The organism is Streptomyces sp. NPDC087844 (assembly GCF_044742785.1).
In the GTDB taxonomy this organism is placed as follows: domain Bacteria; phylum Actinomycetota; class Actinomycetes; order Streptomycetales; family Streptomycetaceae; genus Streptomyces.
Window position 1 is genome coordinate 55,958 of the sequence record NZ_JBIUVD010000022.1, and the last position, 56,547, is coordinate 112,504.

The following is a 56,547-nucleotide window of genomic DNA, read 5'->3' on the forward strand; positions in this document are numbered from 1 at the left end:
CAGCCACCACCTGTTGCCGCCCGTCGTGTCGGCCGGGGTCTGTCCGCCGACCGTGATGACCTGCGGAACTCCCGTACGCAGCACCTTCGCGAGCAGTTGCTCCGAGGTCTCCAGGTCCGGCAGCACGTCCCGCAGCCGGCGGCCGAGGTGCTCGGCGGCCGGGACGCCGTTGAGCCGGGCGAGCGCGTCGTTGAGGTAGAGGTAGCGCAGCCCGCTGTCGAGAACGGCGATACCGGCCGGGCAGTGGTCGAGGAGCCGCCGGGTCAGCGTCAGCTCGTCGAGCAGCCGCTCCGCGGACTCCGCCACGTTCTCGGAGCGGTGCACGGCGTCCGCGAGCGCCGCCAGTTCCGCCTGGGTCAGCAGCATGCGCGGGTCGGGCTGGACGTGGTCACCGGGCACCCGTCCACAGCATCACGGCCCCGCCGCACCCACCAACGGGATGGCCTGTCCGGGTGACCCGGTCGGCGGCGGCCCGGTGCCCCGGTCGGCGGCCCGACGGCCCGGCCGGCGGTCTGCCGGTCTGTCGGGCCGGCGGTCCGGTGATCCGGCTGGCGGCCCGGAGGTCCGGCCGGTGGCCTGGTGATCCGGCCGGCGGCCCGGCGGCCCGGCGGTCTGGCGGCCCACCGGGGCGGTCTGGCGGTCTGGAGGTCCGACCATCGGCCCGATGATCCGGCTGGCGGCCCGGCGGCCCGGCGGTCTGGCGGCCCACCGGGGCGGTCTGGCGGTCTGGAGGTCCGACCATCGGCCCGATGATCCGGCTGGCGGCCCGGAGGTCCGGCCGGTGGCCTGGTGACCCGGACGGCGGTCCGGCGGCCCGGCGGTCCGGGCGGTCGGCCCGGAGACCCGGCCCGCCCGCCCGGCTTCGCCCCGCCCCAGGGAACCCGCCGCCCCCAGGGAACCCGCCCCACGGGAACCCACCCCAGGGACCCCACCCCACGGAACCAACCCCAGCGCACCCCCTAGGGAACCGGCGCGCTTGTGGGCTTGGGTTGCTGCGGGGTTCGGCCGCCGGGGGAGCCGGCCAGCCGCCATACCTCGTCCGCCGCCAGCGCCGCGTACGAGTCGGGCGGGAGGTCGCCGGTGAGCCCCGCGACCCGGACGGGTTTTCCGCCGCGCTCGGCGAACAGGGCGAGGGTGAGGGCGAGCTTGGGCGAGTACACGCTCCGCCAGGCCGTCCGGGCGCCCGGCCCGCTGCCCGCGCCGGCCGAGTGCACGACCGGCACGACCGGCACGGCGGGCACGGCCCTGGCCGGGGCGAAGGCCCCGTCCTTGACACCGGGCAGGAAGGCACCGCCCTCGCCGCCCGGCACGTTCAGCAGTTCGGTGATCACCGCCGCCTCCTTGCCGTGCAGCGCGGTACGCGTCTTCGCATGTGCGGTGTGGACCGTACGGCCCGCCTTGGTGATCTTCGCGACGGTGTACGGGGCCGCGTAGGTGCCGTCGGCGGCCAGCGTGGCGTACGCCGAGTTCAGGCGCAGCGGGGTGGGAGCCGTCTCCTTGACGAGTTCGCTCAGCGGGTCGCCGAACCGCAGACCCTTGTAGGCGAACGGGTCGAGGACCGTGCCCGCCTCGACCGCCCCGTCGACGGCGTCGTTGAACGGCTGGTGGGCGTAGTCCGCTCCGCCGTACAGCACCCGGACCGCGCCGTCGCCGGGGACGGTCGCGACGACGGCGGTGTGCAGCCGGGCACCCTTGACGCCCTTGACGACCTGGACACCCTTGCCGCCCTTGCCGCCAGTGTCGCTGTCGGGCGTCCGCTCGCGCACCAGCTCCGCCGTCTCGTCCTGGAGGCCGAGGTCGAAGGTGGTGTGCACCTTGTAGCCGCCGCGCGCCAGCTGGTCCTCCGTGATGCCGAGCCGGTCCGCGGCCTCGGCGGACGCCGTGTCGATCAGGTACTGGCGCTGGCCGTTCGTGCCGCCTGGCGGGTAGAAGCGGAAGGCGGGGAAGCGGGCGGCCGTCCGTTCGCGGGCGCTGATCGCCCCCGAGTCCGCCATCGCGTCGAGCACCCACACCCAGCGGCGCTCCAGGGTTCCCGTCACCTTCGCGTCCGCGCCCGCCCGTTCGTAGTACGAGGGCAGGTTGAGGATGGAGGCGAGGGCGGCGCCCTGGGAGACCGTCAGGTCGTGGGCGCCGACGCCGAAGTAGTTGCGCGCGGCCGACTCGATGCCGGCGGCGCCGCGGCCGAAGTACACGGTGTTGAGGTAGCCCGCCAGGATGTCGTCCTTGGCCCTCGTGCGGTCCAGTTTCACGGCGATCAGGGCCTCGTGCGCCTTGCGCTTGAGGGACTGCTCGGGGGTCAGCAGGGCGTTCTTCACGTACTGCTGCGTGATCGTGGAGCCGCCCTGGCGGTCGCCGCCCGTCACGGTCGCGAGCGCGGCCCGCAGGATCGCGGAGGGGGCGACCCCCGAGTCCGTACGGAAGGAGCGGTTCTCCGCGGCGATCACGGCGTCCTGGACGTGCCGCGGGACCTGCTTGAGGGGAATGTCCTGGCGGTCGACCGGGCCGCGCCTGCCGAGGTACTCGCCCCCGGTGTCCACGAAGACCGTGCTCTGGCTGACGGTCTCCGGATGCGGCTCGGGTATGGGGGTCATCCGGTACGCGACGACGACCGCGGCGCACACCAGAAGGAACAGCGTCAGCAGGGCGGCCAGCACGCGGCGGAGGCGGCGGACGCGCGTACGGCGCCGGCGGACACGTATCCGCCGCAGGAGCGTGCCGATGCGGTGGAGGCGGGTGCCGCCGCGGCGGAGCGGGTCGCGGGCGTTCACACGGGTGGTCGCGCGGGCGTTCATGAGGGGGTGTCCGTCCGTGCGAGGAGGGTGCCGGCGGAGTCGTAGGCCTTCACCGTGATGCCCGGCGACGACGTGTCGCTGCCGGTGAGCTGGGTGTCCACGTACCAGGCGGACCAGCCGGGGGAGCCCGCCAGGGTGAGCAGGCGTGCGGTGAACGTGCCCTCGGTCGTGCGGACCTCGACGCGGGAGGCCTCGCGGGTGCCCCGGTGGACGCCGGAGAGGAAGATCCGTTCGCCGGTCGTGGAGTCCGCCCGGAGGGTCAGGCCGGGACCGGCGGACCCGCCCTCCCCGGCGTCGCGGAACCGGTTCGGCTGCCTGGGTGCCGACAGGTGCGTGCCGTCCTTGGAGAGCCAGAACTGCACACCGGGCGCGGCGGCGACGCGTTCGCCGGGCGTCACGACACGGACCGCCGCCCTCTCCACGGAGACCGTGACCCCGCCGGACCCGGAACCCGTGCCGCGCACCGCCCCCACGACCAGGGGTACGAGGAGGAGGGCACCCACGGATGTGAGCACCGCGGTGGTGCGCCGGCGCTGCTTGCGGAGCGTGCGACCGGCCGCCTCGATGGCGGGCCCGGGAAGGGGCGGGGCCTCGGACGGGCCCTCGCCGCACGGGCCTTCGCGGTACGCGGCGTGGGCGCGCAGGGTTCTGTCCGCCCGGCGTCGCACCGCTTTCACCGCTCCCCGCGAGGAGTTGAGGAGCGCGGCGATCTCGCGGTGGGTCAGGCCGTCCCAGTGCCCGAGCACGGCCACGGCCCGCCGACGGGGCGGGAGGCCGGCCAGCACCTCGGTGAGCGGGTCAAGCGGATCGGGCACGTACGGCTCCGGCGTGTACCTGGAGCGCCCGGAGCGCCCGGAGTGCCTGGAGTGTCTGGAGTGTCTGGAGCCACCGGAGCCACGGGAGCCCCCGGAGCCACCGGAGCCACGGGAGCCCCCGGAACCCCAAGAATCCCAGGAGTGCCCGAGACGGGCGACCAGCCGTGGCCTCCGTCGCAGAAAACCCCGTACCAGAGCCCGCCGGACGTAGAACTCCGCGTCGTCGCCCGGGACTCGGCGCCGCGCGTAAACCTCGGCCACCGCGGCTCTCGCGCGTCTGTCCGCGTCGGCGGAGTTCCCCGTGAGCAGACGGGCCGTGCGCGTGAGCCGGGGCCAGTAGTCCCCGGCGCGGGCGGTGAAGTCGTCGTCCATGGTCAGTCGAGCGCGACGATGCGCGCCACTCCCTCCGGATCGGCCCTGCGCGGTGCTTGTGCTTCGATGTACGCGACCTACGCGACCTGTGTTGCGTACGTGACGTACGTGACCTGTACGCACGACAGAGGCAGCCGGGTTGCACGGGACTTCCGAGAACAGCGGCAGGGGGTGTGGCGGGGGGTATGACCGAGGACGAGTTCGACGGGTTCTACGCGGCCGCGTTCCCCCGGCTGACCGGGCAGCTCTACGCCTTCACCGGTGACCACGGTGAGGCGCAGGACGTCGTCCAGGAGGCATTCGTCCGGGCCTGGGACCGGCGGCGGGAGTTCCTCGCCGACGGGGCGCCCGAGGCCTGGATCCGTACGGTCGCGATGCGGCTCGCGGTGAGCCGGTGGCGGCGGGCCCGGCGTTGGCTGGAACTGGTGCGCCGCAATCCGCCACCGGAGCACACACCGGGGCCGGGGCCGGAACGGGCCGCACTGATGGCCGCGTTGCGGGAACTGCCCGAGGCGCAGCGCATGGCTGTCGTTCTGCACCATCTGTGCGACCTGAGTGTCGAACAGGTAGCCTCCGAAACCGGTGCGCCCACAGGGACGGTCAAGGCCCGGCTGTCCCGTGGCCGGGCGGCGCTGGCGCGGCGGCTCGGCGAGGCCGACGAACTGGGTGAGAGGGAGGACGACCGTGTCCGATGAGCTCACGCCCGGCCGCCGGCACGAGCACGAGGACCCCGGCGACGGATCGAACCGCTCCGAACTCACCGTCGCGCTGCGCGGGTTGGCCCAGGAGCACGAGACCCCCGTGGCCGTCCCGGGGGCGGAGATCCGCCGTCGCGCGGTACGCCGCCGCAGGCGCCGCAAGGCCGCGCTGGCCGCCGTCGGTACGGCCGGAGCAGGAGTGCTGGCCCTGGTCCTGGCCGTGGTGCTCACGGAGGGCGAAAGCGCCCGGTCGGTTCCGCCCGCGGCCAGTTACGGCGTGAATACGCCCCCTGCGACCGCCGACCCCTCTCCGGTCGCCGTCGCCGCCACGGTGGACCTCGACCGGCGGGAACTGACCGCCGAGGGACGCACCCTGTCCATCTCCGCCGGGGCGAGCGGGTCGCCGACGCCGACGGGGCTGATGACGGTCACCGCCAAGTACAAGTCGACGATGGTGCCGGGCGCGGTGGCGGGTTGGGGCGCGTACGAGGTCAAGGCGACCTGGGTGATGCGGCTGCGCGGCCCCGACGACCGTACGAACTACCTTCTCGCCCTCACCTGGGACGAGAAGGCGCCCGGCGCTTACGACATGACCGGTGGCGCGATCGGTATGCGCAGCGTGGACGCGATGTGGCTGTACAAGGTGCTCAGTCCGGGCGCGGTGGTGGAGGTGGTGGGGGCGGCCACGGCACGGCCGACCGGGGAGCCCTATCCGTCGCGGGCGGGTGACGGTGTGGAGGTCCCGCAGGCCGGGACGGTGACGCCGGAGCCGACCGGCGCGGCGAGGGCGAAGGAGTCGGCGGACGAGGCACGGGCGAAGGAGCTGGCGGACGAGGCACGGGCGAAGGAGCCGACGGCGGCCGGGGCCAGGGACACGGGGCCCTGAGACGTGGTGGGCCAAGTCCTGGTGTGAGCTTTACTGCGCGTTAGTTGCAGGGGTGGTGACATGGCGTGAGGGTGGAGGCAGTTCCACGGAGGTCCGCACGACTGCCTCCCGATGGCCACCCCCTCCTCCTGGCGTGCCTCCCCCTCTCGGGAGGAGCGGGTGTGGCCTCGTACAGGCAGTTCTCGGTGACGGCGGCTGTCAGTGGTGTGGCATGAGCCGGTCCACCACGCGGCGGGCCGCTCCCGGGCGCGGCCCGGGGACCACCGCCGGCCGCTCCCAGTCGCAGGGCGGTGTCGGGCGCCGGAGCGGGACCGCGCCCTGCTCCTTCAGCGCGACACTCATCAGCCCCAGCAGAAGCTGGACGTCGGCGTCGCAGTCGAGGAGCACGGTGATCCAGGAGGCGCCGGGGCGGACTCTGATCGCGCTGGCGTGCAGGAGTTGGGGAAGCAGGCGTTCGACCGCCGTGGGCGTGAGGTGGAGGTCGGCGGAGTCGTCGGAGTGGAAGTGGACGATCTCGTGTCCCGCCGAAGCGAAGGCATGCCCAACGGCACACCGGGGCGGGCCACTTACCAGGTTCGGCCAGGTCTCCAGAAGAGCAATGGCGCGAGGGGCCGCGGTCATGACCCCATCCTCGCGCACGCTTCACCTGGAGGACCACCCCCAGCCACCTCCGACTACTCGCACCGCACGGCCGGCTACCCGGTCACAGCGCGGAAACCCGCCAGGGGCCGTACCGGCCGCTCCGGCCGCGTCCGGTACCTCACCGACCGGCCATGACGGCCGTACCCGCGATCACGGTTCAGCGCGTTCAGTTCAGCTCGTCGGGGTCCGGCTCGTCCTCGTCGCCGCCGCCGCTCTGTTCGGAAGGCCGGGCGGAGGGCTGGTCCGACTCCGGGTCCGACTCCGACTCCGGGTCCGGGTCCGACTCCGACTCCGGGTCCGGGTCCGGGTCGGAGTCCGGGGCGGTAACCGAAGCCGAGTCCGAAGCCGGTTCCGAAGCCGGGTCCGCAGCGGAAGCCGGGGCCGAGAGCGCCGCCGCGGGCGTCCGGCCGGCCAGGACCTCCTCAAGGCGCCGGGTGCCGGCCTCGGCGGCCCGCCGGACGGCCTCGGCGTCCACCTCGTCGAGTCCGCCGTCCGTGAGGGAGAGCGCGCTGTCGCCGACCCGTACGGCGGCGAAGTCCAGGGTGAGCACGGCGGGCCGGCCGCCGCCGTCGCCGCTCACGGTCACCCGCAGGCCTTCAGCGGCCTCGCCCAGACCGGGCAGCGGCGCGCCGACGGCCCGGACGGTGAACTGGCCGCCCCTGACATCCGTGGCCGTGAACTGCCCGCACCTCTCCGGCACCGTCCTCAGCCAGGCCAGTGAGGAGTCCAGCGCCGCCCGGTCGTACGCCCCGACCTGGTACCGCAACTGCGCCCCGGTGCCCGGGTCGTCGAAACCGGCCGCCGCGCGGGATCCGGCGGGTACACCCAGCAGGTTCTCGGCGTACAGGCCGTCGAGCAGCCGCTGGCAGTCGCTGACGTCCGCCTTCCCCTTGAGGAGGGCGTCCCGCCAGGTCGCCGCGCCCTGGGTCCCCGTCCAGCCGTCGCCGAGGTCGGCGGGGGTGAGCAGCGCCGACTTCGCCTGCGCCTCGGTGAGCGTGTGCGCGACGGTGACCGAGGGGGACGGAGAGGGGGCCCGCGCGGCCACGGCGGAGGCGGAGGCCGCCGCGTCGTCCGCGGCACCGGCTCCGCCGCCACCGCCCGAGCATCCGGCCGTCGTGAGCAGCGCGGCCACCGCGAGGACCGGGACGAGGGCCGGCCCGAGGGCGGGGACGGTACGCCGGTGACGGCGGGGCGGACGGTTCAGCACGGATGCCTCCTACGGCTCCCGACGGCAGGGACCTGCTGGATCCCTCCCACGGCACCATCGCGCGGCACCGCCCACCAGCGCACCGGGCCGACCGGGTGAGCAGGCGGGCACCTTCGAGATGCCTCCGCCCACTCCCACGGCCACACTGGCCCCATGCCGGGACGGATCGAGGACTACGCCCTCGTCGGAGACCTGCTGACCGCCGCCCTCATCGGCCGCGACGGCAGCCTCGACTGGCTGTGCCTGCCCCGCTTCGACTCCCCCGCCTGCTTCGCCGCGCTGCTGGGCGACGAGAACAACGGCCGCTGGCGGATCGCCCCGGTGGCCGCGTACGACGGCCCAGGCCCCCCGACCTGCACCCGCCGCTACCGCGGGGACTCCCTCGTCCTGGAGACCGAGTGGGAGACGGACACCGGCCGGGCCACCGTCGTCGACTTCATGCCGCGCCGCGAGGATGCCCCCGGTGTCGCCGGCGTCGTACGCGTCGTCGAGGGCGTGTCCGGCACCGTCGACCTGCGCATGGACCTGCGGCTGCGCTTCGGGTACGGGAGCGTGGTGCCCTGGATGCACCGCGAGCACGGGCAGCTCACCGCGGTCGCCGGACCCGAGTCGGTGCGGCTGTCCACCCCCGTCCCGCTGACCGCGCACGGGCACGCCCACACCGGCGACTTCACCGTCACCGCGGGCGAACGCGTCCCCTCCGTCCTGACCTGGCACCCCTCCCACCTGCCCGCCCCCGGCCCGGTGGACCCCTTCGAGGCGCTGCGCCGCACCGAGGAGTACTGGAGCGACTGGCTGCGGCCGTTCTCGTACGACGGCACCTACCGCGAAGCGGTCGTACGCTCCCTGATCACTCTCAAGGCCCTCACCTACGAGCCGACCGGCGGGATCGTCGCCGCGCCCACCACCTCCCTGCCCGAACAGCCCGGCGGCGTACGCAACTGGGACTACCGCTACTGCTGGCTGCGCGACGCCGGCATGACCCTGGAGGCGCTCCTGCGCAGCGGCTTCACCGCCGAGGCGGACGCCTGGCGCGGCTGGCTGGAACGGGCGGTCGCCGGCCGCCCGCAGGACATCCAGATCATGTACGGCATCGGCGGCGAGCGCAGACTCACCGAGTGGACGGCCGACTGGCTGCCCGGGTACGAGGGTTCGCGGCCGGTGCGGATCGGCAACGGCGCCGCCGTACAGCAACAGCTGGACGTGCCGGGTGAGTTGATGGACACCCTCGCCCTGACGCTGAGTTCGGGGCTGCGGCCCCAGCGGCATCTCGTCGCGCTCCAGCGAGCCGTGCTCGACCATCTGGAGAAGGTCTGGTCCCGGCCCGACCAGGGCCTGTGGGAGATGCGCGGCGAACCCCGCCACCACGTCCACTCCAAGGTCATGTGCTGGGTAGCCTTCGACCGTGCGGTCCGGCTGGCCGAGGACCACGGGCGCCCGGGGCCCGTCGCCCACTGGCGCGAGATCCGGGACCGTATCCACCGGGAGGTCTGCGAGCGGGGCTTCGACCCGGCGCGCTCCACGTTCACGCAGTCCTACGGTTCGCGCGCCCTCGACGCGGCACTGCTGCTCATCCCGCGCACCGGGTTCCTGCCGCCGGACGACCCGAGGGTGGTCGGCACGGTCGCCGCCGTCGAACGCGAACTGGCGACCGACGACGGCCTGGTCCGCCGTTATTCGACGAGCACGGGGGCGGGTACGGGGTCCGGTGGATACGGGAGTCCCGACGGGCTCGCCGGTGGCGAGGGCGCCTTCCTGGCCTGCTCCTTCTGGCTCGCGGACGCCCTGCGGCTGACCGGCCGCGAGGACGAGGCCCGGAGCCTGTTCGAACGGCTGCTCCTCCTGCGCAACGACGTCGGCCTGCTGGCGGAGGAGTACGACCCCGTCGCCGGGCGCCAACTGGGCAACTTTCCGCAGGCGTTCACGCACGTGCCCCTCATCAGAGCGGCCTACGAACTCGACCGTCACGCGACCGGTCGTCCGGGAAAACTTGTTCTGTGAAGTACCGGTGAATCCGCAACGTCTTCTGCGAGGCTGACCGGATGCCGACCCTTTACAGAACACTGCTCGGAATCCTTCCCCGGATAGGCGTGAAGGTGGTCGATCTCGGTCCCGGTACCTCCCTGCTGTTCCGGCGGGGCGACCGGACCGTCGTGCCGGTGGGAAGCGGCGCCGATCTGGTGACCCGCGGCAGGAGCCGGTACGCGGTCACGGACGCCGGCCCGGACACCTGGGTGGTGGCCCGTGGGTCAGCGGGGCGGAACGTGAGAAGTGTCCCCCTCGGCGACACCGGCGCGCGCCTGCTCCTCGACCAGGCCGTACCGGCGGACGGGGAGCGGGAGTTCCAGCTCGCCGCCGCCCACTACCTGTGCACCCAGCATGTGGCCGCGCTGCTGGAACTGAACCGGGTGAACTGCGTGTTCGACGTCGGGGCCAACAGCGGGCAGTACGGGAAGGGGCTGCGGCGCTTCGGCTACACGGGACGCATCGTGTCGTTCGAGCCGGTCTCCGCGACGTTCGAGAAGCTGCGGAAGTCCGCCGAGAACGACCCGGACTGGCAGGTGTACAACTTCGCGCTCGGCCGCGAGGAGGCGGTGCAGTCCATCCATGTGGACTGGAAGTCCATGAACTCCCTGCTTCCGCCCAGTGAGTACGGCAAGGAGCGGTACCGGCGGTTCGCCAAGGGGCGTACCGAGGAGATCGAGATCCGGCGGCTCGACGGCGTGATGCAGAAGGCGCTTGAGGGGGTCGAGGACCCCCGGCCGTATCTGAAGATGGACACGCAGGGCTTCGACATGGAGGTGTTCGCCGGGGCGGGGACGCGTATCTCGGAATTCGTCGGGATGCAGTCCGAGGTGGCGGCTCTGCGGTTGTACGAGGGCAGTCCGGCGATGGCTGAAGCTGTCGCCGCTTACGAGGCGGCGGGGTTCGGGGTCACCGGGATGTACCCCGTGACCCGCGACCCCGCGACGGGCCGAGTCGTGGAGTTCGACTGCGTGATGGTGCGTGCGGAATCCAACTGATCGCGCCGTTCCCCGCGGGAGCGGGCCCGCAGCCGAACTCCACGTCCGCCCCGGGCGGTGGAAGGGCCAGGACAGGGTCCGGGGATCGGTAGGCTAAGGGGACCGCGAGTCCCCCCATCCGCGCTTCCGCAACGCTGAAGTGCCGTTCGCGGCCGTCGTGTTGGCCTTCTGCTGTTGAGGATGATTCGCTGGTGCTCGTCGCGGAGCGGTATCGGTTGCAGGCGTCCATCGGCCGAGGCGGGATGGGCGAGGTGTGGCAGGCCACCGACGAGGTGCTCGGCCGGGACGTGGCCGTCAAGCTGCTGCTGGGGGGCGAGACGGACAGCGCCTCGTCCGCCCGGTTCCGGCTGGAGGCGCAGACGGCGGCGAGGCTCAGCCACCCGTACGTCGTCGCCGTCTTCGACTTCGGCGCCTGGGACGACCGCTTCTACCTGGTCATGGAGCTCGTCGAAGGCCGCAGTCTCGCCCAGGAGCTGAGCGCGTCCGGCACCCTCGGGGCGGAACGGGTGGCCACCGTCGCCGCCCAGGCCGCGGCGGGACTCGCCGCCGCGCACCGCGAGGGGATCGTGCACCGGGACATCAAGCCCGGCAACCTCCTCGCGGACGCCCAGGGCACCGTGAAGATCGGCGACTTCGGCATCGCCCGTTTCGTCGACGACCCGTCGTCCGCGCTCACGACGGCCGGCCAGATCGTCGGCACCAGCCTCTATCTCGCCCCCGAGCGCGCCCTGGGCCGCCCGGCGTCCGCCGCCTCCGACGTGTACTCCCTTGGCTGCGTGCTCTACCAACTGCTCACCGGAAGACCGCCGTTCCAGGGCGAGAGCCCGACGATCACCCTGCACCAGCACATCGACATGGCGCCGGTGCCTCCCCGTGAGCGCGGAGTCCAGCTGCCGCCCGCCTTCGAGAACTACCTCCTCGGCCTGCTCGCCAAGCAGCCCGAGGACCGGCCCACGGCCCAGGAGGTCGCGGACTGGTTCGGTACGGGAGCCTGGCAGGGACGGGCCGAGCCGCTCCCGGTGGCCGCACAGCAGCCGCGTACCCAGGTGTCGTACGCGTCCGCGCCCCCGCACCAGCAGGCCCAAGGGGCCGACAGCGGGGCCCCGACGACGTACCGGCTGCCGGCGACCGCCGCGCAGCCGACCGGACGCTCCGCCCACGCCGCCCGCTCCGGGACCGGGCCCCTGCCCTCCGCGTCACCGTCCGCCTCGCACTCCGCCCGTTCCGGGCCTTCGCGCCGCGCACGACCCACCGGCGGTGGTGGCGGACGCGGCGGTGTCGGGACCGCCGTCCGGCGCAGGCCCCGGGTGTTCGGCATCCTCGCCGGTGCCGTGCTCTTCGTACTGGCCGTGCTCGCGGGTATGTCGATGTTCTCGCCGGAGGACACCGCTTCCGAGGACGGGTCGAAGGACGCGATACCCTCCGCCGGTGCGACCGCGGGCTCGTCCGGCAAGCCGGCCACCGGGGCGCCCGTGGCAGGAACGGTGGACCAGGACCAGGACCAGGACCAGGACCAGGGCGGGGAGCAGGGGCAGGAGACCGGGACCGAGCCCGACGTCGGTACGGCGCCCTCCGCCTCCCCCTCCGGCACGGAGGAGAATCCGGACATCGTGCCCACCGAGGATGCGGAGAAGCCGGGCAAGCAGGACAAGGGCGAGGAAGACCGGTCGGACGACCACGACGATGACGACGACGTGGACGACGGCGTGGACGACGGCGAGGAATGAGCGGACGCGCGGCGGACGGGGTGCTCCTCAGATGTCCTTCCCCGGCCAGTCCAGCAGCCGCGCACCGATGACCGCCGTCTGCAGCGTGTACCGGTGCACCGGGTCGGCCGGGTTCGCCCCGGTCAGCTTGTGGATGCGTGCCAGCCGGTAGGTGAGCGCGCGGACGCTCAGCGCCAGACGCCGGGCGGCCTCCGCGGCGACGCAGCCCGAGTCGAAGTACGCGGTGAGGGTGTCCAGGAGCGGTTCGGCGCCGCCGCGCGCCGCGCGCAACGGTCCGAGCGCGCTGACCACCAGGTCGGCCATGGCCTGCCGGTCCCGGGTGAGGACGGGGTACACGAGCAGGTCGGCGGAGCGCAGTACGGGCGTGTCGAACTCCAGCCGGTCCGCCAGGTCGAGGGCGTTCAGCGCCTCCTCGTAGGACTGGACGACCCCGCCGGGCCCTGGCTGGGAGCGGCCGATGGCGACCTGGCCGCCGTCGGTGGCCGCGTACGCCTGCTTGGCGAAGAACGCGAGTACGTCGTCCTGGTCGCCGGGGGCGATGCACACCAGACGCCCGTCCTTGGTGGTCACCAGGATGCTGCGGTCGCCGAACCTGGCGATCAGCGCGCGCTCCACCTCGCGGGGCACGGCGTCCCCCTCGTCGTACCCGTCGTGACCCGCGCTGCCCCGTGCCACGGCGACGGCGTGTGCCTGCGAGAGGCGCAGCCCGAAGCGTTCGGCGCGTTCGGCGAGCAGACCGAGGTCGCTGCGGCCGTGCAGCAGGTCGTCGATGAACTCCCGGCGCGCGGCCTCCTCCTGGCGTACGGCGAGGAGTTGCGCCCGCTCGTAGCCCTCGGCGAAGGCGTCGACGGCCTGCTCGACGGCGGCGAGGGTGCTCTCCCCGGCGGTGGCGGGCCAGTGCACGCGGGCGGCGGTGAGGTGGGCGCCGACCAGGGCGCGCAGTCCGAATCCGGCCTCGGCGGCCCGTTCGCCCAGCGCCCGCCGGGAGTCGAGTTCGTCGCGGGTCAGCCGGCGGCCCGTCGCGGAGGCGTCCGCGAGGATGCGCGCGTACCCGTCCAGGTACTCCTCGGGTACGTCCCGCCCCGCCATGCGCGCCCCTCTTCTCCCGATGAGCCGTTTTCCCTCGATGAGCTGGTGACGCCTTTCTAGCGCATGGGGCAGGGGTGTGGTGCGGTGAGGCCGGGGATCGCTGCCGGGACACGGCAGACGCGAGGCCCCGGTACCGGCCGTCCGCTGACGGTGTCCGGTACCGGGGCCCCTGTCCGTCCCCCGTCGCAGTCCCCCGTGGCTCCCCGTTCCTGCCCTCCCATCGTGCCCGGAGGAGAGGGGCCCGCGCATTGCCGGAATCCGGCAGTCTTCACGCGTCCCTGATGCCGGGCGGCGCCACGGGTACGGAATACCCGGGGCCCGTGTGGCGAAGCGGCATCAAGAAAGCGTAAAGAGTGCCGGACTCCGGCAATGTGTATAACGCACGAATCTGACACACTGCGAGTCCACCAAGGTGATCGGCACAGTCGGGGAGGTGGCCGCGTGAACCTGTTTCTCGGTCTCGGCATCGCGGGTGTCGTGCTGCTGCTTCTTACGCTGGTCTTCGACGGCGTACTGGAAGGGCTGTTCGGCGGGGCAGGTTTCCTGGACGGGCTCTTCGACGGACTGCTCTCGCTGCCGGTGATCGCCGGGTTCGTGTCGATGCTCGGCTTCGGCGGCGCCCTCGTGCTCGGCACCACCGGACTCGGCGCCGGGCCCGCCACCGCCGTGGGTATCGGGGCCGGAGCCGCGGCGGGCGGGCTGACCTGGCGGTTCAGCCGCGCGCTGATGCGCGACGAGCCGTCCGCCACACCGCGCGGCGCCGACCTCGTCGGCAGCTCGGGTTCCGTCGTCACCCCGATCCCGGTCGGCGGTTACGGCGAGGTGCTCGTGTATCTCGCGGGGCAGCCGCTCAAACTCGCGGCGCGGAGCCCCGAAGCCGTGGCGCGGGGCACCGAGATCTGGGTCGAGGAGTCCTTGTCACCGACGTCGGTGGCGGTCCGCCCGGTCCAGCGCTGAGGCGATCCGCAGTCCGCAGTCCGCAGTCCGCAGTCCGCAGTTCTTTGTCCTTGGTCCTTGGTCCTTCGTTCTTCGTTCGTTCTTTGTTCTGGTCCATACCGATCTGCCGCCTTGGGGGTGGCACGGGGGGAATCCATCATGAGTCCAGTGCTCGTCGCGGTCGTGGGAGTCGTCGTACTCCTCGTCCTGCTCGCGCTCGTCGTCGTCACGCGGTACAAGGTGGCCGGGCCCAGCCAGGCCTTCATCGTCACCGGGCGCCGCGGCAAGAAGTCCACCGACCCGGACACCGGGCGGGTGTTCACCGACAACAGCGGCCAGAAGGTCGTGGTCGGCGGCGGTGTCTTCGTCGTGCCGTTCGTCCAGCAGAAGTTCACCCTCGACCTGTCCAGCCGGCACATCCCGATCTCGGTGCGCGGCGCGGTCACCCTGCGCGGCGTCAAGGCGAACCTCGAAGGCGTCGCCATCGTCAAGGTAGGCGGCACCGAGGACTCCATCCGCGCCGCCGCCCAGCGGTTCCTGATGCAGCAGAACGGCATCGTCGGCTTCACCCAGGAAGTGCTCTCCGGCGCGCTGCGCTCCATCGTGGGCCGCATGTCGGTGGAGGACATCATCCGGGACCGTGCCGCGTTCGCCGGGCAGGTCGCGGAGGAGGCCGAGGCGAGCCTGTCCGGGCAGGGCCTGGTACTCGACGCCTTCCAGATCCAGGACATCACCACCGAGGGCTCGTACCTGGAGGACCTCGGCCGCCCCGAGGCCGCCCGCGCCAAGCAGGAGGCCGACATCGCGGAGGCGGTGGCCCGGCGCGCCGCCGAGCAGGCCCGGCTGAAGGCCGAGGAGGAGATCGCGATCGCCCAGCGGACGTTCGCGCTCAAGACCGCGGAGATCAAGGCCGAGACGGACGAGGCGGCGGCCCGTGCCGCGGCGGCCGGTCCGCTCGCCCAGGCGGCCCGCAGCCAGGAAGTCCTCGCCGAGCAGGAGAAGGTCGCCCAGCGGCAGGCCGCGCTGACCGACCGCGAGCTGGACACCAAGGTCCGCAAGCCGGCCGACGCGGCGCGTTACCAGGCAGAGCAGGAGGCGGAGGCCCGCCGGGTCGCGCTGGTCAAGCAGGCCGAGGCGGACGCCCAGCGGTCCCGGCTGACCGGTGAGGGCGAGAAGGCGCACCGCGCGGCGCTCGCCGACGCCGTACGGATCGAGGGTGAGGCGGAGGCCGCGGCCATCGGGGCGAAGGGAGCCGCCGAGGCGGAGGCGATGCGGTTGAAGGCGGACGCGTTCTCGGGGTACGGCGACGCGGCGGTGCTGCAGATGCTCGTCGAGGTGCTGCCGCAGGTTGTCGCCAAGGCGTCCGAGCCGCTCAGCGCGATCGACAAGATGACGGTCATCTCGACGGACGGGGCGAGCCAGTTGTCCCGTACGGTCGCGGACAACGTCGCCCAGGGGGTCGAGCTGCTCAGCTCCACGACCGGGGTCGACCTGCCTGAACTGCTGCGCAGGATCACGGGGCCGACGGCCGCGCCCGCCAACGGCAAGGTCGACGTCACCGACTGACGGCAGGACGCCCGGACGCGGGCCGGCCCCACCGGCCCGCCGTAGGGTGAACGGATCAGCAGATCGACATCGGACAGGGGACCAGCCATGGGCACTCCACGCATGAGCAGTACGCCGTTGCCGGGAATCGGGGTGCGGTACGACCTGACGACCCGCGAGCAACGCCGCCTCTCGGTGGTCGCGCACCGCGACGGAGGCCGGACGCTGAGCGCGTACCGCGAGGACGACCCGGACGCCTGCGCCCTGTCCGTCCGGCTCTCCGCCGGGGAGTCAGCGGCGCTCATCGACGCCCTGATGCCCGCCCACCACAGCCCCAGCCTGCTGTCCACGACCGAGCTGGGCCTGGTGGCCGAACGCATCGAGCTGTCGTCGGTCTCGTACTGGAACGGACGCCTGCTGGGCGAGACGTGCATGCGGACCGAGACCGGTGTGTCGATCGTCGCCGTACTGCGCCGCGCCGAGGCCATCCCCTCGCCGACGCCGGACTTCCGGCTGGCCGGCGGGGACACCTTGATCGTGATCGGCACCCGCGAGGGCGTGGAGTCGGCCGCGACCATACTCGGAAGGGAGTGAGCACGTGCACTCATCAGCGGTCTTCCTGATCGAGTTCGGCGCGATCATCCTCGGCCTGGGACTGCTCGGCCGGTTCGCCGGACGGTTCCAGTTCTCGCCGATACCGCTCTATCTGCTGGCCGGGCTGGCGTTCGGCGAGGGCGGGCTGCTGCCGCTGGGCACCAGCGAGGAGTTCGTCGCGATCGGCGCCGAGATCGGCGTCATCCTGCTGCTGCTGATGCTCGGGCTGGAGTACACGGCGACCGACCTGGTCTCCAACCTCAAGACCCAGTACCCGGCGGGCCTGGTGGACGCCGCCCTGAACGCCCTGCCCGGTGCGGCGATGGCGTTGCTGCTCGGGTGGGGGCCGGTGGCCGCCGTCGTCCTCGCCGGAGTCACCTGGATCTCCTCGTCCGGTGTCATAGCCAAGGTCCTCGGCGACCTGGGCCGGCTCGGCAACCGTGAGACTCCGGTCATCCTGAGCATCCTGGTCCTTGAGGACCTCTCCATGGCGGTCTACCTGCCGATCATCACCGCGCTGCTGGCCGGCGCGGGTCTGGCGGCGGGCAGTGCCACGCTCGCCATCGCGCTCGGTGTCGCGGGGCTCGTGCTCGTCGTCGCGGTGCGGTACGGCCGCCACATCTCCCGGTTCGTGTCGAGTGACGATCCGGAGAAACTGCTGCTGGTGGTGCTGGGGCTGACCCTGCTGGTGGCCGGTGTGGCGCAGCAGTTGCAGGTGTCGGCGGCCGTGGGGGCGTTCCTCGTCGGGATCGCGCTGTCGGGGGAGGTGGCAGAGGGGGCGCACGGGCTGCTGTCGCCGCTGCGGGACCTGTTCGCCGCCGTGTTCTTCGTCTTCTTCGGGCTGCACACCGATCCGGCGAGCATTCCGCCGGTGCTGCTGCCCGCGCTGGCACTGGCCGTGGTCACGGCCGGGACGAAGATCGCGACGGGTTACTGGGCCGCCGAGCGGGCCGGGATCTCGGTGAAGGGGCGGTGGCGGGCCGGGGGCACGCTGGTCGCTCGCGGTGAGTTCTCGATCGTCATCGCCGGGCTGGCGGTGACGTCCGGGATCGAGCCGCGGCTCGGGCCGCTGGCCACGGCGTATGTGCTGATCCTGGTCATCGTCGGGCCGCTCACGGCGCGGTATACGGAGCCGGTGGCCGCGCTGTTGGGTCGGCGCCGCCGGCCGGTGCGTCCGTCCGAGCCGGGGCCGCCCGGGACGGCGCAGGACCGAAACCTGGTCCCGAGCCCTGACGCGCCGGCGGAGAAGTAACGACCCGCCTGTGCCGGGTGCGGGTCTGCCGTGGCTGGTCGCGCAGTTCCCCGCGCCCCTTGGGCGGGTGGGGGACCCGCTTGCCGGTCTGGTGCGGCTAGTTGGTGGCTGAGTGCGCCGTTCCCCGCGCCCCTGCAGGCGGAAGGCCGGCGTGCGGTGTTTCGGTTCCCCGCGCGCAGAAGCCAGGGCGCAGCCCGGCTTTCAGGGGCGCGGGGAACGGCGCGGCCGGCCGTAGTCGGCCCGTGCAGGAGGGACAACCGGGTCCCCCCACTCACCTAAGGGGCGCGGGGAACGACGCGGCCGGCCACAGCCGACCCGCGCGGGAGGGACAACCGGGTCCCCCACTCACCTAAGGGGCGCGGGGAACGGCGCGCTCAGCCGTGGCTGGCCCGCACCTGCCCCGCGACCGGCCCCGGCTCAGGCCCCCGAGGGCGGCGTCGGGCGGTCCGGTGGGACGACCTCTCCCTGGACCACCCGTGGAGCACCCCCGTCCGCCCCCGCCTTCCTCTCAGCCTTCAGGATCCGCGCCGACTTCCCCGCGGAACGGGCCAGATCCGGCCCCTTCTTCACGGCCAGGACGACGGCGACGACGACGAGGATGACGGCGAGCTCGCTCAGCCCGAACATGAGCGTCCCCTCCCCTTCCGCCCCGCCGCCGTCAGACGCCGACGCCGAAGTCGGAGGCGATGCCCGCGAGCCCGGAGGCGTATCCCTGGCCCACCGCGCGGAACTTCCACTCCGCGCCGTGGCGGTACAGCTCGCCGAAGACCATCGCCGTCTCGGTGGCGGCGTCCTCGGACAGGTCGTAGCGCGCGATCTCGGCGCCGCCCGCCTGGTTGACGACGCGGATGAAGGCCCCCCGGACCTGCCCGAAGCTCTGCCCGCGGGCTTCGGCGTCATGGATGGAGACCGGGAAGACGATCTTCGCGACCTCGGCCGGCACAGTCGCCAGGTTCACCTTGACCGACTCGTCGTCGCCCTCGCCCTCACCCGTGAGGTTGTCACCGGTGTGCTCGACCGAGCCGTCGGGGCTCTTCAGGTTGTTGTAGAAGATGAAGTGCTGGTCGGAAAGGACCTTGCCCGACTCGTCGACCAGCAGCGCCGAGGCGTCGAGGTCGTAGTCCGTGCCCGTCGTGGTCCGTACGTCCCAGCCGAGGCCGACCAGCACGGCGGTCAGGCCCGGCGCCTCCTTGCTGAGCGAGACATTGCCGCCTTTGGAAAGGGAAACTCCCACGCCGATCTCCTTATTGGTGCGAACGTACCTCGTGGTGCAGAATCTACAGCACTGTAGAAAATAAGGAAGGAGACAGGACGTGACGGACCGGCGACAGCGTCCCCCGCGGCGGGGACAGGGTGAGCTGGAGGCCCAGGTCCTGTCGGCCCTGCGTGCGGCGGAGGGGCCCGCGACGGCGGGCTGGGTGCAGGAGCGCCTCGGCGGGGACCTCGCCTATACGACGGTGATCACGATTTTGACGCGGTTGCTGGCCAAGGGCGCGGTGAGCCGTGAGCGCGTCGGCCGGTCCTTCGTGTGGACCCCGGCGTCGGACGAGGCGGGTCTGGCCGCCCGACGGATGCGCCGGGTCCTCGACGGCGAGCGGGACCGGGGAGCCGTACTCGCGAGCTTCGTGACGTCCCTGGAGCCGAACGACGAGCGACTGCTGCGCGACCTGCTGGCCCACCCCGGGGCAGAGGCGGGGGAGAGGGAAGGCTGAACGCCGTCCGCCCGGGGCAAGCCCCGTGACGGCGCGGTGCGGCGCGGCGCTGTCAGCTCACGCCTCAGCTCACGCCTCAACCCACGCCTCAGCCCACGCCGCAACCCACGCCCTATCCCTCGCCCTCCCCCTCGTCCCCTTCGAAGAAGTCCCCCACCTCGTCCACGACTTCCGCCGCCACCAGCCCGCCGGCGACCCCGACCGCGAGCCCCGCCGCACCCGCGGCGACCCCCGCACCGATGCCGGGGACCGACCGCTCGTGCGGCTCGTGCCGGTCGTGGCCGTACGCCGCGTCCGGATCGTAGGACTCCCGGTGCTCGACCAACTGCCGGACCCAGCCGTCGACCACGGCGTTCCAGTCCTGGTGGCCGACCCCCTCGTGGGAGACGGTGAAGCGGGTGAGCGTGTCGTCGCCCGAGGAGAGGAGGCCGCCGCGCTTGTCGGCCTCCAGGACCACCTCCATGGCGGCGGGGGCGGCGAGGAAGGTCACCTCGATCTCGTTGACCGCGTGGGCGTACGCGGGAGACGGGGTGAGTTCGAGCTCCTGGTAGAAGGGGAGTTGCTGACCCGTGCCGCCGATCCGGCCCAGTTCGAGGTCCGCGGACCTGAAGCCGAAGCCGAGCTGCCCGAAGGCCTCCAGGATCGCCTCCTGGACGGGCCGGGGCGCCACGGTCAGCCGGTCCAGGTCGCCCTTGTCCCGCGCGCCCGCCACCGAGAGTTCCGTACGCAGGCCGAGGGCGACGCCCAGTTCCTGCCCGTACAGCTCGGTGACCGGGGTCTCCCACGGGAGCGTGACGCCGAACGGGACGGTCCGCTCCTCGCCCTCGGCGAGACGGAAGCCGCCGCCGACGGTGAAGCGGTCGAAGACGACCCCGCTCTCGCTCTCCCCCTCGTCGTGTTCGGCCTCGACGCCCGCGACCAGTTCCAGCGCGATGTGCTCGATGTCGACGTCCGAGCCGCCGCCCCTGAGCCGGATCTCGCCCGAGAGGGTCCCGCCGGGCAGGGCGGGGGCGGGGCTCAGGACCGTGTCCACCGTGGGGCCGCCCACGCCGAGTGATCCGAGCAGCCGTTTGAACACCATTGAGGGGTCCACTCCTTCATGTGCGGGTGGTCGTGCCGGGTCATGCTCTACGTACATGTAGAGGCATGTAGAGGTTAAGGGCGGCCGGTCGTGCCGGAACGAGGTGCCCCCACCTGCCGGCCCGCGGTGAACGTGAGCTGTGCCACTCGCGCCCGGCGCCTCTGGACGGGGTACTTTGCGATTCCTTTACACTGGGACGAACGCTTGACGACGACGAAGGAGCAGCGGTTCCACCATGGGTGAACCTCCTAGTACCAGCCGTGCCACCCCCGGCCCGAGACGTATGCGTACGGGAGCGGGGGTGGCACGGTGACCGAGATCCTGCTGCTGCTGCTCGCCCTGTCGCTCACGCTCGCCTGCGCGGTGTTCGTGGCGGCCGAGTTCTCGCTGACCACCGTCGAGCGCGGTGATCTGGAGCGGGCGGCCGAAGCGGGTGAGCGAGGCGCGGACGGTGCGCTGAAGGCCGTACGGAAGCTGACGTTCCAGCTGTCCGGTGCCCAGCTGGGCATCACCGTCACGTCCCTGGTCATCGGCATGCTCGCCGAACCGTCACTGGCCGTCCTCCTGGAGGGCCCGCTCACGTCGGTGGGCCTGGGCGGCGCGGCCTCGACGACGGCGACACTCCTCGGTGTGGTGCTCTCCACCGTCGTCCTGATGGTCGTCGGCGAGCTGGTGCCGAAGAACTGGGCGATCTCCCGCCCGCTGGCCGTCGCCAAGGTGGTCGCGGGACCGCAGCGCGCCTTCACGGCGGCGTTCGGCCCGTTCATCCGGCACCTCAACAACACCGCGAACCGTTTCGTACGCCGCTTCGGCCTGGAGCCCGCCGAGGAGCTGGCCTCCGCGCGCGGCCCCGAGGAACTGGTCGCGCTGGCCCAGCACTCGGCCGCGCAGGGCGCCTTGGAGCCGGACTCCGCCGAACTGTTCGTCCGTACGCTGCACCTGGGCGAGCTGACCGCCCAGAACGTGATGACACCGCGCGTCGACGTGCGGGCGCTGGAGGCGCACGCCACGGCCACCGACGCCGCCAACCTCTCGCACGCGACCGGCCTGTCCCGCTTCCCGGTCTACCGCGACAGCCTGGACGAGGTCGTCGGCACGGTCCACATCCGTGACGTACTCGCCCTGGAGCCGGACAAGCGGGCCACGACACCCGTCACCGAACTGGCCACGGCCCCGCTCCTTGTGCCCGACAGCCTGCCCGCCGACCGGCTCCTCGAACGGATGCGCATGGCCCGCACGATGGCCGTCGTCATCGACGAGTACGGCGGCACGGCGGGTGTGGCCACGGTGGAGGACATCGTGGAGGAGGTCGTCGGCGAGGTCCGCGACGAGCACGACCCCGTCGAGATCCCCGACCTGCTGCCCGCCCCCGCCACGGCGGACGGCCGCGCGGCCTGGGACGCGGACGGCGGCGTACGGCTGGACGAGCTGGCCGCGATAGGTCTGCGCGCGCCGGACGGGCCGTACGAGACGGTCGCGGGGCTTGTCGCCACGCGGCTGGCCCGCATCCCGGCCGAGGGCGATGTCCTCGACCTGGGCGGCTGGCGGCTGGCCGTCCTCGCCGTGGAGCACCACCGGGCCGACCGAGTCCGTATCACCGGACCGGCCGGCGAGCCGGCCGACGAGCCGGACGGCGCACCTGACAGCGAGCCGGTCGGCCAGAACGCGCGGGAGTCCCGATGAACACGTCCACCACCGTCCAACTGCTCATCGGCGCCCTCACCCTGCTGACCAACGCGTTCTTCGTCGGCGCCGAGTTCGCCCTGATCTCCGTACGCCGCAGCCAGATCGAGCCGCTGGCCCAGGAGGGCAACAAGCGCGCCCGGATGACCCTGTGGGGCCTGCGGCACATCTCGGCGATGATGGCGACCGCCCAACTCGGCATCACCGTCTCGTCGCTGGTACTGGGCGCGGTCGCCGAACCGGCCATCGCGCACCTGCTGGAGCCCGCCTTCGAGGCGGCGCACATCCCGCACGGTCTGGTGCACCCGATCGCCTTCGTGATCGCGCTCACCGTGGCCACGTATCTGCACATGCTGTTCGGCGAGATGGTGCCGAAGAACATCGCGCTCGCCGCGCCCGCGCAGACCGCGCTGCTCCTGGGCCCCGCGCTGGTGGCCCTCACCCGGGCCCTGAAGCCGTTCATCTTCGGGATCAACGCCTTCGCCAACGCCCTGCTGAAACTGCTGCGCGTCGAGGCCAGGGACGAGGTGGAGTCGGCGTTCACGGACGACCAGCTCGCCCGGATGGTCGTCGACTCCAGCGAGGCCGGACTCCTGACGGCCGCGGACGGCGAACGGCTGCGCGACGCCCTGGAGCTGGGCACCCGCCCGGTCGGCGAGATCCTCGTCCCGGCCCAGCGGATGCGTACGGTCGACGACACCGTGACCCCGGCGCGGCTGGAACGCGCGGCGGCCGAGGCCGGCTTCTCCCGCCTCCCGGTGACCGGCGGGGACGGCACACTGCTCGGCTACCTGCACATCAAGGACACCCTCGGCGTCACCGAGCGCGACCGGCCGTTCCCCCGGAGCGCCCTGCACCCGGTGACCCGTGTCCGCATCGACACCCCGCTCGACGACACGCTCACCGCGCTGCGGTCCACGGGCAGTCACCTCGCGGCGGTCACCGGCGAGGCCGGCAAGGTCCTCGGCTTCGTCACCATGGAGGACGTCCTGTCGGAGCTGGTCGGACCGTCCCCCGCGGAGGTCTGACCAGTGGCCCTGTCGACCGCCGCGACAGTCGTGGCGACGCATGCGGTGATGTGAAAGTCACCTTCGAGGAGCGGGTCCGGGTCCGGGGCCTGGCCCTGGCCCTGGCCCTGGCCGCCGTGACGTCACCGCAGCGGTCTGCGGATCCAGACCTCCCCGGTCATCGAGTCAGGGCCGGGACCGGCGCCGAAAGCCATGTCCGGGGCGGTGTGCGGACCGAGGACACCGAACCTCGACCATCCCCAGGCGCGGAACGCCTGTGCCGCGGCGCCCGGCGACTCACCGCCCCCGTCGGCGCCGTCCCCGCTGTCGGAGGGGCGGTCCGTGTCCCGGCCGGTGGCCGCGACGACCAGATCGGCGTCGAGCCGGATCAGCAGCCGTTCGACCAGGCGTGTGGCGATGCCGCGGCGACGGTGGGCCGGCAGCACCATCAGTTCGGCGAGCAGGAACGTACGGCCCGAGGCGGTGAGTTCCTCGATGTCCCTCGGCAGCTCCCCCTGGAGGTCCGACCACCACTCGCCGGTACGCGGCACCCGGAACCCGTACGCGCAGCCGACCGTCCCGGCCGTGTCGGCGACCACCATGTCGAAGCCGGTGTGCTGCACATGCTGCTCAAGCCGGAGCAGGAAGCCCTGGCGGTCCCGGTGCTCCGCCCCCGCCGCGCCCCGGTACGCGCTGACGTACACGTCCGCGACGGCGTCCCGCTGTTGCTCCGCCTGCCACCGGGACAGTCTGCGCAAGTACACCTCTGCCATACGGGCCTCCCCCCGGCCGCGGGACGGACATCCCCGGACTCGGCATCATCACAGCAGGAGCCGCCGTGGTAAACGGGGCCTTCCGCACGGGTCGGTGATGCTCCGTCATGTCCGAGGGCGTACTCGGCCGGTCGCGCGGCCGGGCAAGGGGGGTGGGAGCGAGGTGGGTGTGCGGCGGGGGACCCGTGGAACACATGTGCCACGGGCCGTGCGGCCGTGGACGGCGTCGCCCGACGGCCGACGGTTCCGCGGGGCTGTGCAGGGCCGCCGCTCTCGCCTACGCTCGGAAGAGAATGATGAGTGAGGCTCACCTGGACCCCGTGGTCAGGACCTGAGCCCGCCGATGCTGCGAAGCCGTGGTCCACGGCTTCCCTCGCGCCCCCGGCCCCTGGGTGCACCAGCCCCTGACCCCTGGTGCCGGGACGAGGCGATCGAGAACGCCGAGCGAGTTCCCCTTCCCGCCGCTTCCCTTGCCGGCGGGCCCCCGTCCACATGTCCCTTGCGGACCCGCCGGCGGTGCACTCCCGCGTGCCGCCGCGACCCGCCGAGGGATCTCATGCCCTGAGACCGCTGCCGGGGGGCGGCGCGGAAGGGCGGTGCGGTCGCCGCCGGTGGGCACGACACCGGCGGCGACCGTCACACCACGGGCCCGGCGACGCGCGACGTGCGCGCCGCGTCATCGGCGTCCTCGGCTGCCGACCGGTACGTCACGGACGGATGACCACGAGCGCGGTGCCGTCGTCCGACCCGCGTCGGCGCGGCGCCCGGACGAGCGTGGCGCCCGGCGTGCAACCCACGGTCGTACGTGGGTACGTGGGTACGTGGGGTCGAGCGCCCAATCACGCTGACGAGGCCGCCTAGGCACTGTGTGCAGCCTGTGTGACGCTGCTGCGCGGATTCGCCGGGGGCTCAAGGGCGATGCCGCGCGCATCAGGACATCGCGCCCGCCCCGGAGGAACGCGTGCCATCGCGCCCGAAGGGGCGCGGGGAACCGCGCGACGGGCCACGGCGCACCCGCCGGGCGGGTCAGGACGTCCCGGAACCGTCCGACGCCCCGTGGCTCGCCTCGCGCCGGTACTCGGCGTTGATCCGCTGTGCTTCCTCAAGCTGGTCCTCAAGGATCACGATGCGGCAGGCGGCCTCGACCGGGGTGCCCCGGTCGACCAGCTCGCGCGCGCGGGCTGCGATCCGGAGCTGGTAGCGGGAGTAGCGCCGGTGCCCGCCCTCGGAGCGCAACGGGGTGATGAGCCTGGCCTCCCCGATGGCCCGGAGGAAACCAGGTGTGGTGCCGAGCATCTCGGCGGCCCGGCCCATCGTGTACGCGGGGTAGTCGTCGTCTTCCAGTCGATCGCCCAGCGGATTCTCTGCTGTCATGTCACCTCGTTCTGCAACGCGTCGAGGGGCCCTGGTGCCGTACGGCACCAGGGCCCCGAAGGAAATTGAACACCATCTGCCGGCGCTACTGTCGCGCCGGCCTTCTGTTTCCGCCGCCCGGCCCGGGAGAGGGCAGGGAGTACGGGGACCTTGGTTGCGTGACCGGGGACCACCTTCCAATCCGGGGTCTTGGCGGGCCCGGTCGAATGTTCTCGGCCGGGCGATCCTGATGGCGTCTGCTCCTTCCGTCCTTTCCTCACATCCATGGGGGTGCTGGCTGCTGCTGGTGGCGGCCCCTCGGCCCGCGAGCCACCCAGCGCGGTCGTCAGTCCCGTCACCGTCCTGCGAACCACGTGGCTTCGAAACTCCACAACCGCTCTGAACTGCGCACTTCTCGTACTTCGACCCGCCAGTTCGTGTCTGCGGGCCTTGCTCGACCTCGTCTATGAGAGAAACCTTAGCCACGTGCGCGGCCAATGTCTACTCTGTCAAAGACAGATTTTGGTCAGCATGAATCCTAAGTATCTTGGTGTCATCTCCACGGGAGGTGGGTAGGGGCGACCAGGGCGACCGCTGGATAGAATCGGCTTCCATGTCGAACCCTGACGAACTGCTCGTCGGTATCTCAGCCCTGGTGGAGTCCGGGCAGAGCAATCGGATGTCGCTGACCGTGGTCGCCGGTGGTGCTGTCATCACCGGCAGACTGGCTCCCGAAGCCGTGTGGCGGAAGCGGGTCTCGGAGGTGCTGAAGGACTCCGACCATCTGGGCCCCTTCGCCGCCGTGTTCCTCGCGGACCGGCCACAGGACCGTGCCGACCACGCCGATCACGCCGATCACGCCGACCGTGACGAGGCGCCCACGCATCTGCACTTCCATCTCGCCCGCATCCTGCAGGGCAACGTCGGGATTCCCGAGACCGGCGGGATGTACCGCGTCGCGATCACGGATGTCAGCGCCTGGACCGTGGGCGACTTCAGCTACTCCGACCACTGAGCCGCCGGTACCCGTCCGTACCCGCCTACACATGACGAAGGGCCCTGCCGACGTGCGTCGGCAGGGCCCTTCACTGTCCTGCGGGTCAGCCGGCGACGGCCGCGTCCGCGTTCATGTCCGCGTTCATGTCCGCAGGCGCCTCGGCGGGCACGTCGGCGGGCGCGTCGGCGTTCACGGCCGCGGAGGGCTCGGCCTCGCCGAGCATCGCCGAGGCGTTCTGGAGCGGGGTCAGGGCGCGCGGCGCGGCGGGCGTGGGCTCCTGGACGCTGCGGCAGGTGAAGCCGAGGCGGGCCATGGCCCGGGTGACCTCACCGCCGGTGAAGTCGCGGCGGTCCTGCCGGGTGATGATCTCGCCGACCTGCTTGACCGGGTACTGGCGGCGGCCGATGAGCACGGACTCACCCGTGATGGCCTCGGGCTTGACACCCTTCATCGAGTCCAGCACCCCGCCTTTGGTGAGGTCGAACGGGAACCGGGCGATGACACAGCGCATGATGCCTCACAGACAGAGAGGGAGAAGGAGGGCCGACCCGGGACGGGGACGGGGTGGGGCGGGGTGGATCAGCCGGGCGCGGCGAGGACGTCCAGCCCGGACCGGTCCCCGACCGGCCCGCGCATGCGTCACCCCGCCCGGCCGTGCGCTCAGGCAGCCGCGTCGACGGCGGACGAGCGGGGCGCCGAGCGGCGTGCCGCGTCGCCCGTGGAGCGGCTGCGGCTGCCGCGCCCGCGCCGGCCGCGGGACGCCGCGGAGGGTGCGGAGGAGGAGGTGCTGCGCCGGGGCCGCTCGGAGGCGGGGGCGGTGATCGTGACCGGGACGCCCGAGGGGGCCTGGGCGCCGGTGATGCGGTTCAGCTCGGCTTCGCCCGAACGGACCTGCGTGGTCTGCGGGTTGATGCCCGCGGCGACCATCAGACGGCTCATCTCACGGCGCTGGTTGGGGGTCACCAGCGTGACGACACTGCCGGACTCGCCCGCGCGGGCCGTACGGCCGCCGCGGTGCAGGTAGTCCTTGTGGTCGGTGGGCGGGTCGACGTTCACGACCAGGTCGAGGTTGTCGACGTGGATCCCGCGCGCGGCGACGTTGGTCGCCACCAGCACCGTCACATGCCCGGACTTGAAGCGGGACAGGGTCCGGGTGCGCTGCGGCTGGGACTTGCCGCCGTGCAGGGCCGCGGCCCGTACACCGCTGTTCAGCAGGTGGTCGGTCAGCCGGTCCACCGCGTGCTTGGTGTCCAGGAACATGATCACGCGGCCTTCGCGGGCCGCGATCTCGGTGGTCGTGCGCTGCTTGTCCGCGCCGTGCACGTGCAGGACGTGGTGCTCCATGGTGGTCACGGCGCCCGCGGACGGGTCGACGGAGTGGACCACGGGGTCGGTCAGGTAGCGGCGGACCAGCAGGTCGACGTTGCGGTCCAGCGTGGCCGAGAACAGCATCCGCTGGCCCTCGGGGCGCACCTGGTCGAGCAGCGCGGTGACCTGCGGCATGAAGCCCATGTCGGTCATCTGGTCGGCCTCGTCGAGGACCGTGATGGCGACCTGGTTCAGGCGGCAGTCGCCACGGTCGATGAGGTCCTTGAGGCGGCCCGGCGTGGCGACGACGACCTCGGCGCCGGCGCGCAGCGCACCGGCCTGCTTGCCGATCGACATGCCGCCGACGACGGTGGTCAGCCGCAGCCGCAGGGAGCGGGCGTACGGGGTGAGCGCGTCGGTGACCTGCTGCGCCAGCTCGCGGGTCGGTACGAGGACCAGGGCCAGCGGCTGCCTCGGCTCGGCGCGCAGGCCCGCCGTACGGGCGAGCATCGCGAGGCCGAAGGCGAGGGTCTTGCCCGAGCCGGTGCGGCCACGGCCCAGTACGTCACGGCCCGCGAGGGAGTTCGGCAGGGTCGCGCCCTGGATCGGGAAGGGCACGGTGACGCCCTCATGGCCGAGCGCCTCCAGCAGCTGCGCCGGCATGTCGAGGTCGGCGAACGCCTCGACGGCGGGCAGGGCCGGGGTGATCGACTTCGGCAGGGCGAACTCGCCCTGGGGGGAGCTCTGTCGGCGGCCGTAGCCGCCGCTGTCGGAGCGGCGCGGGGAGCTGGAGCGGGTACCGCCACCGCTCCGGCCGGCGCTCGGAGCTCCGGCGCTGCGGGTACGGGAGAAGCGGTCATTCGAGCGCGTGCGGTTCACGTGGAACCTTCCTTGACATGGCGCGTATCAAGGAATTCCCGCGGATAACGAGCCGCGCAGAGAATTGCAAGAACGAGCCGAAGTAATGGGGAGCCGAATCGGTTGGAGAATCGAAGCGGCGGGGAATATTCGCGGGGGGCCTCGCCGGAGCGCGTTGCGCGTTTCCTGGGACGGGGTCGGTCGCTCCGTGCGGGTGGCTCCGAAGGATCTTCATCCGGAGCTTGGACGGAGGACCCCGTGAAGCGGGTCGCGAATCCCCTGGAATGCAGCGAGCTGGGGCCCGCACCCCAAGGTGCGGGCCCCAGCTGCGAAGTGCGTGCCGACGTCAGGCGGGAACGATGTTCTCGGCCGTCGGGCCCTTCTGACCCTGCGCGATGTCGAACGTGACCTTCTGGCCCTCGTTCAGCTCACGGAAGCCCTGGGCGGCGATGTTCGAGTAGTGGGCGAAGACGTCAGCGCCGCCACCGTCCTGCTCGATGAAGCCGAAGCCCTTTTCTGCGTTGAACCACTTCACGGTACCGGAAGCCATTTTTTTCTCCTTCGGGGCGGTGCGTCGGAGCGCACACTGTGCGCACTCCGTGTCGCCGTGATGATCACCCCACCGGAAATGAAACCGGAGCCATAAAGGATCCCCACCCGTAACGAACTGGTGGGGATGCCTGTCAAGATTTTCGGGAACCACAACATGCAACTGAGATCGAGACTAGCACGCTGCGATCGGTGGTGCATGATGAATGATTTCGCTCAGCCTGTCGAGTAAGTAATTATCATCGCGCGTCAGGGTCAATTCTCATGTGGCGGGCACAGGTATTGATTGGCCAGGGGCCATGGTTCCTGTACGCCACCCGTCGCCCGGCGGCGAGCCCTGAGGGAGGGCTGCCGCCGGGCGGGGCTTCGTGCAGGGGGCCCGCGGCCCTCTTGCTCAGGGTTGGATCGGGAGTGTCCGGCAGTTGGAGGTGGCGGGCTCGCCCGACAGGCGGTCCGTCAGCCAGTCGATGGCGTCTCCCTGGTCGGTCAGCAGGGGGGCGAAGTGGTTGAGCAGCGCGCTGCCCACGGACGGCAGGACCACCGGCTTGTAGGTGACGTCGGCCCCCTTGCGGCACCAGTCGACCGCGAGGTCCCGGGACTGGCCGTGGGGGACGAGGTTGTCGCTGACGCCCGTCGCGAGCCGGACCGGCCCCGACGGCTTCAGCCTGCCGATGCGCTGGCCGTCGAGGAACGTCCTGAGTTCGGGTGTGGCGGCGATGATGTCGCCGAGGGAGCGGCCGTCGGTCGTCCATTTGGTGCTCTTGGTGTAGCCGTAGCCGAAGAGGGCGTCACCGACGCACATGGTGGACAGATCGGTGAGGGCCGCCTTCCCGGCCGTGTTCAGATGCGCCTCGGCGATCGGCTTCAGCTCCGGGTCGGACTGGAGGAAACCGTTGAGCGACCAGCCCAGCGCACCGGCCAGTTCGCTGCCGTCGATGGCCTTGGTGACGGCGGTCAGGTCGGCGGGCGGCGCGCCCGAGTAGGTTCCGGCGAGGGTGACGTCGGGGGCGTACGAGGACTGCAGTTCGGCGGCGGCGGCGGTCGCTCCGCCGCCCTGGCTGTAGCCGAACAGCCCGACCGGGGAGTCCGCGGTGACCGAGGCGCCGCCGAGCGAGCGGGCCGCGCGGACGGCGTCGAGGACCGCGTGCGCCTCGTCGACCCGGTCGACGTACGTGTGCAGCCTGTCGGTCGCGCCCAGGCCGGCGTAGTCCGTGACGACCACGGCGGCGCCCTTGGCGAGCAGCCGGTAGATCGACAGGTCCTCGTAGCCGACGGAGACCGTCTCGCCGTTGAACGACAGCGGATGTTCGAGGCCCATGGACGCGGCGCACTGGTCGCCCTGGCCCAGGGTGCCGGGTGCCAGCGCGACCAGGGGCCGCGGTCCGCCGCCCGTCCAGCGGGCCGTCGGTTCGATGTACGCCCCGGTGACGGCGACCGGCTTACCGTTCGAGTCGGTGGACTTGTACATCAGCCTGGTCGCGGTGCCCGGCAGCGGTCCGTCGAGGCTCGGCAGGCTGAGGGCCAGCGGGAGCGGTTCGCTGCGGACGAGCGTGCCGTTCGCGGCGGGCAGGGTGGTCGGCGGGTTGTAGAAGGCGGGGATCGTGACGCCCCGGGACACGACCTCGTCCGCCGCCGTGGCGGCGGTGGCCGTGAGTGCCTGGGCGAAGAGGCAGGCGGCGGCGGTGGTGACTGCCGCGGCCGGCAGTTTTCTGCGTGCGGGCATGGCGAACCTCCTGTGGAGCGGCCGGCAGAGAGGTGCACAGGTGCGGCGGCACGGAGGCGCGGACACGTCCCAGGGGTCTGCGATCCCGTACCGCTGCGAAGTGGTCGCCTGGAACTTACCTGCGAGTAAGTTACTCGCGGTAGCAGTAAGAAGGTTACGGTTCGGTAACTTGACGGGCGCCAGACCAGAGGCTGACACGGCGGCCCGTCCCGTCGTCCCGGAGAGGGAGTCGGCGGCCTGTTCCTACTGCGTACCGAGTAGCGAAATGTGTCGGCAGACGCACGACGACAGGAGGGGCCTCCACCCGACAGCCTGGAGGGACATTAGGCACCAGATGTGGAGACCTCCTGCCGTGGCTACTTTTCTGTACCGCTTGGGCCGTCTGGCCTTCCGGCGACGCTGGTACGTCGCCCTCGTCTGGGCGGCCGTCCTGGCCGCGGTCGGTCTGGGCGCGATGAAGGCCCCGGCGGCGTCCGAGGAGGCGTTCTCCATGCCGGGCATCGAGTCCCAGAAGGCGTTCGACCTGATGGAGGAGCGCTTCCCCGGAGCGTCCGCCGACGGCGCCACCGCACGAGTCGTCTTCGTCGCGCCGAACGGTGGGAAGGTCACCGCCGCCGAGAACAAGCAGGCCGTCGAGAAAACCGTGCGAGGTCTTGGCGACGGCTCGCAGGTCGCCAGTGCCGCCGACCCCTTCCAGGCGAAGGCGGTCAGCAAGGACGGCACGACGGCGTACGCGACCGTCACCTACAAGGTCGGGGCCGAGGAACTGACGGACGCCAGCAGGTCCCAGCTGGTGAAGGCCCTCGACGAGGCCCGCGACTCCGGGCTGACCGTCGAGGCCGGCGGGACCGCGATGGAGGAGAACGGCGGACCGGGCGGAGCGGCCGAACTGATCGGCGTCGCGCTGGCCGCGGTCGTCCTGCTGGTCACCTTCGGTTCCCTCGCCGCGGCCGGGCTGCCGCTGCTGACCGCCCTCATCGGCGTCGGTGTGAGCATGGCCACGATCCTGACCCTGGCCAGCACGCTCGGCCTGTCCACGACGACCGGCACCCTGGCGATGATGCTGGGCCTCGCGGTAGGCATCGACTACGCCCTGTTCGTGGTCTCCCGCTACCGGGAGGAGCGCGCCCGGGGCCGTACGCCCGAGGAGGCGACCGGACTCGCGGCGGGCACGGCCGGTTCCGCGGTCGTCTTCGCCGGACTCACCGTCGTCATCGCGCTGGCCGGACTCGCGGTGGTCGGCATCCCGATGCTCACCAAGATGGGCCTGGCCGCGGCCGGCGCGGTCGTCGTGGGCGTACTGATCGCGCTGACGCTCGTACCGGCACTCCTCGGCTTCTGGCCGAACGCCGTGCTCACCCGCAAGGCCCGCAGGAGCGGCCGGGTCGAGGCGGAGGCCCGGGACAACGGCGGCACCCGCTGGGCGCGGTTCGTACTGCGCAGGCCCGTACCCGTACTGCTCCTCGGCGTGGTCGGACTCGGAGCCCTTGCGGTGCCCATGACCGATCTGCAGCTGGGCATGCCGGGCGACGAGGCGAAGGCGACGTCCACCACCGAGCGCCGGGCCTACGACGCGCTCGCCGAGGGCTTCGGGCCGGGCTTCAACGGTCCGCTGACCGTCGTCGTGGACGCCAGGGGCGACTCCGACGCGAAGGGCGCCGTGGAGGCGATCTCCAAGGAGATCGGCGCCACCGAGGGGGTCGTGTCCGTCTCCCCGGCTCGCTTCAACGAGGGCGGCGACACCGCCGTCTTCTCGGTCGTGCCCTCCACCGCGCCGACCGACCAGAAGACCACGGACCTGGTGGAGACCATCCGGGGCGAGCGGACCGGGGTCGAGGCCGAGACCGGCGCGACCTTCGAGGTCACCGGCACCACCGCGCTGAACATCGACATCTCCGACAAGGTCTCGGCCGCCCTGGTCCCGTACCTGATCGTCGTGGTCGGGCTTGCGATCATCCTGCTGATGGTGGTCTTCCGGTCCCTGCTCGTACCGCTCAAGGCGGCCCTCGGCTTCCTCCTGTCGGTCCTGGCGTCCCTCGGTGTGGTCGTCCTGGTCTTCCAGCAGGGCCACGGCGCCGAACTCCTGGGCGTGGAGCAGACCGGCCCGATCATGAGCCTGATGCCGATCTTCCTGGTGGGCATCGTCTTCGGCCTGGCCATGGACTACGAGGTGTTCCTGGTCTCCCGGATGCGCGAGGCGTACGTCCACGGGGAGTCGCCCGCCCAGGCGGTGACCAGCGGGTTCCGGCACAGCGCCCGGGTCGTCGTGGCCGCCGCGCTGATCATGATCGCGGTGTTCGCCGGCTTCATAGGCGAGAGCGAGTCCATGATCAAGATGATCGGCTTCGGGCTGGCCACCGCCGTTCTCTTCGACGCCTTCGTCGTACGGATGGCGATCGTGCCCGCGGTCCTGGCCCTGCTCGGCCACAAGGCCTGGTGGCTGCCGGGCTGGCTCGACAGGCTGCTGCCCCGCGTCGACGTGGAGGGCGAGGCGCTCAGCCGCAGGCCCGAGAAGGACCCGGCCCCGTCCGACACTGCGGACCTGGAAGTGGCCCGCACCTGAGACCCACCCGAGGCGACTGCCTCCCCCGGTAGGGGCCGCCCGTGATGAACGACACGGGCGGCCCCGTCGGCCGTTCGAACCCGGAAGCGTCCACGATGGACGCAGTCCACTCACCGGAGACCCGATGTCCAGCAGCCTGGAGCGTTACACGGACCGCTTCGAGCAGTACGCGGACCGCCATCCCCGCGTCATAGACGTGGCCCTGGCCGCGGGGCTGATGGGTTCCGCGACCCTCGGCAGCTCGCTCACGCTGCCCGGCGCCGTCCCGCCCGACCACGACAGTGCCGGGACCGTCCTGATGGGCGTGTCCTGTCTCGCCCTGCTGCGGTACCGCACGTACCCGCGGACCACCGTCGCCGTGATCACGGTCTGCACGGTGATCGCGATCAAACTCGGTTACCTGGTCACCCCCCTGCTGCTGGCACCGGTCATGGCGGCGCTCTACTGGCTGGCCGTTCTCAGCGACCGCAAGACCACCCGCGTCTACGGCGCCACCGTCATGGTGGCGCTGACGGCGGGCTCGGTGCTGTCCGACTCGATGGACCAGCACTCCCTGCTGCTCAGGACCATCGGGCCCTTCTTCTGGCTGCTGCTGCCGATCGCCGCGGGCAACATGACCCGGCTGCGGCGCGCCTACCTCACGGCCGTGCAGGCCCGCGCCGAACACGCCGAGCGCACCCGGGAGGAGGAGGCGCGGCTGCGCGTCACCGAGGAGCGCATGCGGATCGCCCGCGAACTGCACGACGTCGTCGCCCACCATCTGGCCCTGGCCAACGCCCAGGCCGGCACCGCCGCCCACCTCGCGCTCAGCAACCCCGAGCAGTCGCGGAAGATACTCACCGATCTGACCGGGACCACGTCGTCGGCGCTGCGCGAACTGAAGGCCACGCTGGGGCTGCTGCGCCAGCGCGACGACCCGGCCTCCCCGTCGCTCGAACCGTCCCCCGGCCTCCACTGCCTGCCCGACCTGGTGGCGGCGTGCGCGTCCGCGGGCGTCGCCGTCGCGGTGACCACGGAGGGCGTGCCCCAGCCGCTCTCCCCCGGGGTGGACCTCACGGCGTTCCGGATCGTGCAGGAGGCGCTGACCAATGTGACCAAGCACGCCGTCGCGGAGAGCGCGCACGTGCGGCTCGGCTACGCCGACTCCCGGTTGCTGATCACGGTCACCAACGACGGTCCCGCGGCGGTGGCCGCCATGACCGCCACGGCTCCTACGGCTGCCTCGGCTGCCTCGGCCGTCGAGCCGGGCCGGGGCTTCGGGGTCATGGGCATGCACGAACGCGCCCGGTCCATCGGCGGGGAGTTGCGAGCGGGTCCCCGCCCGGATGGTGGCTTCGAGGTCACCACGGCGCTGCCGCTGCAGCCGCTGGTGCCCGGGGTGACTGGGGTAACTGGTGTGCCGCGGGTGGCCGAGAAGGTCTCCGGAGCGGCCGACACCTCCGCAGCGTCCGCAGCGTCCGCAGCGTCAGCCGCCTCCGACACCGCCGACGCGGAGAAGCCCACGATGTCCACCATGTCCACCATGTGCGCCAGCTGTTTCACCTCCTTCACCTCCTTCACCTCCCTGACCTCCCTGACCTCCTCCACGCCCTCCAACCGGTCCGGTTCCGCAGAAGGAGAGAAGCCATGAGCATCAGGGTGCTGCTCGCCGACGACCAGGCCCTCCTGCGGGCCACTTTCCGGATCCTGATCGATTCCTGCGACGACATGACGGTGGTCGGCGAGGCCTCCGACGGCGTGGAGGCGGTGGACCTGACCCGCGCCCACCACCCCGACATCGTTCTCATGGACATCCGTATGCCGGGTGCGGACGGCCTCACGGCCACGTCCGAGATCTGCGCGGACCCGAAACTGTCCGCCACCCGCGTCCTCATTCTCACCACGTTCGAGACCGAGGACTACGTCGCCCAGGCGCTGCGCGCGGGTGCCAGCGGTTTCCTCGGCAAGGACGTCACGGCCGACACCCTGCTGGACGGGCTGAGAACCGTGGCGTCCGGCGAGGCCCTGCTTTCGCCGGGCGCCACCCGCACGCTCATCACCCGCTTCCTCACGTCCCCCGCACCGGGGGGTCACCTGGCGCCCCCGGAACGCCTGACCGAACTCACGGTCCGCGAACGCGAGGTGATGGCCCTGGCGGCGGAGGGAAAGTCCAACACCGAGATCGCCGAGGAGCTGACGGTCAGCCCGCTGACCGTACGCACCCACATCCACCGGGCCATGACGAAGCTGGGTGCCCGGGACCGGGCCCAACTGGTGGTCATCGCCTATCAGACGGGACTGGTGCAGGCGGGCCCGACCGCGCCCTGAGCAGCCGTCGGAACCGCCGCGGTCCGGAGCGTACGGGCCGCGGCGGGTCGGTGTGCTTCGGTGGGGCCCGTCGGGCCGGGGCTGCCGCCGGTGCTCAGGTCCCGGTCAGGCTGATCGCGATGTCCGTGACGTTCAGCGGGAACTGACCGACGGGTGACGGCTCCCCGGTGAGGACGTCGACCTCGTAGAAGAACGGGGTCTCGGCGCCGTACGGGGTGAGTGAGGCGAAGGCGGCGTTCGAGACCGTCTTGCCGTTGCTCAGGTAGCTGTAGATGTCCAGGCCCGCGTCCGTACCGGCGTCGAAGCCGAGGAGGCCGGTCGGTACGAGGTTGCCGGCGTTGGGCGGCGACTGGATGACGACCTGGTCGTTGTACGTGTCGATGTCGAACAGGGTCGTCGCGGTGGACCCCACCTTGTCGTTGTTCGTGTAGCCGGCCGCGGTGACGCCCTGGGCCGCCGTGGTGAGCGGCGGGAGGTTCAGCGCGCTGTCCGTGGCCGTGGTGCCGTCGTTCAGGTTGTGCCGCAGGTTCTGGCCGTAGTTGCTGATCACCCGTAACCGGTCGGCCGCAGGGTTGAAGTCGATGTCGAAGACCGAGCCGTAGAGCGTGACCGCGAGCTGGGAGACCTTGGTGACGACCACGTCGGCGGTGGTCGGCGGGAACGTGATCGTGTAGATCCCGCCCTTCTCCCCGACGCCGTACAGGAGGCCGTTCTGCACGCGGAAGTCGATCCCGATCAGCTTGGTGTCGCCGACGAGTCCCTTGATGCTCTTGACCCAGTTGAGGGTCGTCGGGTCGTCGGTGAGGAACGTGGCCATCGTGGTGCCCGTGCCGAAGATCCCGTACGCCCGCAGGCTGGGAGTGGCGTCGGGGGCGGCGGAGCTGGAGCCGGGTGCGCTCAGGGTGAGCGCGGTCGCCGCGGACACGACCGCTACCGCCGCCGCTATTCTCTTCTTGACCGCTGTTCTCATTGTTTTCCCTCCCGTTTGACCCGTACGAAGCAATTCCGCTTTCTGGTGAGCGGAGCGAGTCGGGTCGGCTGCGCGGTTTCCATTAAGCCCAGGCGGGATCGGTCCGACAAGGCGATCGGGCCACAAGGAGGGGCGGATCAAGGAACTTTGCGCACTGTGACAAAAGCGCGGTCGACATATCCTTCATCGATTCACCCGGAGTGATAAGCGCCCGTCCGGCAGGGCTTCGTGACGGGAACCTGTCGGGAGCGTGGCGGTGACCGGTCAGCCGGTGACCTCGAAAGCGGCGGCGCGGGGCACGAACGTCGTGTCGCCGTCCTTGGCCGTCGCCAGCACGGAGATGTGCCAGGTGCCCCGGTCCAGCTCGGCCTCCTCCTTCTTCGTGACCTTCAGGACGTAGGTGCAGCGGGACGTCTCGTCCGAGGTGCTCCGGCACTCGGCGCTGTCCACGGACCGCATCTCCGCCTCGGTCAGGTCGAGCTTCGAACTCGCGGGCCACGCGATGACCTTGAGGCCCTTGATGCCCGAGTCGTCACGCACGTCCGTGGTGAAGGTCAGCGAACCCGCGCCGCCGCCGGTCGGGGCGGCGTAACGGGTCGAGCTGTCGCTCAGGGCCGGTTCGGAGGAGGACGAGGCCATGGCGAGCCCGCCGGCGGCGATTCCGCCTACGACGGCGAGACCGGCGAGCGACGAGATGAGAATGCGCTTGGACATGAGATATCCCCCTGGATCGGGCTGGGCTGGATCGGACTGGTCTGAATTGCGCTGGGCTGAATTTTGCTGAGCTGTATTGGACTGGCCGAGTTGCAGCGGTACGCGAATTCCCTTCGGCGGGCCGCCGCTCTCTCGATGTGTTCAAGATTAGGCCGGGGGGTGTCGCGGGGTCGTCACGCTGCCGGATGATTGCCGTCCCCGCTCATCTCCAACCCTGGTAAGAGACGGGAATCCACCCTCGGCTGGAGCCGGGCCGCCCGGTTGCGGCCATAGCCTTGCTCCGTCATGAAACCCGCCATGAAACACGCCATGAAACACGCCACGGGATCCGCCAAGGGATCCGCCATGAGATCCGCCATGAACCGAATCGACGACCGGCTGCTGCCGGTCCTGCTGCTCTGCGTCCAGGCCCTGGTGTGGCCCGGCGCGGCGCTCGTGCGCGGGGCCGCACCGGACGCGTCCGCGCTCCTCGTGGCGCTCCTGGTCGCCGGATCGGTGACCGCCGCACTCGCCCTGCGCCGTGCCCGCCCGGTCGTCACCCTCGTGCTGGTCGCCGCCGCCTGCGCGTTGGGCGCCGGGCCGCTGCCCACCGGGGCGATGGCGGTGCTCGGGACCGCGGGCGTCGGGCTGGCCCTGTTCACCGTGGCGACCGAACGGGACACCTTCACCGCCGTGCTGTGCGTGGTGGCGCTCGCCCTCTGGCAGGTGCTGCAGAACCTCAGCCTGCACGGGCTCAGCGAACGCGACGGACTCGACCTCGTCCTGACCGCCCTGCTGTACGCCGTCACGTGCGGCGCCGGCCTTCTCGTACGGCGTGCCCGTCGGGCCCGGCGGGCGGCCGGACAGCTGCTGAAGCGGGCCGAGGCCGAGCGGCACCGGCTTCCGGCTGTCGAACGGCGGCGGATGGAGAGGGAGTTGCACGACGTCAGTGCCCACCATCTGACGGCCGTGGTGGTCACGGCGGGGGCCGCCCTCGGGTTGCGCGAGCGCCGTCCCGAACTGGCCGAGGACGCGCTCGGGTTCGCGGTCGAGACCGGTCGTGAGGTCACCAGGGCGCTCGGCGCGGTACGGGCGCCGGCGCCCTCGCGGGAGGATCTGCCCTCGCCGCAGGAACGGCTGCGGGAACTCGTCGCGGGGTTCCAGCGTCTGGGCCAGCCCGTGGACTGCGAGATCGGCGCCCTGCCGGACGGCGCCGTCGCGGACGCGGTCTTCGGCATCGTGCGCGAGGCGCTCACCAACGTGGCCCGGCACGCTCCCGGTGCCCGGACCGTGGTGCGGTGCCGGTACGGCGACACGCGCACGGAGGCCGTGGTGACCAGTGCGGCGGCGCCCTCCGGTGCGGCGGCCCCGGCGGCGCACGGGGCCGGTCTGGGCGGGGGACGCGGCCAGGGGTTCCTGCGGGCCCGGGCGCGGGAGGCGGGCGGGACGCTGACCAGCGGGCCGACGGAGGAGGGTGGCTGGGAGGTACGTGCCGTGCTGCCCGGGCGGGTCGCCGGGCCGGTGGGGCGGGTCGTGCCGCGTAACTATCGGGTGGCGCAGGTGGTGGCCGCCGCCGGGCTGGTTCTGCAGCCGTTGCTTCCCGTGCTGGTCATTCAGGAGGAGAGCGTGGCGTCGGCCGACGGGGGTGTGTCCGCGGGGCTGCTCTTCGCGCTGCTGGCCGCGGCGCAGGTGGTCGCGCTGTTGTGGCTGCGGCGGGCGCCGCGGGTCGCGTGGGGTGCGCTGTTCGGGCTGGCGCTTCTTTGGCCTGCGGCGATGCGGGTGGGTGAGTACGGTGGGCCGGTTCTGCTGCCGGTGGGGCTGAGTGTGCTTGCCACGTGTGCGGCGGGGTGGGTGGGGGCGTCGTTGTATGGCCGCGGGTCGGTGGGGGCTGGGCGCGCAGTTCCCCGCGCCCCTGAAAGACCGGGGGCTGGGCGCGCCGTTTCCCGTGCGCCTGAAAGACCGGGGGCTGGGCGGGGCGTTTCCCGTGCGCCTGAGGGACGAAGGACTGCGCCGTTCCCCGCGCCCCCGAAGGCGGTGAAGGATCGCGCCGTTTCCCGTGCGCCTGAGAGACCGGGGGCTGGGCGGGGTGTTCCCCGTGCGGCTGAGGGACGAAGGACTGCGCCGTTCCCCGCGCCCCCGAAGGCGGTGAAGGATCGCGCCGTTTCCCGCGCCCCTGGAAAGCGGCGGACTGTGCCGTTCCCCGCGCCCCTTTCGGGGGTTGCCGTTGTTGCTGTGGGGGTGCATGCCGGGGCTGTGGTCGTTGTTGTGTCGGGGCAGTGGGTGGTGGCGGTTTGTGGCGTGGCTGGGGTGGGGGTCCTGGTGGGTGGGGCGCTGTGGGGTGGGCTGCTGTGGGGGCGGCGGGAAGGGCGTGCCCGGGGGGTGCGGGACGAGCGGCTCGCCGCCTGGACCGGGGAAGCAGTCCGGGACGCGTGGGCCGAGCGGCGCCGGATCGCGGCCGGGCTGGAGACCACCGTGCTGGCGCGTACCGCCGACATGGTCGCCGAGGCGGAGGCGGGCCGTCTCGACGCGACCGCCGAACGCGCCCGCGAGGCCCTCGCCGCGATGCGCGCCCTCCTCGACACCGTCCGGGACGGGGTGGGAGAGGGAGAGGGGGAGGGGGATCGGACGGCGGAACTGCGGCCGCAACCGACCCTCCAAGCCCTCGATCTGCTTGCCCAGCAGTGCCGGGCCGGCGGTCGTGACGTCGAGATACGGGTGACCGGCCGCGTACCGGAGCGGCTGCCCACGGCGGTGGATCTGGCCGCGTACCACGCCGCCGAGACGGTGCTCGCGGCCGGCGGCGAGGAGACCGCGGTACTGGAGTTCGACGTGGACGGGGATACCTTGACGCTCACGGCCACCGGGGTCCCCCGTGCCGCCCGCTCCGCCGTACGGGAGTCGCTGGCGGCGCGTGCCGCCGCGCTCGGCGGCACCCTGGACACCGACCGGCCGGGCACGGTCGGGCTCCGGCTGCCACTCGCGCCGGTTCCGCAGGAGGACGACGTCATGTCGGCCGAGGAGAGGGAGCGATGAGCCTCAAGGTACTGGTCGTCGACGATCAGGGCATCGTGCGGGCGGGGTTCGCCGCCGTGATCGACGCCGAGGAGGACATGACGGTCGTGGGCGAGGCCGCCGACGGCGCCGCCGCGGTACGTCTCGCCGCGGAACTCGCTCCCGACGTCGTCGTGATGGACGTGCGGATGCCCGTGCTCGACGGCATCGCCGCCACCCGCATCATCACCGGCCGCCAGGACGCGCCCCGGGTCCTGGTGCTGACCACCTTCGACCTCGACTCGTACGTCTTCGACGCGCTGCGGGCCGGCGCCTCGGGTTTCCTGCTCAAGGACGTGCACGCCGCCGAACTGCTGCAGGGCATCAGGGTGGTGGCCACCGGGGAGAGCGTGCTCGCCCCGTCCGCGACCCGCCGGCTCATCGGCCACTACGCGTCGGGAGCGGGCGCGGGGATACGGGCCGGGAGCGGTCCGAGCGAGCTGGACAGCCTCACCGGCAGCCAGCGCAACGTCCTCGCCCTGATCGCGTCCGGACTCAACAACGCGGAGATCGCCGACGAACTCGGCATCACCGTCGGCACGGTCAAGTCCCACGTCAACGCGCTGCTGCGCAAGCTCGGCCTGCGGGATCGCGTCCAGGCGACGATCCTCGCGTACGACCTCGGGCTCGCCCGTCCGAATCCGCCCGGTACCGACCCGAGGAGTGCAGCCCTGTGACCGTGACCGGTAAGAGCCCCGGCTCCGGCCCGACCGCCCTTGCGCGACGTCTGGGGCGCCCCCTCAAGGACGTCTTCGCCCTCGTCTACCTGGCGGTCTGTGCCGGCCTGGTCGTGTGGGCGTACGTGGTGAGCGCGAGCGACGGTTCGGACGGGTCCATGGCGGGTGTCATCCCGCTGCTCGCCACCGCCCCGGCCAGTTTCGTGCCGCTGATGCTGCTGCCGGAAGGCGCCGCGATGTTCGTCCTCGCCATCGTGCTCGGGGCGCTGGCCAACGCGCTCTTCATCGGCTGGTGTGCCCGTGCGCTGCGTCGCGGCCGAGGCCACTACGACTCGACGTCCTGAACCCACCCCGCGCCCCATCAGGGGCGCGGGGAACGGCGCAATCTTTGAGGGGCGCGGGGAACGGCGCGGCCGGCCACGCACGGGCCACGCACGGGCCGCACCCGGTGACCCACCTCCGGCAGCGGGTCACCCCGGTACGTGCACCCGCTTGGACTCCGCCTCAGCCAGCCGCGCGGACCGCGTCCGCGTGCCGAACGCGGCCAGCGTCACCGCGCCCACCAGCCACGTCCCCGCGATGAAGTAGAAGACGCTCTGATAACCGTGCCCGGTGTACAGCGCGGCCACGATCAGCGGACCCGCCGCGTTCGACAGCCGCCCCAGCCCGTAGGACACGCTCGTGCCCAGCGACCGGGCCCGGGTGTCGAACAGCTCGGGCGAGTAGGCGTACGCCAGAGCCGTGTAGCCGCGCTCGAAGAGGTTCACGAGGAAGCCGAAGACGATGATGAGCACCGGGTTGAAGGTCAGCCCGTACAGCAGGCCGCACACCGCGATCACCGTGCCGAAGGCCACCAGGCACCACTTCCGCTCGAAGCGGTCGGTGACCAGCGACGCCAGATAGCAGCCGAGCGGCGCTCCGACCGTGGTGAGAGCCACGTAGAAGACCGACTTCTCGACGCTGAAACCCTCCTTGGCCAGCAGGGTCGGCGCCCAGCTCGAATAGCCGAAGAAGCCGATGGTCTGCGTCATCCAGAGGACGGAGAGCAGCAGCGTCGGCAGCAGGTACTTCTTCTGCAGGAGCAGCCGCAGCGGAGCCTTCGTCGACGGCGTCTCGGCGACCGGCGGCGCGGGCTCGGGCAGCGGCCCCCTCTCCGCCACCACGTCCGCCTCGATCTCCCTCAGGACCGCGTCCGCCGCCGCGTGCTCGCCCCGGCTCTCCAGCCAGCGGGGCGACTCCTTGAGGCGGCCGGAGAAGAGGACGAGCAGGACACCCAGCGAACCCCACAGGTACACCAGCCGCCACGACCAGTCGTTGAGCGGGACGACCGCGCTGGCGATGAGGTTGGTGACGGGCGTGCCGCAGATGCCGATGGCGATGGCGTACGCCTGGTACTTGCCGCGGATCGCCGACGGGTACATCTCGTTGACGTAGACGACCCCCACGACGGTCATCGCCGACAGGCCCGCCGAGGTCAGGACGCGGAAGACGCCGAGCGAGACCAGGTCCCAGGAGAACACCGCCGCGAACGAGGAGATGCCGAAGAACAGGGTGGTCCAGACCAGGGCCCGTTTGCGGCCGAACCGGTCGGCTATGGACCCGGCGACGATCGCCCCGATGAACATGCCGACGAAGGAGAGCGAGGTGACGTAGGCGACCTGGTCGATCGTCAGGCCCCACAGCTTGATCAGTTTCGGCGCGGTGGTGGCGAAGCTGTTGATGTCCGCGAACTCGAAGAAGTACGCGAAGGCGACGGCGAGCAGGGTGACCTTGTGGAACCGGGAGACCGGCAGCCTGTCCAGCCGGTTCAGCGCGTTGGCTTGTTGCATGAGCGGCCCTTGTTCGAGTCGGGGAGAGGTGGGGTGGGGAGGGGTGGGGAACGGGAGTTGTGGGGGTCAGCCGGTCTCTTCGGGCCAGTACAGGCTCATCGGGTTGGTGACCAGGAGCTTGTGCCGCTGCTCGGCCGTGACCGCCACGTGCGGTATGTGGTCGACGAGCAGGCCGTCGTCCGGCATGTGGTCGGTGAGGTTGGGGTGCGGCCAGTCGGTGCCCCACAGCACCCGGTCGGGGAACTCCGCCACGACCCGGCGGGCGAAGGGGACGACGTCCGTGTAGGCGTGGCGTTCGCCGTGCAGGGCTGCGGGGCCCGTGACGGTCAGGCGCTCGGGGCAGCTCACCTTCACCCACACGTCGTTGTCCTCGACGAACCGCAGGAAGCGGGTGAACTGCGGGCCGTCCACCGGCCGCGTCACGTCCGGCCGTCCCATGTGGTCCACGACCAGCGGGACGGGCAGCGAACCGAAGAAGGTCTCCAGCTCCGGCAGGTCGACGCTCTCGAAGTAGAGGACGACGTGCCAGCCCAGCGGGGCGATCCTCTCGGCGATGGTGAGCAGGTCGTCCGCGGGCGAGGTGTCCACCAGACGGCGTACGAAGTTGAAGCGCACCCCGCGCACCCCCGCCGTGTCCAGTGCGCGGAGTTCGCTCTCCGCGATGTCCGGGCGGACCGTCGCGATGCCGCGTGCCCGGCCGCCGGCCGACCGGACGGCGTCGACCATGGCGCTGTTGTCCGCGCCGTGGCAGGTGGCCTGCACGATGACGTTGCGGGCCACACCCAGGTGGTCGCGGAGCGCGAAGAGGTCCTCCTTGCCGCCGTCGCAGGGCGTGTACTTGCGCTCCGGAGCGAAGGGGAACTCCTCCTGCGGGCCGAAGACATGGCAGTGCGTGTCGACGGTCCCCGGCGGCAGCCGGAAGGTCGGCTCGGAGGGATTCTGGTACCAGTCCAGCCAGCCGGGGGTCTTGGGGGAGCCCGTGAGTGCGCTCATGCGGCTCACCGCCCCTGGCGCTTCAGCAGCGCGTCCAGCCGCGGGTACACCGCGCGGGCGTTGTGCTCCTGGACCGCCGCCAGGTCGTAGGGGGAGAGGTCGGCGGCCTCGGCGTACCGGCGGGTGTCGTCGAAGTGGTGGCCGGTGCACGGGTCGATGTCGCGGACCGCGCCGATCATCTCCGAGGCGAAGAGGATGTTGCGGGCCGGGATCACGTCATACAGGAGGTCCGAGCCGGGCTGGTGGTAGACGCAGGTGTCGAAGTAGACGTTGCCCAGGACGTGTTCTTCGAGTGGTGGTTTGCCGAGTGCCATCGCCAGGCCCCGGAAGCGGCCCCAGTGGTAGGGGACCGCGCCGCCGCCGTGCGGGATGACGAAGCGCAGGGTTGGGAAGTCGGCGAACAGGTCACCCTGGACGAGCTGCATGAACGCCGTGGTGTCGGCGTTGAGGTAGTGCGCGCCGGTGGTGTGGAAGGCCGGGTTGACGCTCGTACTGACGTGGATCATCGCCGGGATGTCGTACTCGGCCATCTTCTCGTAGAGCGGGTACCACGAGCGGTCGGTGAGCGGCGGGGAGGTCCAGTGGCCGCCCGAGGGGTCGGGGTTCAGGTTCACCGCGACGGCGCCGTACTCCTCCACGCAGCGGGTGAGTTCCGGTACGCAGGTGGCGGGGTCGACGCCGGGCGACTGCGGGAGCATCGCGGCGGGTACGAAGCGCTCCGGGTACAGCCGCGAGACCCGGAAGCAGAGTTCGTTGCAGATCGCGGCCCAGGCGGCGGAGGTCGCGAAGTCCCCGACGTGGTGGGCCATGAACGAAGCGCGCGGCGAGAAGACCGTGACGTCGATGCCGCGCTCGTCCATCAGCCGCAACTGGTTCGGCTCGATGCTCTCGCGCAGCTCGTCGTCGCCGATGCGCAGGTCCGCCGGGTCGGGGGCGGCCGACGGGTCGGTGAGGGAGGCGGTCTGCCGATCGCGCCAGGCCGCCAGGGCCGGTGGGGCGGTCGTGTAGTGACCGTGACAGTCGATGATCATGACGGCGTCCTTCGCAAGCCGAGCTGCTCTGCTGGGTGCCGTGCAGCCTCACCCGGGCCCGCCCCGCCGCACGAGAGGACCGAACACAGAACTAACGTCCCCTTAACACTCCAGGGGGTGCGGGGCCGGTGTGGTCTACATTCGGTTGCGTGGCTACGGGGAGTGGCCACGACCGGACGGGGCACGGACGTGGCACGGGTGTGACACGGGTGTGACCGAAGGAGGTGGACCGGGTGGAGGTACTGCTGGCCGAGGACGACGACGGCGTGGCCGCGGCGCTCGTGGAGGCCCTGTACGACCACGGGCATGTCACCCGGCGGGTCCGGTACGGCCAGGACGTACTCACCTACCACCGAAGCTCCGACCTGCTCCTTCTCGACCTGGGACTGCCCGACATCGACGGCTTGGACGTGCTGCGCGCCCTGCGGGCGGTGAGCGACATGCCGGTGGTGGTGCTCACCGCGCGTGGCGACGAGCGGTCCGTGGTGCGCGGGCTGCGGCTCGGCGCCGACGACTACCTCGTCAAGCCGGTACGCCTCGCCGAACTGCTCGCCCGTATCGACACCGTCACCCGGCGTAACGCCGCCAGGCACGCGCCCGCGGCTTCGGCCGTACGGACCGTCCGCGCCGCCGACGTCGAGGTGGAGCTGGACGCGCGCCGGGTCCGGGTGGACGGGGCGGAGGTCGAGCTGACCACCAAGGAGTTCGACATCCTCGCCGTGCTGGCCGGGCGTGCGGGCACGGCGGTCAGCCGCGAGCAGCTCCTGGACGAGGTGTGGGGCGACGCCCATCACTCCGTGTCCCGCTCCCTGGACGTCCACCTCACCCAGCTGCGCGCCAAACTGCGCCGCCCCGAGCTGCTCACCACGATCCGGGGCTTCGGCTACCGCTTCGGAGCCTCGACAAGGGCCGACGAGGACTGAGGGGCGAGGCGTGCGCACCAGGGTCCAGGCCGCGCTGCTGCTGTTCGTCGTGATCGCGGTGGCCGCGTTCGCCGTACCGCTGCTGCTGTTCACCGCGTCCGACCGCACCCAGCAGCTGGTCCTCGCCCGCAGTGCCGACCTCGACCGTTTCGCGGCCCTCATGGACCAGGCCGCGGCGACCGGCGACACCTCGGCCGTCGCCGCCGAGGCCCGGCGCTACACCGAGCTGTACGGCGAACCGCTCGTCGTCACCGACACCCGCCGCAGGACCGTCGTCCAGACCGGCGGCATGCGGGCCGCCGACCCGGCCGTCGCCCGGCTGCTCGACGCGGCGCTGCGCAACCAGACCGAGCATCCCTCGGGGGCGCTGCGTCCCTGGTCACGGGGGTACCGGATGTTCGCCGAGCCCGCCGGCACCGGGACCCGCGTCTCCGGGGCCGTCGTGCTGCGGGCCTCGGTGGGCACCGCCGCGGACGAGATCACCCGGCGCTGGGCCGCCGTCCTCGCCGGGGCCGCGCTGGTCGCCGTCGCCTGCGCGGTCCTCGCGCGGGCCGCGACGGGGTGGGTGGTGAGCCCGCTGCGCCGCCTCGACCGGGCCGTCGGCCAGCTCGCCGCGGGACTCCCGCCGGAACAGACCCGGGCCGGCGGCCCGCCCGAACTGCGCCAGCTCGCCACCGGCTTCAACCGCATGGCGCGTACCGTCACGGCGGCCCTGGAGCAGCAGCGCAGGCTCGTCGCCGACACGTCCCACCAGATGCGCAACCCGATGGCGGCGCTCCGGCTGCGCGTGGACGCCCTGCACACGCATCTGTCCCCGTCGGCGCCGGCCGACCGCACGTACACCGGGGTCACCACCGAACTGGACCGCCTGGAGACGCTCCTCGACGACCTGCTGACCCTCGCCACCGCCGAACACCGGGCCGGGGAACTGACGGTGACCGACGGCTCGGGCGGCCACTGCGACGCCGTGGCGGTGGCGGCCGACCGGTACCGCCTGTGGGAACCGGTCGCCGAACGCTCAGGCGCCCGGCTGACCCTCACCTCGGCCGCGCCCCCCGTCCCGGCCGCCTGCACGGACCGCGAACTCGCCCAGATCGCGGACATCCTCCTGGACAACGCCATCAAGTACGCGGGCGAGGGCGCGGAGATCACCCTCGACTGCGCAGGCGAGTCCGGGTCCGGGTCCGGTTCCGGGTACGCGGTCCTCACGGTGACGGACGACGGCCCTGGTCTCGGCACGGACGAACTCGCCCTGGCCACCACGCGCTTCTGGCGCTCGGACCGCCGGCGCGAGAGCCGCACGGCGGGTACGGGCCTGGGTCTGGCCATCGCCGAACAACTGCTGGCGGGCCGGGGCGGCCGACTGGAACTGACGGCGGCGCGTCCGCGCGGGCTGCGGGCGAGAGCGGTGGTGCCGCGCGCGGTGACGGGTGGAGCGGGCGGTATCGGCGGTCGGGGCGAGCCGGGTGATGTCCGATGAACCGCCCCCTCGACCGCCGTACCCTCCTCCACGCCGCCCTCGGCACGGCGGCCTTCGCCGTTCTCGGTGGTGCGCTCACCGCCGACGCCTCCGGGCAGCGCCCCGGGCCGAGCGGCGTCCTGCGCATCGCGACCGGTGAACCGACGGCCTTCTACGAGGCGTTCGGCCGACTCCTCACCGCGGAACTGGAGTCGGTGTACCCCCGGCTGAACTGCCGCGTCCGCACCACCGCGGGCAGCCTCACCAACATCGAGCTGCTCCGTGACCGCCGCGCCGACCTCGGACTCGTCCTCACCGACACGGCGCTGGCCGCCCAGGGCACCGACCTCCTCCCGCGGGCGGTGCCCCTGCGCGCGATCGGCCGGGTGTACGAGACCTACCTGCAGTTCGTCGTGCGCGCCGACTCGCCCGTGCGCGAGGTGGCCGATCTGGCCGGACACCCCGTCTCGCTCGGCGCGACCGGGTCGGGCGCGGCCGTGCTCGGCGCCCGGATCCTGCACGCCGCGGGCCTCACCCCGGGCACCGACGTCCCCGTGCTCCACCTTCCGCTGGCCGAAGCGGCCGAGGCGATGCGGGCGGGCTCGGTCGACGCGCTGATCGTCGCGGGCGGTGTGCCTCTGCCCGCCCTGTCCGACCTCGACGAACGGCCCGGTCTGCGCTTCCTGCCGCTGGCCGGGCTGCTGCCCCGGCTGGGCGGGCGGGCCGGCCGGGCCGGTTCCGGTCTGGAGGAGGTGTCCCTGCCGCAGGGCGCGTACCGGTCGGCGGGCGGGGTCGCGACCATCGGGGTGTCCAACCTGCTGGTGTGCCGGCCCGACCTGCCGCACGCCGTCGCCGAGGCACTGACCCGCCTGCTGGTCCTGCGCGCGACGGCCCTCGTCCCCGACAACGCCGTCGGCACCCAGTTCCTCGACGTCGGGAGCCTGATCGGCACGGGGGGAATCGCCCTGCACCCCGGGGCGGCGGAAGCGTACCTGGCGCTGCACGGCTGAAGTGGTTCCGGTGGGTGCCGGGGCATTAACCCGGTCACCTTTGTCACTGGCATGCCATACGCTGCGTCTTCGGCCGCATGTACGCACCGTCGACGGTGCGAGGGGAACACACGGCCGGTTCCAGCACGCCCGGCGAGTACCGGGCTTCTTTGTGGGGGGTCACATCACTGTGCGCAGGCGCAGCATGTCGATCGCGACGACACTCGCGGTCGTCCTCAGTTCCGCGGCTCTGGCCGCGGGCACAGCGGGTCCGGCGTCGGCCGACGCCGCGAAGGTTCTACCGGTGGCGTCCGTGGGGGACATCGTCGTGGACGGCGCCCACCGGCGCGTGTACGTCTCCGATCCCACCGGCGGCAAGATCGTCGTCACCGACTACACCGGTGCCGTACGGGCCACCCTGACCGGGCTCTCCGGCGTGAGCGGCCTCGCGCTGTCCGCCGACTCCGGGCAGGTGTACGCGGCCGTGAAGAACGGCAACCGCATCGTCTCGGTGGAGACGGGAACGTACACCCAGACCGCCAGTTACCCGGTGGGCGCGGCCCCCGTCGACCTGGAGGTGGTGGACGGCCGGATCTGGTTCGCCCACGGCACCGACTTCGGCTCGCTCGACATCTCCGGTGCCGAGCCCGTCGTGCACCTCGCCCAGCGGGGCGACGTCGGCTTCTCCGGCGCCTACGGCATGTTCCTGGCCTCCGACCCGGCCGTCCCCGGCGTCCTCGTGGCCGGCAACGGCGGCGACCTCGCCGTGTACGACGTCTCGGCCGACGGGGCCGCGCTGCGGGTCAAGGGCGCCATGGACACCGCCGTGCGGCAGATCGACCTGACGCCCGACGGCAGTCAGGTCCTCACCTCGTGGGGCGACCCGGAGTACGGCTACGGCATCGGTGCCTACGCGGCCACCGACCTGGCCGAGCAGACCGGTTACCCCATCGACGCCTACCCGAACGCGGTGCGGGTCGCGCCCGACGGCAGCGTGGCGGGCGGCAGCGACTCCTGGTACGAGCCGGACGTCCACATCCACCGGCCCGGCGACCAGACGCCGGTGCGGGAGTACGACTTCCCGAACACCGGCAACAGCAGCGGCGCCGACACCCTCGTGGACGGAGCGCTCGCCTGGGCGCCGGACGCGAGCCAGGTCTTCGCGGTCTCCGTGAACACCTACGGCACGTACACGCTGCGCGCCCTGTCCGACCCGACCAAGGAGCTGCCCACCCTCAAGGTGTCGGCCCCCGCCACGTCGGACCGCGCCAAGAAGCTCACCGTCACCGGCAAGCTGACCTCGAAGTCGGCGCTCCCCGCGGGCACCTCCCTGAGTGTGACCCGTACGGACGTCGAGTCGCCGAGCGGCAAGGCGCTGGCCGCCGTCAAGACGAAGGCGGACGGCGGCTTCTCCTTCACGGACACCCCGCCCGCCGGCGGCAAGGTCACCTACAAGGTGTCCTACGCGGGTGACGCCACGCACGGCGCCGTCTCCGGCTCCGACGCGGTGGAGGTCTCCCGCAAGGCGACCACGCTGACCCTCGGCAACAACGGCAAGCTGTACGCGTACGGCAAGGACGTCTCCTTCACCGCGCACCTCGGGACGACGTACAAGAACCGTACGGTCGCGATCTACGCGGACCCCTTCGGCTCCGACAAGCCGAAGAAGCTGCTGAAGACGGCCAAGGTCAACTCCAACGGGAACCTGTCGGCGACCGTCGACATGACCCGTGACACCACCGTCACCGCGGTCTTCGCCGGCGACGCCCGCTATGCGTCCAAGACCGTGAAGTCGACGGCGTACGCCAGGGCGAAGGTCTCCACCACCGTCACCAAGCACTACAAGACGGCGAAGATCGGCTCCACGACGTACCAGTGGTTCCGCAAGAACACCGACCCGAAGTTCACCACGACGATGAACTACTACTCGGGCCGCAAGCAGCGCTTCCAGGTCCAGGTCTACTACCAGGGCTCCTGGTACGACTCGGGCTCCGAGTACTTCGCCGTCGGCACGAACGGCACGTCGGTCGTGTCCCTGGAGGCACCGGGCGAGTCCGGCATCCGCGCCAGGGTCCGCTCGTCGTACATCAACGGTTCCTCCGGCGACACGGTCAACTCCACGACCCACGGCGCCTGGAAGTACATCACCTTCACGAACTAGTGCCGCGGCGCTAGGGGAGTGCGTCCGACGCCTGGCCGTTTCGATCAACAGGCCGGTCAGGCGTCGGGCAGTGACGCCGCCAGGTGTTCCCACGCCGTGTGCACGTCCTCGCCGACCATCCCGAACCGCGTGACGACCGCGACACAGCGCCCGTCCCCGTCGTCGAGTTCGATCGCCGAGGTACGGGGCCTCCCGGGCGGGGATGCCGGGCAGGCAAGATGTCCCTATGAAAAAGCTGTCCGTACGATCGGTCGGTGGTGGCTCCTGGGGTGCCGGTTCCACCGGATCGGCGCTGTCGCTGTGGTCGCGGGACTCCGTGCTGTCGATCGGCTCGGTGGGATCGGTGCTGTCCGTGGGGTCCGTCGGTTCGGCCCTGTCCATCGGCTCGATCGGCAGCGCCCTGTCGGTCGGCTCGATCGGCTCGTCCCTGTCCCTGATCTCGACCGGCTCGTGGCTGAGTACGGGATCGTTGTTCTCCGCGCAGTCGCGGTGGTCGGTGCTGTCGTGGCGCTCGACCGGCGGATTCCTGGCGGTGGGCGCGGTCGGGGCGGTGGGAGCCGCAGCCGGGGCCATGCTGGTGGCACAGCTGCGGCACAGGACCGAGGAGTGAGGCCGGAACCCGACCTCTGATCTTCCCGTCTTCCTCTGTTGAGGGGCCCGGCTCGGGCCTGCCCGATACCTACCAAATCGACTGAAAAACTTGAGACACATAAAATCGCAGGTCTTCGCCCGAATACACCCGGACGTGGCGCCCTCCCGGTGGCGTCGACGGCGGGCGGGCCTCTGGGCCGTGGTGGGCGTGGCGGCCCTCGGGTTCATGATCACGCTGGAGATCGCCGCGCGTCACTACGGCCTGCCGGGGCCGATGACCAACCAGGTGCGCGAGGTGGTCCTCGCCCCCAAGTCGGGGGGGCTGCTGTACGCGAGCATGGCCCTGACGCTGGTGGTGCTCCCCTGGCGGCAGCGGTTCGTCGCGGTCGGCGCCGCGCTCGGTATCGACGCCGTCTTCTGGCTGGTCCGGTGGGCGGCCGACGCCAGGGTGACCGACGGCCACCCCTTCGGGAACGGCGCGCTGTGGGTGATCCTGGGCTGTGCGGTCATCGCGCTCACGCGCCGCACCGGCCAGGAACGCGTCCTGCTGCTGAAGGGCGTCGGGCTTGGCCTGCTGCTGGTGGTCGGCCGCAAGACCGGGGACACCTGGCTGCTCATCACCTCGAAGACCCGCCCGATGGTGCTCGACCAGTACATGGCGACCGCCGACCACGCGCTGGGCAACCTCTCCTGGCCGGTGGGCAGGCTCGTCACCGCCACCGGCCCGCTCGGCTTCAATCTCCTCGACTTCGTCTACGGCCAGCTCGCGGTGGCCGCGGTCGTCGTCGCGCTGTACCAGCTGCGCGACGTGGCGACCGAGCGCCGCTTCCCGGGCCATCACCTGGTGCGCACCTTTCTGCTGGTCGGTCTCCTCGGGCCGGCCGTCTACATGATCTTCCCGGTGGTCGGACCGGTCTTCGCCTTCGGTACCGGCGTCGAGCACTGGGCGGGGGTCAGCGTGTGGTCGGACACCGCCCAGCCCAGCGCCCAGTGGGCGGTGGGCGATCTGTGGCCGCGTACACCGCCGCCGATCAGTGCCCCGCACCCCATGGGCTTCGACGAGATCACCCCGCGCAACTGCATGCCCAGTCTGCACACGGCGTGGGCCGTCACGATCTTCATCCACTCCCGGAAGGGCCCGAGGCTCATACGGTTCGCGGGCGCGTTCTGGCTGATCGCGACCCTGACCGCGACGCTCGGATTCGGTTACCACTACGGGGCGGATCTCATCGCCGGTGTGGTGTTCGTCCTCACGATCGAGGCGGCCCTGCGCTCGTACGACCGCGGCTGGGACCGCTCGGGGCTCCGGCTGACCGCCCACGGCGCGACCGTCTTCGCCGCGCTCCTGGTCGCGTACCGCTTCCTGCCGTCGGAGATGGCCCGATACCCGTGGATCTACGGCCCCCTGGTCGTCCTGGCGATGGCCTCGGTGATCCACGGCTACGTACGCACCACGACGGCGTGGGAACCGAAGCCCGCACCGGCACCCCGACTGGACCCACAGCCCGAACCCGCCTGAGCACCGGGAAAGCGGTCGTCAGGCGGCGCCCGCACGGCGGTCCTTGTCGACGAAGAAGCTCAGCAGGGCCGTGACGGTGGTGGTGACGGCGAGCCGTACGGCCCACGCGCCGGCGGAACCGTCCCCGAGGGCGGCGGTGAAGTCGGGCCCGTCGAGCAGGGCGTGACTCAGCGGCCAGGAGCCCGCGCAGCCGAGCGCGCAGAGCCACAGCGGTGGTTCGTTGGAGGCGATGAGGAACGCGGCGGCGACGACCACGACGGTGCTGAGTACGACGGTGAGCCAGGTGATGTCCATGGCCGCAAGCATTCCGCCCGCCGGACGAGGAGTCGTCGGCGCGGCGGAGGACCGGGGTCTCTACCGAAGGGTGGAGAAACCGCGTACGGGACGGGCCCGGTCCGCCGGGGGGCAGGCCCGTCCGGCGGGACCTGGGCGGCTGTTCAGGAGAACAGCAGTCGCCACGTCAGGGGGCCGGGGGCGCCGTCGGCGTCGCCGCGCAGTTCCTTCCGTGACTTCTGGAAGTCGCGGACGTTCAGCCGGTCCGCCTCGCCCCAGTTCCTGCTCGGGCCGACCTTGTAGTGGTCGCCGAAGCCGCGCTTCACCAGCTGCTTGCCGAGCTGCAGCACGTACGCGTTCGACGCCCCGGCCACGAAGTACTTGCGTCCGGGGAACGCGGGGACGGCGGGTGCGGTCGTCCCCGGGGTGTCGTCGTCCACGTCCAGGTCGGCCTTGGCGTACTTGAGGATCCTGGCGAAGTCGATCGCGCCGGGGTCACCATGGACGTTCTCCGGCACGTGCATGTGCCCGCAGACGCCCTTGAAGGCGGTCCACTTCGCGCCCGACATCCGCTGACCGCCGCCGTTCGCGTACGACGAGGGGTACGCGGGCCACGCCTTCGGGCCGGACAGCGGGACGCCGTGCTCCTCGTGCATCCAGGACAGGAAGCGGGCGACCGCCTGCAGCGCCCAGTCGGGGGCGTCCGGCCAGTACACGTGCGCCCGGCCCGCGGACTTCCACTTCGCGTGCGTCTTCGGGTCGCAGGTGCCGACCAGCTCGACCTGGCACACGTTCATGGTGTTCGTCTCGACGCCGCCGGCCAGATTGACCAGGGCCCGGGAAGAGGTCTCCACGTCGAAGTGCTGGTACCACTTCAGCTTCTTGGCGGCGAGGTCGGGGACCGCGGTCAGGTTCGGCGCGGCGGAGCCGCCGCCGTAACCGGGCAGGGAGGAGCCCTCCGTGGTGTGCAGGACGACGACGTTGACCTGCATCGGGTCACCGCCGAAATCGTCCTGGTACCAGTTGGCCCGGCTCGCGGAGGGGTATCGCTGAGGTCCTGTCTTGGTGCTCATCACAGACTCCTGGGTCGGGTGCGTTCCTGCACATTCTTGAAGAACGGCCGCGACGGCACATCGACTCAGAAGCTGATCCGCGCGAGGCCGCTCTCTACCCGGGGACAGAGGGCCGTCCCCGCCCCCGGCCGTATCCCATGGCACATGACACATGACACGAGGCCCAGATCACCGACCTGGGCCCTACGTCATCGAGCGGTTGGTACAGCTCGGTTCAGCTGAAGGGGACGGCCTCGGTGGGGGAGGTGTGCCAGTTGGTGACGATCGGCTTGTCGACGGTGATGGTGTCGACCGGCAGGGTGACCGGGTCGGGGTCGTCGTTGCCGACGGCGACGATGATGTTCTCCAGCTCCTTGCCACCGTCCGAGTTGGTGGTCTTCGGGTTCACACCCGCGTAGGCGGTGACGTTCCCGCTGAGCTTGATCTGCTCGCCGACGCTCTGCTCCGCGGGACCCGCCTGGGTGCCGTCGGATCCGAACGCCACGGTCGGCAGCTCGGCGGGCAGGTAGCAGGTGATCCCCGACTTCGCCTTCGCGATGATCAGGACGTATCCGCCGGCCTGGCTCTCGGACCTGGTGCTCCAGGTGATGTCGTTGGCGCCACAGCCCTGTTCGACCTTCTCCCGCGTGCCGTCGCCGGTGTCGACGCCGGAGCCGTCCGTGTTCTCGCTGCCCTCGCTCGCGTCGGAGTCCGTCCCCTTGTCCGCGGCCTGGTCGTTGCCGGCGCTCGACGAGCCGGACGGGGTGGCCGCGTCGTCGGGCGCGGCGGTGGAGGACGAACTCGTCCCGGCGCCGGTGTCCTTGGCCTTGTCCTCCGTCTCCTGGCACGCGGTCATCAGCAGGGCGCTGCCCACGACGACGGCGGAGACGAGGAAGGCCCTGCGACGGTTGCCAGACATGAAGTTCCCTTTGGTGAGATGTGGTTGAGGGGGCCGAGAGGTGGTGGCCCGGAAGGCGGGGTCCGTGACGGTCCCGGCTTTCCGGTGCGCGCTTGATCACTATGAGGGGGCTGAGAGGCAAAAGGATCCCGCCGCCGTCGTACCAGGACAGCGCTGTCACACGCTGGTGACATGGCCACGGCGGATCGCGGGACGCGGGCTACCAGACGAGGGCGTCCGCCGCGTTGTCCTGCCAGTACGTGACGGCGGCGGCGCTGTTGAAGAAGGCGCCGCTGCCCGGCAGCTTCAGGCTCTTCTCCGTGGCGGTCGCGTTGCCCTTCTTGTCGGTGAGCAGCACACCGAGGGTCTTCACCTGGCTGCCGCCCTCGCCGTCGGGGGAGTACGTCAGGACCCCGGCGTACGCGGACTGGCCGGGCTCCAGCATCAGCACGGACTGCGGGGTGCTCTCCTCGACCCACCGCAGCGGGGCCTGGGCGTCGGCACCGGCCCGCAGGAAGGGGGCGCTGTAGGCGTAGCAGGGCTTCGTGCCCGTGTTGGTGGCCTTGAGCAGCAGGTGGTTGATCGGCCGGGACACCGTGCTGACGCTCACCTTGGTGTTCGCCGTCGTGCAGGTGGCGATCGAGGACGCCTTGGCGGCGGTGGCGGCGGTGGCGGTCTGCCCGGTGGCCTGGAACCCGACGAGTGCGAGTGCGGCGACGGCGAGGGAGGAGGCTGCGGTGCGGGAGAAGGAACGAGTGCTCTTACGCATGAGTGGACTGCTTTCTCTGAACAGCGGATGGGTGACCCCCGGCGAGGCGCCGTGCTGGGGATGGCCCTACCTTGTGCCGCCCGCCGTCCCATCCGCCACTCCACCGGGAATTACGGGACGCTGGAATGCTCGAACGGGGCCTGACCTGCGGAAACTTGACCTGCCTGGAACGCCGTACGGAACGCCGGCGCACCGCCGTTTAGAGTGTGCTGACCGTCGCCCGTGACAGATGTGCCGGGGACGGTCTCAGGGGACAGTCAAGTGGAAACACCAGGGGGCAATCGATGTCCGATTTTCACGCCCGGCGGTTTCGAAGATGCACGGCGGCGGGGCTGTGCGGGGCGGCGCTGACCGCCTCGGTGCTGCTCGCACCCCAGCCGACTCTCGCGGCGACGGCGACGGCGACGGCTGCGGCTGCGGCGTCCGCCTCGGACGGTGGGCGGGCCGCGGTGGGAGTGGTCTCGCCGGCGGAGAACGAGGGCAGCGGTGGTGAACTCCGCGCCGGACAGAGTGCCGCGATGGGTGACGACGGCCGCGTCGAACTCATCGACGGACGGGACGTCCGGGTGACGGCGGACGCGCGGGCAGACGCCCGGGAAGCCCGCTACTCCGTGGCGTCACTGAACGGCACGGTGTCCGTACGACCGGCGCGGAAGCCCGCGTCCGACGACGGCACGACCGCGTCCGAGAGCCCGACGGCGACGCTTCCGTTGCCGACGGAAGCCGGTGGCACCCGACGTGCCGCCACGACCGGTGCCACCACAACGGCGAAGGCGGCCGCGGCGACGTACTCGGTCAAGCTGAGCATCACGCACGCCGACGTGGACTCCAAGCTGTTCTACGTCTGGGACCGCAGAACCTGGACGTCGTACGCCGTCAACAGCGACACCGCGGGCGCCTCGTCGACCGTGAAGCTGCCGCCGGGTGACTACTTCTCGGTCGCGCTGCACAACGACTGGCAGGAGCCCAGCTACCTGCTCACCAGCAGCTTCACGGTCGGTTCGGCGGCGAAGACGGTCAGCTTCGACCAGCGCGCGGCCAAGGAGACCGCGATCCGCACCGACGACACCACCGCCACCCGCCAGGCGTCCGCGGTGTGGATCAGCGTCCCGGGCGGCGACCTCGCCGGCTTCGCGGGCTCGGCGGCCGACAAGGTGTACGTCACCCCGTTCTCGCT

General features: G+C 71.8%; 48 protein-coding genes and 2 pseudogenes (2 of these 50 only partly in view). 26 read left to right on the plus strand and 24 right to left on the minus strand.

The window, feature by feature from the left end; genetic code table 11:
* From ACIOKD_RS33000 to ACIOKD_RS33010, 3 genes are all read right to left on the minus strand, one after another.
* Positions 1–399, minus strand: the beginning of a protein-coding gene (locus ACIOKD_RS33000; RefSeq protein WP_402091358.1) for a SpoIIE family protein phosphatase. It extends 1,449 nt beyond the left edge of the window; 399 of the gene's 1,848 nt are visible here — the first part of the coding sequence; it begins with the start codon at positions 397–399; the stop codon falls past the left edge of the window.
* 560 nt (positions 400–959) lie between these two features.
* Entirely contained in the window at positions 960–2,792 is a 1,833-nt protein-coding gene (locus tag ACIOKD_RS33005) for a transglycosylase domain-containing protein (protein WP_402091360.1), read from the minus strand.
* On the minus strand, positions 2,789–3,607 hold the full coding sequence (locus ACIOKD_RS33010) for an RNA polymerase sigma factor (RefSeq protein ID WP_402091362.1): 819 nt from the start codon (positions 3,605–3,607) through the stop codon (positions 2,789–2,791). The genes ACIOKD_RS33005 and ACIOKD_RS33010 overlap by 4 nt, the downstream gene beginning before the upstream one ends.
* Positions 3,608–4,164: 557 nt before the next feature.
* Between ACIOKD_RS33010 and ACIOKD_RS33015 the strand changes: the two genes are divergently transcribed.
* Both ACIOKD_RS33015 and ACIOKD_RS33020 read left to right on the plus strand, forming a co-directional pair.
* The gene (locus tag ACIOKD_RS33015) at positions 4,165–4,674 is read left to right on the plus strand and encodes a SigE family RNA polymerase sigma factor (protein WP_398287405.1); all 510 of its coding nucleotides are present in this window, start codon (positions 4,165–4,167) and stop codon (positions 4,672–4,674) included.
* Positions 4,664–5,563, plus strand: a complete 900-nt coding sequence (locus tag ACIOKD_RS33020; RefSeq protein WP_402091365.1) for a L,D-transpeptidase — start codon at positions 4,664–4,666, stop codon at positions 5,561–5,563. The genes ACIOKD_RS33015 and ACIOKD_RS33020 overlap by 11 nt, the downstream gene beginning before the upstream one ends.
* A 198-nt stretch (positions 5,564–5,761) precedes the next feature.
* On the opposite strand, the gene ACIOKD_RS33025 is transcribed toward ACIOKD_RS33020, so the two are convergent.
* Together ACIOKD_RS33025 and ACIOKD_RS33030 are read right to left on the minus strand one after the other, a co-directional pair.
* Entirely contained in the window at positions 5,762–6,184 is a 423-nt protein-coding gene (locus tag ACIOKD_RS33025) for a luciferase family protein (protein ID WP_402091367.1), read from the minus strand.
* Between the two features lie 187 nt (positions 6,185–6,371).
* Positions 6,372–7,412, minus strand: coding sequence for a hypothetical protein (locus ACIOKD_RS33030; protein ID WP_402091370.1), 1,041 nt, complete (start codon positions 7,410–7,412; stop codon positions 6,372–6,374).
* A 153-nt stretch (positions 7,413–7,565) separates the two neighbouring features.
* On the opposite strand from ACIOKD_RS33030, the gene ACIOKD_RS33035 reads away from it, so the two are divergent.
* From ACIOKD_RS33035 to ACIOKD_RS33045, 3 genes are all read left to right on the plus strand, one after another.
* Positions 7,566–9,413 carry a glycoside hydrolase family 15 protein gene (locus tag ACIOKD_RS33035; protein ID WP_402091372.1) on the plus strand — a complete coding sequence of 616 codons (1,848 nt, stop codon included), beginning with the start codon at positions 7,566–7,568 and terminating at the stop codon, positions 9,411–9,413.
* Positions 9,414–9,454: 41 nt separating this feature from the next.
* Positions 9,455–10,435, plus strand: coding sequence for an FkbM family methyltransferase (locus ACIOKD_RS33040; protein ID WP_402091374.1), 981 nt, complete (start codon positions 9,455–9,457; stop codon positions 10,433–10,435).
* Between the two features lie 242 nt (positions 10,436–10,677).
* Positions 10,678–12,162, plus strand: a complete 1,485-nt coding sequence (locus tag ACIOKD_RS33045) for a serine/threonine-protein kinase (RefSeq protein WP_402091569.1) — start codon at positions 10,678–10,680, stop codon at positions 12,160–12,162.
* A 27-nt stretch (positions 12,163–12,189) separates the two neighbouring features.
* On the opposite strand, the gene ACIOKD_RS33050 is transcribed toward ACIOKD_RS33045, so the two are convergent.
* A complete protein-coding gene (locus ACIOKD_RS33050; RefSeq protein WP_402091377.1) occupies positions 12,190–13,251 on the minus strand; it encodes a PucR family transcriptional regulator in 1,062 nt (353 codons plus the stop codon).
* Positions 13,252–13,692: 441 nt separating this feature from the next.
* Between ACIOKD_RS33050 and ACIOKD_RS33055 the strand changes: the two genes are divergently transcribed.
* The 4 genes from ACIOKD_RS33055 to ACIOKD_RS33070 all read left to right on the plus strand — a co-directional run bounded on the left by ACIOKD_RS33055 (position 13,693) and on the right by ACIOKD_RS33070 (position 17,578).
* Positions 13,693–14,208 carry a hypothetical protein gene (locus ACIOKD_RS33055; protein WP_402091379.1) on the plus strand — a complete coding sequence of 172 codons (516 nt, stop codon included), beginning with the start codon at positions 13,693–13,695 and terminating at the stop codon, positions 14,206–14,208.
* A 138-nt stretch (positions 14,209–14,346) separates the two neighbouring features.
* Complete coding sequence (locus ACIOKD_RS33060; RefSeq protein WP_402091382.1) at positions 14,347–15,753, plus strand: flotillin family protein; 1,407 nt, start codon at positions 14,347–14,349, stop codon at positions 15,751–15,753.
* A gap of 87 nt (positions 15,754–15,840) precedes the next feature.
* The gene (locus ACIOKD_RS33065; protein WP_402091386.1) at positions 15,841–16,326 is read left to right on the plus strand and encodes a cation:proton antiporter regulatory subunit; all 486 of its coding nucleotides are present in this window, start codon (positions 15,841–15,843) and stop codon (positions 16,324–16,326) included.
* Positions 16,327–16,330: 4 nt separating this feature from the next.
* A complete protein-coding gene (locus ACIOKD_RS33070) occupies positions 16,331–17,578 on the plus strand; it encodes a cation:proton antiporter (RefSeq protein WP_402091388.1) in 1,248 nt (415 codons plus the stop codon).
* 417 nt (positions 17,579–17,995) lie between these two features.
* Here the strand turns inward: ACIOKD_RS33070 and ACIOKD_RS33075 are convergent, their stop codons facing one another.
* Both ACIOKD_RS33075 and ACIOKD_RS33080 read right to left on the minus strand, forming a co-directional pair.
* The gene (locus tag ACIOKD_RS33075) at positions 17,996–18,205 is read right to left on the minus strand and encodes a twin-arginine translocase TatA/TatE family subunit (RefSeq protein WP_402091391.1); all 210 of its coding nucleotides are present in this window, start codon (positions 18,203–18,205) and stop codon (positions 17,996–17,998) included.
* 31 nt (positions 18,206–18,236) lie between these two features.
* Positions 18,237–18,812, minus strand: a complete 576-nt coding sequence (locus ACIOKD_RS33080; protein WP_107017966.1) for a TerD family protein — start codon at positions 18,810–18,812, stop codon at positions 18,237–18,239.
* Between the two features lie 79 nt (positions 18,813–18,891).
* Between ACIOKD_RS33080 and ACIOKD_RS33085 the strand changes: the two genes are divergently transcribed.
* Complete coding sequence (locus ACIOKD_RS33085) at positions 18,892–19,290, plus strand: BlaI/MecI/CopY family transcriptional regulator (protein ID WP_402091393.1); 399 nt, start codon at positions 18,892–18,894, stop codon at positions 19,288–19,290.
* 112 nt (positions 19,291–19,402) lie between these two features.
* Here the strand turns inward: ACIOKD_RS33085 and ACIOKD_RS33090 are convergent, their stop codons facing one another.
* Positions 19,403–20,371: a sporulation protein gene (locus ACIOKD_RS33090; RefSeq protein ID WP_402091396.1), complete on the minus strand. Its 969-nt coding sequence runs from the start codon at positions 20,369–20,371 to the stop codon at positions 19,403–19,405.
* Positions 20,372–20,680: 309 nt separating this feature from the next.
* On the opposite strand from ACIOKD_RS33090, the gene ACIOKD_RS33095 reads away from it, so the two are divergent.
* Positions 20,681–22,054 carry a hemolysin family protein gene (locus ACIOKD_RS33095; RefSeq protein ID WP_402091398.1) on the plus strand — a complete coding sequence of 458 codons (1,374 nt, stop codon included), beginning with the start codon at positions 20,681–20,683 and terminating at the stop codon, positions 22,052–22,054.
* Positions 22,051–23,082: a hemolysin family protein gene (locus ACIOKD_RS33100; protein ID WP_402091400.1), complete on the plus strand. Its 1,032-nt coding sequence runs from the start codon at positions 22,051–22,053 to the stop codon at positions 23,080–23,082. Before ACIOKD_RS33095 ends, ACIOKD_RS33100 begins: the two co-directional genes overlap by 4 nt.
* A gap of 122 nt (positions 23,083–23,204) precedes the next feature.
* Here the strand turns inward: ACIOKD_RS33100 and ACIOKD_RS33105 are convergent, their stop codons facing one another.
* Positions 23,205–23,834: a GNAT family N-acetyltransferase gene (locus ACIOKD_RS33105; RefSeq protein WP_402091403.1), complete on the minus strand. Its 630-nt coding sequence runs from the start codon at positions 23,832–23,834 to the stop codon at positions 23,205–23,207.
* A 1,026-nt stretch (positions 23,835–24,860) separates the two neighbouring features.
* Entirely contained in the window at positions 24,861–25,208 is a 348-nt protein-coding gene (locus ACIOKD_RS33110) for a MerR family transcriptional regulator (RefSeq protein WP_402091405.1), read from the minus strand.
* A gap of 592 nt (positions 25,209–25,800) precedes the next feature.
* Here ACIOKD_RS33110 and ACIOKD_RS33115 point away from each other — a divergent pair.
* Positions 25,801–26,202, plus strand: a complete 402-nt coding sequence (locus ACIOKD_RS33115; RefSeq protein ID WP_402091407.1) for a hypothetical protein — start codon at positions 25,801–25,803, stop codon at positions 26,200–26,202.
* Between the two features lie 196 nt (positions 26,203–26,398).
* Here ACIOKD_RS33115 and ACIOKD_RS33120 read toward each other — a convergent pair.
* The 4 genes and pseudogenes from ACIOKD_RS33120 to ACIOKD_RS33135 form a co-directional block, all read right to left on the minus strand.
* A pseudogene (locus tag ACIOKD_RS33120) lies at positions 26,399–26,695 on the minus strand (SCO5918 family protein); the annotation flags it as partial.
* Between the two features lie 149 nt (positions 26,696–26,844).
* Positions 26,845–28,371, minus strand: coding sequence for a DEAD/DEAH box helicase (locus tag ACIOKD_RS33125; protein ID WP_402091409.1), 1,527 nt, complete (start codon positions 28,369–28,371; stop codon positions 26,845–26,847).
* 325 nt (positions 28,372–28,696) lie between these two features.
* The gene (locus ACIOKD_RS33130) at positions 28,697–28,900 is read right to left on the minus strand and encodes a cold-shock protein (protein ID WP_107017975.1); all 204 of its coding nucleotides are present in this window, start codon (positions 28,898–28,900) and stop codon (positions 28,697–28,699) included.
* A gap of 393 nt (positions 28,901–29,293) precedes the next feature.
* Positions 29,294–30,622: a lipase family protein gene (locus tag ACIOKD_RS33135; protein ID WP_402091412.1), complete on the minus strand. Its 1,329-nt coding sequence runs from the start codon at positions 30,620–30,622 to the stop codon at positions 29,294–29,296.
* Positions 30,623–30,974: 352 nt separating this feature from the next.
* Between ACIOKD_RS33135 and ACIOKD_RS33140 the strand changes: the two genes are divergently transcribed.
* The 3 genes and pseudogenes from ACIOKD_RS33140 (at position 30,975) to ACIOKD_RS33150 (ending at position 35,492) form a co-directional block, all read left to right on the plus strand.
* On the plus strand, positions 30,975–33,185 hold the full coding sequence (locus ACIOKD_RS33140) for an MMPL family transporter (protein WP_402091415.1): 2,211 nt from the start codon (positions 30,975–30,977) through the stop codon (positions 33,183–33,185).
* A gap of 124 nt (positions 33,186–33,309) precedes the next feature.
* Positions 33,310–34,561: pseudogene (locus ACIOKD_RS33145) on the plus strand (sensor histidine kinase); the annotation flags it as partial.
* 250 nt (positions 34,562–34,811) lie between these two features.
* The gene (locus ACIOKD_RS33150) at positions 34,812–35,492 is read left to right on the plus strand and encodes a response regulator (protein WP_402091417.1); all 681 of its coding nucleotides are present in this window, start codon (positions 34,812–34,814) and stop codon (positions 35,490–35,492) included.
* A 94-nt stretch (positions 35,493–35,586) separates the two neighbouring features.
* Here the strand turns inward: ACIOKD_RS33150 and ACIOKD_RS33155 are convergent, their stop codons facing one another.
* Together ACIOKD_RS33155 and ACIOKD_RS33160 are read right to left on the minus strand one after the other, a co-directional pair.
* On the minus strand, positions 35,587–36,462 hold the full coding sequence (locus tag ACIOKD_RS33155) for a DUF4394 domain-containing protein (protein WP_402091420.1): 876 nt from the start codon (positions 36,460–36,462) through the stop codon (positions 35,587–35,589).
* 264 nt (positions 36,463–36,726) lie between these two features.
* The gene (locus ACIOKD_RS33160) at positions 36,727–37,176 is read right to left on the minus strand and encodes a DUF5707 domain-containing protein (RefSeq protein ID WP_402091423.1); all 450 of its coding nucleotides are present in this window, start codon (positions 37,174–37,176) and stop codon (positions 36,727–36,729) included.
* A gap of 357 nt (positions 37,177–37,533) precedes the next feature.
* Here ACIOKD_RS33160 and ACIOKD_RS33165 point away from each other — a divergent pair, with 357 nt between their 5' ends.
* The 3 genes from ACIOKD_RS33165 to ACIOKD_RS33175 are packed head-to-tail and all read left to right on the plus strand — an operon-like array spanning position 37,534 to position 41,227.
* Positions 37,534–40,188 (plus strand): histidine kinase, encoded by a 2,655-nt coding sequence (locus tag ACIOKD_RS33165; protein WP_402091425.1) that lies wholly within the window; start codon positions 37,534–37,536, stop codon positions 40,186–40,188.
* Positions 40,185–40,883, plus strand: a complete 699-nt coding sequence (locus ACIOKD_RS33170; RefSeq protein WP_402091428.1) for a response regulator — start codon at positions 40,185–40,187, stop codon at positions 40,881–40,883. Before ACIOKD_RS33165 ends, ACIOKD_RS33170 begins: the two co-directional genes overlap by 4 nt.
* Positions 40,880–41,227 (plus strand): SCO4225 family membrane protein, encoded by a 348-nt coding sequence (locus tag ACIOKD_RS33175; RefSeq protein ID WP_402091431.1) that lies wholly within the window; start codon positions 40,880–40,882, stop codon positions 41,225–41,227. The genes ACIOKD_RS33170 and ACIOKD_RS33175 overlap by 4 nt, the downstream gene beginning before the upstream one ends.
* A 126-nt stretch (positions 41,228–41,353) precedes the next feature.
* Here ACIOKD_RS33175 and ACIOKD_RS33180 read toward each other — a convergent pair whose 3' ends face one another.
* From ACIOKD_RS33180 to ACIOKD_RS33190, 3 genes are all read right to left on the minus strand, one after another.
* Positions 41,354–42,712, minus strand: coding sequence for an MFS transporter (locus ACIOKD_RS33180; protein ID WP_402091434.1), 1,359 nt, complete (start codon positions 42,710–42,712; stop codon positions 41,354–41,356).
* Between the two features lie 66 nt (positions 42,713–42,778).
* Positions 42,779–43,705 carry an amidohydrolase family protein gene (locus tag ACIOKD_RS33185; RefSeq protein WP_402091436.1) on the minus strand — a complete coding sequence of 309 codons (927 nt, stop codon included), beginning with the start codon at positions 43,703–43,705 and terminating at the stop codon, positions 42,779–42,781.
* A gap of 5 nt (positions 43,706–43,710) precedes the next feature.
* Positions 43,711–44,736 (minus strand): amidohydrolase family protein, encoded by a 1,026-nt coding sequence (locus ACIOKD_RS33190; protein WP_402091438.1) that lies wholly within the window; start codon positions 44,734–44,736, stop codon positions 43,711–43,713.
* A 233-nt stretch (positions 44,737–44,969) separates the two neighbouring features.
* Here ACIOKD_RS33190 and ACIOKD_RS33195 point away from each other — a divergent pair, with 233 nt between their 5' ends.
* From ACIOKD_RS33195 to ACIOKD_RS33220, 6 genes are all read left to right on the plus strand, one after another.
* Positions 44,970–45,659, plus strand: a complete 690-nt coding sequence (locus ACIOKD_RS33195; protein WP_402091441.1) for a response regulator transcription factor — start codon at positions 44,970–44,972, stop codon at positions 45,657–45,659.
* Between the two features lie 10 nt (positions 45,660–45,669).
* Positions 45,670–47,139 (plus strand): sensor histidine kinase, encoded by a 1,470-nt coding sequence (locus ACIOKD_RS33200; RefSeq protein ID WP_402091444.1) that lies wholly within the window; start codon positions 45,670–45,672, stop codon positions 47,137–47,139.
* The gene (locus ACIOKD_RS33205) at positions 47,136–48,128 is read left to right on the plus strand and encodes a TAXI family TRAP transporter solute-binding subunit (protein ID WP_402091446.1); all 993 of its coding nucleotides are present in this window, start codon (positions 47,136–47,138) and stop codon (positions 48,126–48,128) included. Before ACIOKD_RS33200 ends, ACIOKD_RS33205 begins: the two co-directional genes overlap by 4 nt.
* Positions 48,129–48,312: 184 nt before the next feature.
* Positions 48,313–50,268, plus strand: a complete 1,956-nt coding sequence (locus ACIOKD_RS33210; protein ID WP_402091448.1) for a YncE family protein — start codon at positions 48,313–48,315, stop codon at positions 50,266–50,268.
* Positions 50,269–50,494: 226 nt separating this feature from the next.
* Positions 50,495–50,878, plus strand: coding sequence for a hypothetical protein (locus tag ACIOKD_RS33215; protein WP_402091451.1), 384 nt, complete (start codon positions 50,495–50,497; stop codon positions 50,876–50,878).
* Between the two features lie 207 nt (positions 50,879–51,085).
* The gene (locus ACIOKD_RS33220) at positions 51,086–52,378 is read left to right on the plus strand and encodes a phosphatase PAP2 family protein (RefSeq protein WP_402091570.1); all 1,293 of its coding nucleotides are present in this window, start codon (positions 51,086–51,088) and stop codon (positions 52,376–52,378) included.
* Positions 52,379–52,396: 18 nt separating this feature from the next.
* Here ACIOKD_RS33220 and ACIOKD_RS33225 read toward each other — a convergent pair whose 3' ends face one another.
* The 4 genes from ACIOKD_RS33225 to ACIOKD_RS33240 all read right to left on the minus strand — a co-directional run bounded on the left by ACIOKD_RS33225 (position 52,397) and on the right by ACIOKD_RS33240 (position 55,370).
* Positions 52,397–52,672 carry a hypothetical protein gene (locus tag ACIOKD_RS33225; RefSeq protein WP_402091454.1) on the minus strand — a complete coding sequence of 92 codons (276 nt, stop codon included), beginning with the start codon at positions 52,670–52,672 and terminating at the stop codon, positions 52,397–52,399.
* Positions 52,673–52,815: 143 nt separating this feature from the next.
* Positions 52,816–53,724, minus strand: coding sequence for a peptidoglycan-binding protein (locus ACIOKD_RS33230; protein ID WP_402091456.1), 909 nt, complete (start codon positions 53,722–53,724; stop codon positions 52,816–52,818).
* Between the two features lie 214 nt (positions 53,725–53,938).
* Entirely contained in the window at positions 53,939–54,622 is a 684-nt protein-coding gene (locus tag ACIOKD_RS33235) for a DUF4232 domain-containing protein (RefSeq protein WP_402091458.1), read from the minus strand.
* A gap of 199 nt (positions 54,623–54,821) precedes the next feature.
* Complete coding sequence (locus ACIOKD_RS33240) at positions 54,822–55,370, minus strand: DUF4232 domain-containing protein (RefSeq protein ID WP_402091461.1); 549 nt, start codon at positions 55,368–55,370, stop codon at positions 54,822–54,824.
* A gap of 284 nt (positions 55,371–55,654) precedes the next feature.
* Here ACIOKD_RS33240 and ACIOKD_RS33245 point away from each other — a divergent pair, with 284 nt between their 5' ends.
* A protein-coding gene (locus ACIOKD_RS33245) for a hypothetical protein (RefSeq protein WP_402091464.1) crosses the window boundary here: on the plus strand, positions 55,655–56,547 show its 5' portion. Its footprint extends 1,765 nt past the window's final position; the window shows 893 of its 2,658 coding nt (coding positions 1–893); its start codon is at positions 55,655–55,657; its stop codon lies beyond the right edge, outside the window.

What these genes read in the sequence shown, in the direction of transcription:
- ACIOKD_RS33005 (WP_402091360.1), bottom strand. Translation starts at nt 2,792, where the DNA reads ATGAACGCCCGCGCGACCACCCGTGTGAACGCCCGCGACCCGCTCCGC.
- ACIOKD_RS33015 (WP_398287405.1), top strand. Translation starts at nt 4,165, where the DNA reads ATGACCGAGGACGAGTTCGACGGGTTCTACGCGGCCGCGTTCCCCCGG.
- ACIOKD_RS33025 (WP_402091367.1), bottom strand. Translation starts at nt 6,184, where the DNA reads ATGACCGCGGCCCCTCGCGCCATTGCTCTTCTGGAGACCTGGCCGAAC.
- ACIOKD_RS33035 (WP_402091372.1), top strand. Translation starts at nt 7,566, where the DNA reads ATGCCGGGACGGATCGAGGACTACGCCCTCGTCGGAGACCTGCTGACC.
- ACIOKD_RS33040 (WP_402091374.1), top strand. Translation starts at nt 9,455, where the DNA reads ATGCCGACCCTTTACAGAACACTGCTCGGAATCCTTCCCCGGATAGGC.
- ACIOKD_RS33045 (WP_402091569.1), top strand. Translation starts at nt 10,678, where the DNA reads ATGGGCGAGGTGTGGCAGGCCACCGACGAGGTGCTCGGCCGGGACGTG.
- ACIOKD_RS33050 (WP_402091377.1), bottom strand. Translation starts at nt 13,251, where the DNA reads ATGGCGGGGCGGGACGTACCCGAGGAGTACCTGGACGGGTACGCGCGC.
- ACIOKD_RS33060 (WP_402091382.1), top strand. Translation starts at nt 14,347, where the DNA reads ATGAGTCCAGTGCTCGTCGCGGTCGTGGGAGTCGTCGTACTCCTCGTC.
- ACIOKD_RS33065 (WP_402091386.1), top strand. Translation starts at nt 15,841, where the DNA reads ATGGGCACTCCACGCATGAGCAGTACGCCGTTGCCGGGAATCGGGGTG.
- ACIOKD_RS33075 (WP_402091391.1), bottom strand. Translation starts at nt 18,205, where the DNA reads ATGTTCGGGCTGAGCGAGCTCGCCGTCATCCTCGTCGTCGTCGCCGTC.
- ACIOKD_RS33090 (WP_402091396.1), bottom strand. Translation starts at nt 20,371, where the DNA reads ATGGTGTTCAAACGGCTGCTCGGATCACTCGGCGTGGGCGGCCCCACG.
- ACIOKD_RS33100 (WP_402091400.1), top strand. Translation starts at nt 22,051, where the DNA reads ATGAACACGTCCACCACCGTCCAACTGCTCATCGGCGCCCTCACCCTG.
- ACIOKD_RS33105 (WP_402091403.1), bottom strand. Translation starts at nt 23,834, where the DNA reads ATGGCAGAGGTGTACTTGCGCAGACTGTCCCGGTGGCAGGCGGAGCAA.
- ACIOKD_RS33110 (WP_402091405.1), bottom strand. Translation starts at nt 25,208, where the DNA reads ATGACAGCAGAGAATCCGCTGGGCGATCGACTGGAAGACGACGACTAC.
- ACIOKD_RS33115 (WP_402091407.1), top strand. Translation starts at nt 25,801, where the DNA reads ATGTCGAACCCTGACGAACTGCTCGTCGGTATCTCAGCCCTGGTGGAG.
- ACIOKD_RS33130 (WP_107017975.1), bottom strand. Translation starts at nt 28,900, where the DNA reads ATGGCTTCCGGTACCGTGAAGTGGTTCAACGCAGAAAAGGGCTTCGGC.
- ACIOKD_RS33135 (WP_402091412.1), bottom strand. Translation starts at nt 30,622, where the DNA reads ATGCCCGCACGCAGAAAACTGCCGGCCGCGGCAGTCACCACCGCCGCC.
- ACIOKD_RS33150 (WP_402091417.1), top strand. Translation starts at nt 34,812, where the DNA reads ATGAGCATCAGGGTGCTGCTCGCCGACGACCAGGCCCTCCTGCGGGCC.
- ACIOKD_RS33155 (WP_402091420.1), bottom strand. Translation starts at nt 36,462, where the DNA reads ATGAGAACAGCGGTCAAGAAGAGAATAGCGGCGGCGGTAGCGGTCGTG.
- ACIOKD_RS33160 (WP_402091423.1), bottom strand. Translation starts at nt 37,176, where the DNA reads ATGTCCAAGCGCATTCTCATCTCGTCGCTCGCCGGTCTCGCCGTCGTA.
- ACIOKD_RS33165 (WP_402091425.1), top strand. Translation starts at nt 37,534, where the DNA reads ATGAACCGAATCGACGACCGGCTGCTGCCGGTCCTGCTGCTCTGCGTC.
- ACIOKD_RS33170 (WP_402091428.1), top strand. Translation starts at nt 40,185, where the DNA reads ATGAGCCTCAAGGTACTGGTCGTCGACGATCAGGGCATCGTGCGGGCG.
- ACIOKD_RS33180 (WP_402091434.1), bottom strand. Translation starts at nt 42,712, where the DNA reads ATGCAACAAGCCAACGCGCTGAACCGGCTGGACAGGCTGCCGGTCTCC.
- ACIOKD_RS33185 (WP_402091436.1), bottom strand. Translation starts at nt 43,705, where the DNA reads ATGAGCGCACTCACGGGCTCCCCCAAGACCCCCGGCTGGCTGGACTGG.
- ACIOKD_RS33190 (WP_402091438.1), bottom strand. Translation starts at nt 44,736, where the DNA reads ATGATCATCGACTGTCACGGTCACTACACGACCGCCCCACCGGCCCTG.
- ACIOKD_RS33205 (WP_402091446.1), top strand. Translation starts at nt 47,136, where the DNA reads ATGAACCGCCCCCTCGACCGCCGTACCCTCCTCCACGCCGCCCTCGGC.
- ACIOKD_RS33210 (WP_402091448.1), top strand. Translation starts at nt 48,313, where the DNA reads ATGTCGATCGCGACGACACTCGCGGTCGTCCTCAGTTCCGCGGCTCTG.
- ACIOKD_RS33215 (WP_402091451.1), top strand. Translation starts at nt 50,495, where the DNA reads ATGAAAAAGCTGTCCGTACGATCGGTCGGTGGTGGCTCCTGGGGTGCC.
- ACIOKD_RS33220 (WP_402091570.1), top strand. Translation starts at nt 51,086, where the DNA reads ATGATCACGCTGGAGATCGCCGCGCGTCACTACGGCCTGCCGGGGCCG.
- ACIOKD_RS33225 (WP_402091454.1), bottom strand. Translation starts at nt 52,672, where the DNA reads ATGGACATCACCTGGCTCACCGTCGTACTCAGCACCGTCGTGGTCGTC.
- ACIOKD_RS33230 (WP_402091456.1), bottom strand. Translation starts at nt 53,724, where the DNA reads ATGAGCACCAAGACAGGACCTCAGCGATACCCCTCCGCGAGCCGGGCC.
- ACIOKD_RS33235 (WP_402091458.1), bottom strand. Translation starts at nt 54,622, where the DNA reads ATGTCTGGCAACCGTCGCAGGGCCTTCCTCGTCTCCGCCGTCGTCGTG.
- ACIOKD_RS33240 (WP_402091461.1), bottom strand. Translation starts at nt 55,370, where the DNA reads ATGCGTAAGAGCACTCGTTCCTTCTCCCGCACCGCAGCCTCCTCCCTC.